This is a genomic window from Ruegeria sp. CDSC079 (assembly GCF_059610505.1).
In genome coordinates this window covers 504557-560092 of record NZ_JBXWNT010000001.1, presented here as the reverse complement: position 1 = coordinate 560092, position 55536 = coordinate 504557, and the positions used below count along the sequence as shown (strand labels likewise).

General features: G+C 56.2%; 56 protein-coding genes and 1 tRNA gene (2 of these 57 only partly in view). 20 read left to right on the top strand and 37 right to left on the bottom strand.

Annotation, left to right across the window (positions count from 1 at the left end):
- The 8 genes from AC2FIC_RS02875 to AC2FIC_RS02840 form a co-directional block, all read right to left on the bottom strand.
- Window positions 1-405: the 5' portion of an ATP-binding cassette domain-containing protein gene (locus AC2FIC_RS02875; RefSeq protein WP_496690713.1), read on the bottom strand. Its footprint begins 330 nt before the window's first position; the window shows 405 of its 735 coding nt (coding positions 1-405); the start codon lies at window positions 403-405; the stop codon falls past the left edge of the window.
- Window positions 398-1111: an ABC transporter permease gene (locus AC2FIC_RS02870; RefSeq protein WP_281994749.1), complete on the bottom strand. Its 714-nt coding sequence runs from the start codon at window positions 1109-1111 to the stop codon at window positions 398-400. Before AC2FIC_RS02870 ends, AC2FIC_RS02875 begins: the two co-directional genes overlap by 8 nt.
- A gap of 153 nt (window positions 1112-1264) precedes the next feature.
- Window positions 1265-2254: an ABC transporter substrate-binding protein gene (locus AC2FIC_RS02865; protein WP_271946556.1), complete on the bottom strand. Its 990-nt coding sequence runs from the start codon at window positions 2252-2254 to the stop codon at window positions 1265-1267.
- A gap of 60 nt (window positions 2255-2314) precedes the next feature.
- Window positions 2315-3160, bottom strand: a complete 846-nt coding sequence (locus AC2FIC_RS02860) for an ABC transporter permease (protein WP_142634378.1) — start codon at window positions 3158-3160, stop codon at window positions 2315-2317.
- Complete coding sequence (locus tag AC2FIC_RS02855) at window positions 3157-4089, bottom strand: ABC transporter permease (RefSeq protein WP_496690714.1); 933 nt, start codon at window positions 4087-4089, stop codon at window positions 3157-3159. Before AC2FIC_RS02855 ends, AC2FIC_RS02860 begins: the two co-directional genes overlap by 4 nt.
- Window positions 4082-4876: an ABC transporter ATP-binding protein gene (locus AC2FIC_RS02850; protein WP_271946553.1), complete on the bottom strand. Its 795-nt coding sequence runs from the start codon at window positions 4874-4876 to the stop codon at window positions 4082-4084. The genes AC2FIC_RS02855 and AC2FIC_RS02850 overlap by 8 nt, the downstream gene beginning before the upstream one ends.
- A gap of 54 nt (window positions 4877-4930) precedes the next feature.
- Window positions 4931-6385 carry a dihydropyrimidinase gene (gene hydA / locus AC2FIC_RS02845; RefSeq protein WP_496690715.1) on the bottom strand — a complete coding sequence of 485 codons (1455 nt, stop codon included), beginning with the start codon at window positions 6383-6385 and terminating at the stop codon, window positions 4931-4933.
- Window positions 6386-6478: 93 nt separating this feature from the next.
- Entirely contained in the window at window positions 6479-7729 is a 1251-nt protein-coding gene (locus tag AC2FIC_RS02840; protein ID WP_496690716.1) for a Zn-dependent hydrolase, read from the bottom strand.
- Window positions 7730-7898: 169 nt separating this feature from the next.
- Between AC2FIC_RS02840 and AC2FIC_RS02835 the strand changes: the two genes are divergently transcribed.
- Window positions 7899-8507: a TetR family transcriptional regulator C-terminal domain-containing protein gene (locus AC2FIC_RS02835; protein WP_496690717.1), complete on the top strand. Its 609-nt coding sequence runs from the start codon at window positions 7899-7901 to the stop codon at window positions 8505-8507.
- 252 nt (window positions 8508-8759) lie between these two features.
- Here AC2FIC_RS02835 and preA read toward each other — a convergent pair whose 3' ends face one another.
- The 3 genes from preA to AC2FIC_RS02820 all read right to left on the bottom strand — a co-directional run bounded on the left by preA (window position 8760) and on the right by AC2FIC_RS02820 (window position 12234).
- Window positions 8760-10064 carry an NAD-dependent dihydropyrimidine dehydrogenase subunit PreA gene (preA, locus tag AC2FIC_RS02830; RefSeq protein WP_496690718.1) on the bottom strand — a complete coding sequence of 435 codons (1305 nt, stop codon included), beginning with the start codon at window positions 10062-10064 and terminating at the stop codon, window positions 8760-8762.
- Between the two features lie 45 nt (window positions 10065-10109).
- The gene (locus tag AC2FIC_RS02825) at window positions 10110-11444 is read right to left on the bottom strand and encodes an NAD(P)-dependent oxidoreductase (RefSeq protein WP_496690719.1); all 1335 of its coding nucleotides are present in this window, start codon (window positions 11442-11444) and stop codon (window positions 10110-10112) included.
- Window positions 11445-11601: 157 nt separating this feature from the next.
- Window positions 11602-12234, bottom strand: coding sequence for a cupin domain-containing protein (locus AC2FIC_RS02820; RefSeq protein WP_496690720.1), 633 nt, complete (start codon window positions 12232-12234; stop codon window positions 11602-11604).
- Window positions 12235-12405: 171 nt separating this feature from the next.
- Here AC2FIC_RS02820 and AC2FIC_RS02815 point away from each other — a divergent pair, with 171 nt between their 5' ends.
- The 3 genes from AC2FIC_RS02815 (at window position 12406) to AC2FIC_RS02805 (ending at window position 15486) form a co-directional block, all read left to right on the top strand.
- Window positions 12406-13401: a GT-B fold glycosyltransferase domain-containing protein gene (locus AC2FIC_RS02815; protein WP_496690721.1), complete on the top strand. Its 996-nt coding sequence runs from the start codon at window positions 12406-12408 to the stop codon at window positions 13399-13401.
- 72 nt (window positions 13402-13473) lie between these two features.
- Window positions 13474-14766 (top strand): O-acetylhomoserine aminocarboxypropyltransferase/cysteine synthase family protein, encoded by a 1293-nt coding sequence (locus AC2FIC_RS02810; protein WP_271946534.1) that lies wholly within the window; start codon window positions 13474-13476, stop codon window positions 14764-14766.
- 3 nt (window positions 14767-14769) lie between these two features.
- On the top strand, window positions 14770-15486 hold the full coding sequence (locus AC2FIC_RS02805; protein WP_496690722.1) for a GNAT family N-acetyltransferase: 717 nt from the start codon (window positions 14770-14772) through the stop codon (window positions 15484-15486).
- On the opposite strand, the gene AC2FIC_RS02800 is transcribed toward AC2FIC_RS02805, so the two are convergent.
- On the bottom strand, window positions 15483-16178 hold the full coding sequence (locus tag AC2FIC_RS02800; protein ID WP_282021349.1) for an SIMPL domain-containing protein: 696 nt from the start codon (window positions 16176-16178) through the stop codon (window positions 15483-15485). The genes AC2FIC_RS02805 and AC2FIC_RS02800 overlap by 4 nt on opposite strands.
- 164 nt (window positions 16179-16342) lie before the next feature.
- Between AC2FIC_RS02800 and AC2FIC_RS02795 the strand changes: the two genes are divergently transcribed.
- Window positions 16343-18220, top strand: coding sequence for a hypothetical protein (locus AC2FIC_RS02795; protein WP_496700756.1), 1878 nt, complete (start codon window positions 16343-16345; stop codon window positions 18218-18220).
- 43 nt (window positions 18221-18263) lie between these two features.
- Here the strand turns inward: AC2FIC_RS02795 and hppD are convergent, their stop codons facing one another.
- Entirely contained in the window at window positions 18264-19361 is a 1098-nt protein-coding gene (gene hppD / locus AC2FIC_RS02790) for a 4-hydroxyphenylpyruvate dioxygenase (protein WP_281994757.1), read from the bottom strand.
- Between the two features lie 146 nt (window positions 19362-19507).
- On the opposite strand from hppD, the gene AC2FIC_RS02785 reads away from it, so the two are divergent.
- Both AC2FIC_RS02785 and AC2FIC_RS02780 read left to right on the top strand, forming a co-directional pair.
- Window positions 19508-19963: an Lrp/AsnC family transcriptional regulator gene (locus AC2FIC_RS02785; RefSeq protein WP_142634408.1), complete on the top strand. Its 456-nt coding sequence runs from the start codon at window positions 19508-19510 to the stop codon at window positions 19961-19963.
- A gap of 19 nt (window positions 19964-19982) precedes the next feature.
- Entirely contained in the window at window positions 19983-21863 is a 1881-nt protein-coding gene (locus tag AC2FIC_RS02780) for a monovalent cation:proton antiporter-2 (CPA2) family protein (RefSeq protein WP_142634410.1), read from the top strand.
- A 28-nt stretch (window positions 21864-21891) separates the two neighbouring features.
- Here AC2FIC_RS02780 and cobT read toward each other — a convergent pair whose 3' ends face one another.
- Complete coding sequence (cobT, locus tag AC2FIC_RS02775) at window positions 21892-22905, bottom strand: nicotinate-nucleotide--dimethylbenzimidazole phosphoribosyltransferase (protein WP_496690724.1); 1014 nt, start codon at window positions 22903-22905, stop codon at window positions 21892-21894.
- A gap of 79 nt (window positions 22906-22984) precedes the next feature.
- On the opposite strand from cobT, the gene cobS reads away from it, so the two are divergent.
- Window positions 22985-23749 carry an adenosylcobinamide-GDP ribazoletransferase gene (gene cobS / locus AC2FIC_RS02770; RefSeq protein ID WP_496690725.1) on the top strand — a complete coding sequence of 255 codons (765 nt, stop codon included), beginning with the start codon at window positions 22985-22987 and terminating at the stop codon, window positions 23747-23749.
- Between the two features lie 83 nt (window positions 23750-23832).
- Here the strand turns inward: cobS and AC2FIC_RS02765 are convergent, their stop codons facing one another.
- The 5 genes from AC2FIC_RS02765 to AC2FIC_RS02745 all read right to left on the bottom strand — a co-directional run bounded on the left by AC2FIC_RS02765 (window position 23833) and on the right by AC2FIC_RS02745 (window position 28822).
- Complete coding sequence (locus AC2FIC_RS02765; RefSeq protein ID WP_142634416.1) at window positions 23833-24351, bottom strand: CarD family transcriptional regulator; 519 nt, start codon at window positions 24349-24351, stop codon at window positions 23833-23835.
- A 282-nt stretch (window positions 24352-24633) separates the two neighbouring features.
- Entirely contained in the window at window positions 24634-24972 is a 339-nt protein-coding gene (fdxA, locus tag AC2FIC_RS02760) for a ferredoxin FdxA (RefSeq protein WP_085821728.1), read from the bottom strand.
- Window positions 24973-25038: 66 nt separating this feature from the next.
- Window positions 25039-25404: an RNA-binding S4 domain-containing protein gene (locus tag AC2FIC_RS02755; protein WP_496687609.1), complete on the bottom strand. Its 366-nt coding sequence runs from the start codon at window positions 25402-25404 to the stop codon at window positions 25039-25041.
- A gap of 6 nt (window positions 25405-25410) precedes the next feature.
- Window positions 25411-28230: a helicase-related protein gene (locus tag AC2FIC_RS02750; RefSeq protein WP_496690726.1), complete on the bottom strand. Its 2820-nt coding sequence runs from the start codon at window positions 28228-28230 to the stop codon at window positions 25411-25413.
- A 22-nt stretch (window positions 28231-28252) separates the two neighbouring features.
- A complete protein-coding gene (locus AC2FIC_RS02745; protein ID WP_496749107.1) occupies window positions 28253-28822 on the bottom strand; it encodes a tetratricopeptide repeat protein in 570 nt (189 codons plus the stop codon).
- 69 nt (window positions 28823-28891) lie between these two features.
- On the opposite strand from AC2FIC_RS02745, the gene AC2FIC_RS02740 reads away from it, so the two are divergent.
- The 3 genes from AC2FIC_RS02740 to AC2FIC_RS02730 all read left to right on the top strand — a co-directional run bounded on the left by AC2FIC_RS02740 (window position 28892) and on the right by AC2FIC_RS02730 (window position 32045).
- A complete protein-coding gene (locus AC2FIC_RS02740; protein ID WP_142634424.1) occupies window positions 28892-29182 on the top strand; it encodes an SCP2 sterol-binding domain-containing protein in 291 nt (96 codons plus the stop codon).
- Window positions 29182-30123, top strand: a complete 942-nt coding sequence (locus AC2FIC_RS02735) for an alpha/beta fold hydrolase (protein ID WP_496690728.1) — start codon at window positions 29182-29184, stop codon at window positions 30121-30123. The genes AC2FIC_RS02740 and AC2FIC_RS02735 overlap by 1 nt, the downstream gene beginning before the upstream one ends.
- A 101-nt stretch (window positions 30124-30224) precedes the next feature.
- Entirely contained in the window at window positions 30225-32045 is a 1821-nt protein-coding gene (locus AC2FIC_RS02730; RefSeq protein WP_271946498.1) for a M3 family oligoendopeptidase, read from the top strand.
- 85 nt (window positions 32046-32130) lie between these two features.
- Here AC2FIC_RS02730 and AC2FIC_RS02725 read toward each other — a convergent pair whose 3' ends face one another.
- The 5 genes from AC2FIC_RS02725 to AC2FIC_RS02705 all read right to left on the bottom strand — a co-directional run bounded on the left by AC2FIC_RS02725 (window position 32131) and on the right by AC2FIC_RS02705 (window position 36373).
- Window positions 32131-32661, bottom strand: a complete 531-nt coding sequence (locus tag AC2FIC_RS02725; protein WP_496690729.1) for a dihydrofolate reductase family protein — start codon at window positions 32659-32661, stop codon at window positions 32131-32133.
- Window positions 32662-32859: 198 nt separating this feature from the next.
- Window positions 32860-33129, bottom strand: coding sequence for a DksA/TraR family C4-type zinc finger protein (locus AC2FIC_RS02720; RefSeq protein WP_281972270.1), 270 nt, complete (start codon window positions 33127-33129; stop codon window positions 32860-32862).
- A 59-nt stretch (window positions 33130-33188) separates the two neighbouring features.
- Window positions 33189-34166, bottom strand: coding sequence for a Gfo/Idh/MocA family protein (locus tag AC2FIC_RS02715; RefSeq protein WP_496691034.1), 978 nt, complete (start codon window positions 34164-34166; stop codon window positions 33189-33191).
- Between the two features lie 130 nt (window positions 34167-34296).
- Window positions 34297-35193, bottom strand: a complete 897-nt coding sequence (gene rpoH / locus AC2FIC_RS02710; RefSeq protein ID WP_142634432.1) for an RNA polymerase sigma factor RpoH — start codon at window positions 35191-35193, stop codon at window positions 34297-34299.
- Between the two features lie 145 nt (window positions 35194-35338).
- Complete coding sequence (locus tag AC2FIC_RS02705) at window positions 35339-36373, bottom strand: RluA family pseudouridine synthase (RefSeq protein ID WP_496690730.1); 1035 nt, start codon at window positions 36371-36373, stop codon at window positions 35339-35341.
- Between AC2FIC_RS02705 and AC2FIC_RS02700 the strand changes: the two genes are divergently transcribed.
- Entirely contained in the window at window positions 36372-36674 is a 303-nt protein-coding gene (locus tag AC2FIC_RS02700) for a DUF6476 family protein (RefSeq protein WP_142634436.1), read from the top strand. The two genes, AC2FIC_RS02705 and AC2FIC_RS02700, sit on opposite strands and share 2 nt — an antisense overlap.
- A 2-nt stretch (window positions 36675-36676) precedes the next feature.
- Here the strand turns inward: AC2FIC_RS02700 and AC2FIC_RS02695 are convergent, their stop codons facing one another.
- The 9 genes from AC2FIC_RS02695 to AC2FIC_RS02655 all read right to left on the bottom strand — a co-directional run bounded on the left by AC2FIC_RS02695 (window position 36677) and on the right by AC2FIC_RS02655 (window position 47224).
- On the bottom strand, window positions 36677-37639 hold the full coding sequence (locus AC2FIC_RS02695; RefSeq protein ID WP_496690731.1) for a hypothetical protein: 963 nt from the start codon (window positions 37637-37639) through the stop codon (window positions 36677-36679).
- Window positions 37640-37686: 47 nt separating this feature from the next.
- Window positions 37687-38685 carry a glycosyltransferase family 2 protein gene (locus tag AC2FIC_RS02690; RefSeq protein ID WP_496690732.1) on the bottom strand — a complete coding sequence of 333 codons (999 nt, stop codon included), beginning with the start codon at window positions 38683-38685 and terminating at the stop codon, window positions 37687-37689.
- Window positions 38686-38791: 106 nt separating this feature from the next.
- The gene (locus AC2FIC_RS02685) at window positions 38792-40810 is read right to left on the bottom strand and encodes a hypothetical protein (protein ID WP_496690733.1); all 2019 of its coding nucleotides are present in this window, start codon (window positions 40808-40810) and stop codon (window positions 38792-38794) included.
- A complete protein-coding gene (locus AC2FIC_RS02680; RefSeq protein WP_496690734.1) occupies window positions 40807-41742 on the bottom strand; it encodes a hypothetical protein in 936 nt (311 codons plus the stop codon). The genes AC2FIC_RS02685 and AC2FIC_RS02680 overlap by 4 nt, the downstream gene beginning before the upstream one ends.
- Before the next feature lie 5 nt (window positions 41743-41747).
- A complete protein-coding gene (locus AC2FIC_RS02675) occupies window positions 41748-42731 on the bottom strand; it encodes a glycosyltransferase family 2 protein (RefSeq protein ID WP_496690735.1) in 984 nt (327 codons plus the stop codon).
- A gap of 265 nt (window positions 42732-42996) precedes the next feature.
- Complete coding sequence (locus AC2FIC_RS02670) at window positions 42997-43779, bottom strand: dimethylarginine dimethylaminohydrolase family protein (RefSeq protein ID WP_496690736.1); 783 nt, start codon at window positions 43777-43779, stop codon at window positions 42997-42999.
- 18 nt (window positions 43780-43797) lie between these two features.
- Window positions 43798-45393 carry a 5-guanidino-2-oxopentanoate decarboxylase gene (locus tag AC2FIC_RS02665; RefSeq protein ID WP_496690737.1) on the bottom strand — a complete coding sequence of 532 codons (1596 nt, stop codon included), beginning with the start codon at window positions 45391-45393 and terminating at the stop codon, window positions 43798-43800.
- A complete protein-coding gene (locus AC2FIC_RS02660) occupies window positions 45390-46577 on the bottom strand; it encodes a pyridoxal phosphate-dependent aminotransferase (protein ID WP_496690738.1) in 1188 nt (395 codons plus the stop codon). Before AC2FIC_RS02660 ends, AC2FIC_RS02665 begins: the two co-directional genes overlap by 4 nt.
- Window positions 46574-47224: a TetR/AcrR family transcriptional regulator gene (locus AC2FIC_RS02655; RefSeq protein WP_271946462.1), complete on the bottom strand. Its 651-nt coding sequence runs from the start codon at window positions 47222-47224 to the stop codon at window positions 46574-46576. Before AC2FIC_RS02655 ends, AC2FIC_RS02660 begins: the two co-directional genes overlap by 4 nt.
- A 96-nt stretch (window positions 47225-47320) precedes the next feature.
- On the opposite strand from AC2FIC_RS02655, the gene AC2FIC_RS02650 reads away from it, so the two are divergent.
- Genes AC2FIC_RS02650 through AC2FIC_RS02635 form a run of 4 tightly spaced genes read left to right on the top strand, consistent with a single transcriptional unit; the run spans window position 47321 to window position 50433 of the window.
- Window positions 47321-48097 (top strand): ABC transporter ATP-binding protein, encoded by a 777-nt coding sequence (locus AC2FIC_RS02650; protein ID WP_496690739.1) that lies wholly within the window; start codon window positions 47321-47323, stop codon window positions 48095-48097.
- 31 nt (window positions 48098-48128) lie between these two features.
- Entirely contained in the window at window positions 48129-48902 is a 774-nt protein-coding gene (locus tag AC2FIC_RS02645; RefSeq protein ID WP_496690740.1) for a transporter substrate-binding domain-containing protein, read from the top strand.
- Window positions 48903-48949: 47 nt separating this feature from the next.
- Window positions 48950-49663, top strand: coding sequence for an ABC transporter permease (locus tag AC2FIC_RS02640; RefSeq protein WP_496691035.1), 714 nt, complete (start codon window positions 48950-48952; stop codon window positions 49661-49663).
- A complete protein-coding gene (locus AC2FIC_RS02635; RefSeq protein WP_425595839.1) occupies window positions 49663-50433 on the top strand; it encodes an ABC transporter permease in 771 nt (256 codons plus the stop codon). The genes AC2FIC_RS02640 and AC2FIC_RS02635 overlap by 1 nt, the downstream gene beginning before the upstream one ends.
- A gap of 164 nt (window positions 50434-50597) precedes the next feature.
- Here the strand turns inward: AC2FIC_RS02635 and AC2FIC_RS02630 are convergent.
- Window positions 50598-50684 (bottom strand) — tRNA-Leu (locus AC2FIC_RS02630).
- Between the two features lie 142 nt (window positions 50685-50826).
- Between AC2FIC_RS02630 and AC2FIC_RS02625 the strand changes: the two genes are divergently transcribed.
- Both AC2FIC_RS02625 and lipB read left to right on the top strand, forming a co-directional pair.
- Window positions 50827-51486 (top strand): DsbA family oxidoreductase, encoded by a 660-nt coding sequence (locus AC2FIC_RS02625; RefSeq protein WP_496678127.1) that lies wholly within the window; start codon window positions 50827-50829, stop codon window positions 51484-51486.
- Between the two features lie 38 nt (window positions 51487-51524).
- Window positions 51525-52184 carry a lipoyl(octanoyl) transferase LipB gene (lipB, locus tag AC2FIC_RS02620; RefSeq protein ID WP_496690741.1) on the top strand — a complete coding sequence of 220 codons (660 nt, stop codon included), beginning with the start codon at window positions 51525-51527 and terminating at the stop codon, window positions 52182-52184.
- Window positions 52185-52476: 292 nt separating this feature from the next.
- On the opposite strand, the gene AC2FIC_RS02615 is transcribed toward lipB, so the two are convergent.
- On the bottom strand, window positions 52477-53403 hold the full coding sequence (locus AC2FIC_RS02615; RefSeq protein WP_282021359.1) for a cation diffusion facilitator family transporter: 927 nt from the start codon (window positions 53401-53403) through the stop codon (window positions 52477-52479).
- 81 nt (window positions 53404-53484) lie between these two features.
- Here AC2FIC_RS02615 and AC2FIC_RS02610 point away from each other — a divergent pair, with 81 nt between their 5' ends.
- Window positions 53485-53898 (top strand): MerR family transcriptional regulator, encoded by a 414-nt coding sequence (locus tag AC2FIC_RS02610; RefSeq protein WP_281972282.1) that lies wholly within the window; start codon window positions 53485-53487, stop codon window positions 53896-53898.
- Window positions 53899-53913: 15 nt separating this feature from the next.
- Here the strand turns inward: AC2FIC_RS02610 and AC2FIC_RS02605 are convergent, their stop codons facing one another.
- Window positions 53914-54333 (bottom strand): HIT family protein, encoded by a 420-nt coding sequence (locus AC2FIC_RS02605; protein WP_496690742.1) that lies wholly within the window; start codon window positions 54331-54333, stop codon window positions 53914-53916.
- An 81-nt stretch (window positions 54334-54414) separates the two neighbouring features.
- Complete coding sequence (locus tag AC2FIC_RS02600; RefSeq protein ID WP_496690743.1) at window positions 54415-55170, bottom strand: glutathione S-transferase family protein; 756 nt, start codon at window positions 55168-55170, stop codon at window positions 54415-54417.
- A 188-nt stretch (window positions 55171-55358) separates the two neighbouring features.
- On the opposite strand from AC2FIC_RS02600, the gene ctaD reads away from it, so the two are divergent.
- A protein-coding gene (gene ctaD, locus AC2FIC_RS02595; RefSeq protein ID WP_142634476.1) for a cytochrome c oxidase subunit I crosses the window boundary here: on the top strand, window positions 55359-55536 show its 5' end (the start). 1496 nt of this gene lie beyond the right edge of the window; only the first 178 of its 1674 coding nucleotides appear in the window; the start codon lies at window positions 55359-55361; the stop codon falls past the right edge of the window.

Sequence of the window (55536 nt, the reverse complement as noted above, 5' to 3'; positions counted from 1 at the left end):
GGACTGGCGCGCCTTACCCTCAAGCCCACCTTCGGCCAGCAATTCGTCGATCCGGGATTTGCGAATTGCACGGGACAGGCCCTGACGCTTTAGCACAAAATCAAGATTGGCTGACACGGACCGGCGCAACAGAACCGGTCTTTGAAACACCATCGCCTGTCGTGATTTGTGATACGCATTCAGGGCAATCCCGTCCTGCTGAACCCTGCCGCTATCCGGGACAATAAGCCCGTGCAAACAGCGCAAAAGCAGGCTCTTGCCCGCTCCGTTCGGCCCAAGGATCAAAGTTGGTCCCAGCCCCTTCAGGGGTAGCTCTGGTACTTGAAGCAGTGTCTTTCCCTTGCGGGAAATCTGTAAACTGTGAACAGAAAGACATTTCACCATCTCGGGCACCAGATCACGCATGGCGCAACCCTTCCTTCTCGGCCCGCAGGCTAAGCGTGCTGACCATGGCGTTTACTGCGATGGCTATGGCAATCAGGATGGCCCCAAGCGCAAGCGCCAACGCCAAATTTCCCTTGGACGTTTCAAGGGCGATCGTCGTCGTCATCACCCGCGTGACGTGGTTGATATTGCCGCCAACGATAATAACCGCTCCAACTTCGGCAATCGCACGGCCAAACCCCGCCAGCAATGCCGTAACAAGAGACAGCCGCGCATCCCACAATAGCACCGGAATCGATGCCATCCGCGACAGGCCGAGTGAGCGGAGTTGCTCGGAATATTCCTCGGCCAGCATTTCGACCACTTGACGTGTCAGTGCGGCAACGATCGGGGTCACCAGAACGACCTGAGCAATAATCATAGCCGTCGGTGTGTAGAGCAATTCAAGGACCCCCAACGGGCCGGAACGCGACAGCATCAGATAGACCAGCAAACCTACCACAACCGGGGGCAAGCCCATCAAAGCATTCATCAAGACGATCAGAATCCGCCGCCCTGGAAAACGCGCAACGGCCAAAGCCGCGCCCATGGGCATCCCGATAACGGCAGAAATCAGAACGGCAAAAACAGAGACTTTCAGGGACAACAGAACAATCGCCCACAGCTCCGGATCCCAATGAAGGATCAAAGCAAGCGCAGACCTGAATTCTGTTGTAAAATCCTGCATTACCTACCTAATATCCCCCATGTTGAACAGTTTGCTATAATTTACAGGTAATTACTATGACAAACGCCCTACAAGTGCAGTTACATTTTCGACGCTTCCAACAAAAAACGCGGCCCCGTTTGGGACCGCGCCATATTCCATCGTGAACCTGACTCAGTTCAGTGCTGCATCCGAAATCTGATGCGTCCAGGCACCTTCGGGTTGTTTGGTGATAACGGGATCAGAACCACCGGCAAGCAGCGTCCCTACAGTGCGCTCAAAATCCGCCGGATCAAGCGATCCGTTTGAGCCCGCAGTCAGCTTGGCAATCTCACCCATCATACGTTTCTGATGCGCTTCGGTCTGGGCGCCAGTCGCGTCATTTTCAAGCACGATATCGGCCGCTTCATCTGGGTTCTCTTCGGCATATTTCCACCCCTTCATCGACGCCCGCACGAAACGTTCCATCTTGTCGACAAATGCCGCGTCGCTCAGGTTCTCTTCAAGAACGTACAGGCCGTCTTCCAGCGTCGCGACGCCCTGATCTTCGTATTTGAATGTGACCAGTTCGTCGGGGCTGACGCCGGAATCTATGACCTGCCAGTATTCGTTATAGGTCATGGTGCTGATGCAATCAGCCTGACGCTGCAGCAGCGGGTCGACATTAAAGCCCTGCTTCAGAACCTCGACGCCATTTTCGCTCTTGCCACCGGTATCAATGCCCAGCTGGCTCATCCAGCTCATGAAGGGAAATTCGTTGCCAAAGAACCAGACGCCCAGTGTCCGGTTCTTAAGGTCTTCTGGTGCGGAAATACCGGCATCTTTCCAGCAGGTCAGCATCATACCCGAGCTTTTGAAAGGCTGGGCAATATTCACCAGCGGCAGGCCCTTTTCGCGCGCGGCCAACGCAGCTGGCATCCACTCGACCGTCACGTCAGCGCCGCCACCGGCAATAACCTGTGTCGGCGCTATGTCCGGGCCGCCTGGCAGAATGGTGACATCAAGACCTTCTTCTTCGTAGAACCCTTTGTCTTTGGCCACGTAATAACCTGCGAACTGAGCTTGCGTGACCCATTTCAACTGCAATGTCACCTCATCCGCCGACCAGGCTGCACTGGCGGCCAGGCTAAAGGCGGCAACCGCCCCGCTGAGTATCTTTTTCATCTTCACATCTCCTAGTTTCAGTTGGCGCCCCATTTTTCATTTTTGGGGTCTGTTGAATTCTTATCCGCGTTGCGACGGGTGCCAGAAGGTCACCGCCTTTTCGATCATGGCCACCAGACCATAAAATGATGTCCCGGCCAAAGCCGCCACTACGATCTCGGCCCAGACCATATCCAGTGAGAGCTGCCCCACGCTGGTTGATATCCGAAACCCCATGCCAAGCGTCGGTGAGCCAAAGAACTCGGCCACGATAGCGCCGATCAATGCAAGGGTGGTGGATATCTTGAGACCATTGAAAACAAATGGCATCGCGGCAGGCAAGCGCAGCTTCAGAAAGCTCTGCCAATACGTGGCGGCATAAGTCTCCATCAGGTCGCGCTGCATTGCTGTCGCCTCGCGCAGCCCGGCGACGGTGTTCACCAGCATTGGGAAAAAGACCATCACGACAACCACCGCCGCTTTGGAGTGCCAGTCGAACCCGAACCACATGACCAGAATCGGCGCGGTGCCAACAATCGGCAGAGCGGCCACGAAGTTGCCCACGGGCAAAAGCCCAAGGCGCAGAAAATCCCACCGGTCCACTGCAATCGCCATCAGGAAGGCGGCTCCACAGCCGATGATGTAACCGCTCAGCGCGCCCTTGATGATGGTTTGCACGAAATCCATCCAAAGCGTTGGCAAGCTGTCCCAGAACCGAATCCAGATAACCGATGGAGCGGGCAGAATGACCAAAGACACCTCAAGGCCGCGCACCAAAAGCTCCCAGATGATGATGATAGTCAGACCAAAGATCAGCGGAGCCAGAAACCGGACCATCCGCGTATCAGCATAGGGCCCGCTGGCCAAGCGGCTGTTCAACCACCATCCCAACAGCCACACACCGAGTGCGCCCAGAATTGGTATCATTGCGCAATCCCCATCCGTTTCAGGACCGACTTTTCAATCAGCCCCAGAAGCCCCACAAGACAGGCCGCCAGAATCGCCGCCGCAAACAGGGCCGACCAGATTTGCACGGTCTGACCATAATAGCTGCCTGCCAGCAGGCGCGCGCCCAGTCCCGCAACTGCCCCGGTGGGCAATTCCCCCACGATGGCCCCTACCAATGAAGCCGCAATGCCTATCTTCAGCGATGTGAACAGATACGGCATCGAGGCCGGCAAACGCAGTTTCCAGAACCCCTGCGCGTGGCTCGCGCTATAGGTACGCAGCAAATCCAGTTGCATCGCATCCGGGCTGCGCAAACCTTTGACCATGCCCACCACGACAGGAAAAAAGCTGAGATAGGCCGATATGACTGCCTTGGGGATGATCCCCTGCACGCCAACAGAATAAAGGACCACAATGATCATCGGGGCCAGAGCGATGATCGGGATGGTCTGGCTGACTATCGCCCAGGGCATGACCGACAGGTCCATGACCCGGCTATGTACGATCCCAACAGCCAGCAGAATTCCCAGGCCGGTGCCAATGGCAAAACCCAGTATCGTCGCACTCAGCGTCACCCAGCCGTGATAAACCAGCGAGCGCTTTGAGGTGATTTTCTTCTGGACCGTTGTCTTCCATATCTCAACGGCCACCTGATGCGGAGCGGGCAACCGTGGACGATCCTGTTCCCACGTGGCTGGAATGGCAAAGCTATTGTCCAGAACCAGGCTGAATTCGGACAGATCGCGACGATCTTTTGCCGAGGGTGGCTGAACTGTGGCGCCGGCCCGTTCCTGTTCGGTCAGAACGCCTTTGATATTCATCGGAATACAAGCGGCGTACCAAAAGGCTACTATGACGGCCAGTACCGTCAATACAGCCCAGAATGCCTTGAACCCGCTGTTATTCATCCGAATGCCCCGCGCGCAACCCTTCTCGCACCCTATGGGCAACTTCGATGAATTCCGGCGTGTCGCGAATATCGAGCGGCCGCTCTTTCGGCAACGGACTGTCGATCACGTCAGTGATCCGTCCGGGCCGAGGGCTCATTACAACGATCTTGGTGCTCAGATAGACGGCCTCAGGGATGGAATGGGTGACAAACCCAATGGTCTTTTCAGTCCGCGCCCAAAGCGCCAGAAGCTGCTCGTTCAGGTGATCGCGGACAATCTCATCCAACGCGCCAAAAGGTTCGTCCATAAGCAGGATATCCGCATCAAAGGCCAACGCCCGTGCGATGCTGGCCCGTTGCTGCATTCCACCCGACAACTGCCAGGGAAACTTTCCACCAAACCCCTCAAGATCAACAAGTTCCAAAACCTTGTTTACGCGTTCTTCCTGCTCGGCAGCTGTAAACCCCATGATTTCAAGCGGGAGCTTGATGTTCTTGGAAATGGTGCGCCAAGGGTACAGACCCGCGGCCTGAAATACATAACCATAGGCCCGTTTCCGCCGCGCCTCATCCGGAGTCATACCGTTGACGGTCAATGTCCCGCCAGTCGGTGTTTCCAACGCAGCGATGCACCGCAAAAAGGTGGTCTTACCACAGCCGGAGGGCCCGATGAAGCTGACGAATTCTCCCTTTTCGATGGTCAGGTTCACATCCTTCAGAGCGTGGACCGGCCCGTCATTGGTCTGAAAGGTCAGATCCAGTTGCCGCGCCTCGATTACAGGCGGTGCAGCGGTTTCAATATTCATTCCATCCCCTTGAACTTAAACCGTAATAAGACGTGATATCTGCCACATATTCTGTCATACACCGGTTGCTGGAATACCCGTGCGTACCACCGGTCGCGGCGCTGTCAGCTCTTTCCAAGTACTCAGCGCCTTGTTGACGGTTGTATTGGCCTCGCGTTCAACAAATTGGCCATGGCCTTCCTGAGTCCTGATCTCTCCGTCATGCACTGCAACCTGCCCACGGGTCAGAGTAAAGCGCGGCAAGCCTTTGACCTCTTTGCCCTCAAACACGTTGTAGTCGATCGAAGATTGCTGCGATTTCGCGCTGATCGTCTTGCCTTTCTCAGGATCCCACACCACCAAATCGGCATCGGCACCTACAAGAACTGCGCCCTTTTTTGGATAACAATTCAATATCTTGGCGATGTTTGTTGAAGTGACTGCCACAAATTCATTTGGCGTCAGCCGACCAGTGTTCACCCCATGAGTCCACAGCATCGGCATCCGGTCTTCCAACCCTCCGGTACCGTTCGGGATCTTGGTGAAATCCCCCACGCCAAAGCGTTTCTGATCCGTCGTAAAGGCGCAATGGTCGGTGGCCACGACACTCAACGAACCAGATTGTAATCCGTTCCACAGGCTATCCTGATGCTGCTTGTTTCGGAACGGAGGGCTCATGACCCGCCGCGCCGCGTGGTCCCAATCCTGGTTGAAATACTCGCTCTCATCCAAGGTCAGATGCTGGATCAAAGGTTCCCCCCACACCCGCTTGCCCTGCATCTTGGCACGCCGAATGGCCTCATGCGCCTCTTCGCACGATGTGTGCACCACATACAGCGGCACTCCGGCCATATCCGCGATCATGATCGCGCGGTTGGTCGCTTCGCCCTCGACCTGCGGCGGACGGGAATAGGCATGTGCCTCGGGGCCTGTATTGCCTTCGGCCAACAGCTTGGCGCTGAGCTCGGCAACAACATCGCCATTCTCGGCATGCACCATGGCCGTTCCACCCAGCTCGGCAAGACGCTTGAACGAAGCATACATTTCATCGTCATTGACCATCAACGCGCCCTTATAAGCCATGAAATGCTTGAACGTGTTGATACCGCGTGTCTCGATCACCGTCTTGAGGTCATCAAACACCTGCTCGCCCCACCAGGTCACCGCCATGTGGAAAGAATAGTCGCAATTTGCACGTGTCGACTTGTTATCCCAGCGCTTGAGCGCATCCAACAGGCTTTCACCTGGGTTGGGCAGAGCGAAATCAACCACCATCGTGGTTCCTCCGGCCAATGCCGCCCGGGTTCCGCTCTCAAAATCATCGCTGGAATAGGTGCCCATGAACGGCATTTCCAAATGCGTATGCGGGTCGATCCCGCCAGGCATCACATAGCAGCCTGTCGCATCCAGTTCCGTGTCACCTTTCAGGCCCGGCCCAATCTCGGTGATCACCCCATGCTCGACCCTCACATCCGCATGGTAAGACAAATCCGCGGTTACGACGGTCCCGTTCTTGATAACAGTGCTCATATCAATCTCCCTGATGCGGTCTGCGCCGCTTGCTTCATCTGGCTACAAATACCTCGGGGGGAGTCGCCCAACGGACGACGGGGGCAGAGCCCCCTATTCCACAATACCAGCCGTCTCTACGACCGCATGAAACAGAACATCCGCCCCGGCGGCAGCCCAATCCTTGCTGATTTCTTCGGCTTCGTTATGGCTTAGCCCATCCACACAAGGGCACATCACCATCGCTGTTGGTGCAACCCGGTTGATCCAGCAGGCATCATGACCGGCGCCCGAAATGATATCTGTATGAGAATAACCCAACCGTTCAGCCGCGTCGCGCACGGCTGCCACGCAGCCTTCATCAAATTGCACCGGATCAAATCCGCCGACCTTCTCAAACTCGATCTGTAGGCCCATCTCATCCACGATATCTTCGGCCGCTACGCGCAGACGATTTTCCATATCGGTGATCACGTCCAGATCGGGCGAACGGAGATCGACAGTAAACACAACTTTCCCCGGGATCACGTTACGCGAATTCGGAAACACATCAATATGCCCCGCCGCACCCACCGCGTGGGGCGCATGGGACCAAGCAATCTCGTCAACCTTTTCAAGGATACGCGCCATCGCCAATCCGGCATTCTTGCGCATCGGCATCGGCGTAGACCCGGTATGGGCGTCCTTTCCGGTAACTGTAATCTGGGTCCAGCTGAGACCCTGACCATGGGTGACAACGCCGATATCCTTCCCCTCGGCCTCAAGAATGGGGCCCTGTTCGATATGCAGCTCAAAAAAGGCGTGCATCTTTCGGGCACCAACCTCTTCGTCACCGCGCCAGCCAATGCGGCTCAGCTCATCTCCGAACTTCTTACCATCGGCATCCTCACGGTCATAAGCCCAATCCTGCGTATGCATCCCGGCAAAAACCCCCGAGGACAGCATCGCAGGTGCATAGCGCGTGCCTTCTTCATTCGTCCAGTTGGTCGCAACGATTGGATGTTTGGTCTTGATTCCCAAATCATTGAGCGTGCGGATGATTTCCAGCCCGCCCAATACACCCAGAACACCGTCATATTTGCCGCCTGTCGGCTGCGTATCCAGGTGTGAACCCACATAGACCGGCAATGCCTCGGGGTTCGTGCCCTCTCGATGCGCAAACATATTGCCCATTTGGTCCAGCCCCATGGTGCACCCGGCCTCTTCGCACCATTTCTGAAACAGCGCGCGGCCTGCCGCATCTTCATCCGTCAGGGTCTGACGATTATTGCCCCCCGCAACACCCGGGCCAATCTTGGCCATCTCCATCAGGCTGTCCCACAACCTGTCGCCATTGATCCTGAGGTTCTGCGCCGGAGCTGCCATCCTAGTCTTCCCTGTTGCTTGCGATTTGCTCGCTTTTGGTGTCTTGATTTGACCATCTGGTCAAACTCACGCTATCACGGGTTCGACATCAGTCAAGAATTAGCAGAGCTCGGTGGGAATTTTTGGCATATTCCGCACTTGCGAGCCCAAAAATCAGACAGGCAAAGACATGTCCAAAGACCGCGCACCAACACGAATTCAGAAAAAAAACCGCGCTGCAATTCTAGAAGCCGCTTTGAACGTGTTTTCTGCCTACGGTTTCCGCGGTGCCACCGTCGACCAGATTGCTGCCGAGGCCGGGTTGAGCAAGCCGAATCTTCTATATTATTTCCCCTCAAAAGAAGCGATTCACACGGCCCTTCTATCTGGCCTTCTCGAGATTTGGCTGGCCCCTCTCCATGATCTCGACGCCGACGGGGACCCATTGGAAGAGATACGCGCTTATATCCATCGCAAACTGCAAATGAGCCGGGAACTTCCGCGCGAAAGCCGTCTGTTTGCCAATGAACTGGTCCAGGGTGCGCCACGCATACACGATGCATTGTCCAATGATCTCAAAACTTTGATGGATGAGAAGACCGCAATCCTTACGGCCTGGATGGATCAGGGTAAAATCGCGCGCCTCCATCCCTACCACCTTATTTTCTCGATCTGGGCTTTGACACAGCATTATGCGGATTTCGATGTCCAGGTTCGGGCAATTCTTGGCGACGAAGATCCGTTTGAAGGTGCTGAACCGTTCATCGACACGCTCTACCGCAAATTGCTGGCGCCTTAGGTTTTCGTTAGCCGGAATCCGCTCACCCTGAGCCTAGGATGACGCTACTCTTTTCTTCCCTGTCCACACACAGGTGCCGTGGTAAGGCTTTCGTTGGGTGGGTAGAGCGAGAAGTGGGACATAAGGCGTTCCAAGACTAAGTGAGGAGGCGCGGATATCATCTGATCCGCACCGCCACCTAATATGTCGCAAACTGCCACAACGCCCCCCATCGACATCCTGTTCTAAGAAGATTCGACGAATTTTCTTGGACTACTCGGCGGCTTTCGCCATTGGATTGTTGGGATGGGTTGTCCAGTTGCTATATTCGGGCTGCACTTCCTGTCCCGTGCGCGGGTCGATTTCGCCAGCGTCCATCGGCACCATGGAAATACATCCCTCGACCGGGCACACATCCACGCACAGGTTACAGGCCACACATTCGTCATCCATAACCTCGAACACGCGCTCTTCGGACATTGAAATGGCCTGGTGGCTGGTGTCTTCGCAGGCGGCATAGCAACGACCACACTTGATGCACTGATCCTGATCAATCTTGGCCTTGGCGACATAATTCAGGTTCAGATATTGCCAGTCGGTCACGTTCGGAACCGCAAGACCGACAATTTCCGAGACGTCCTGATACCCTTTTTCATCCATCCATTTCGACAGGCCCGCCGTCAGTTCGTCAATGATCTTGAACCCATAGGTCATCGCTGCCGTGCAGACCTGAACATTGCCGCAACCCAATACCATAAACTCTGCTGCATCGCGCCAGGTGGTCACACCGCCAATACCCGAGATCGGCATTCCGTTCGTTGCCTGTCCACGCGAGATCTCGGACACCATCGACAGGGCAATCGGTTTCACTGCGGGGCCACAATAGCCACCGTGGCTGCCTTTGCCGTCAATCGAGGGTTCAGGGCTGAAGCTATCCAGATTGACACTGGTAATCGAGTTAATCGTGTTGATCAGCGATACTGCATCCGCACCACCATTCTTTGCGGCTTCTGCCGGCTTGCGGATATCAGTGATATTCGGCGTCAGTTTCACGATGACCGGTCGGTCATAGTATTTCTTGCACCAGCGCGTCACCATCTCGATATATTCCGGAACCTGCCCTACGGCCGCCCCCATCCCGCGCTCGCTCATCCCGTGTGGACAGCCAAAGTTCAGCTCGATCCCGTCGGCACCGGTTTCGGCAACACGCGGCAGGATAGCCTTCCAGGCTTCTTCCTCGCACGGCACCATGATCGAGGCGATCAGGGCGCGATCTGGATAATCAGCCTTAACCCGCGCCATTTCTTCAAGGTTTACCTCTAATGGGCGGTCTGTAATCAGCTCGATATTGTTCAGACCCAACAACCGACGGTCTGCGCCGTAGATCGCCCCATACCGCGGGCCATTAACATTGACGACCGGTGGACCTTCGGACCCGAGTGTTTTCCACACGACACCCCCCCATCCGGCCTCAAAGGCACGGCGGACGTTATATTCCTTGTCCGTCGGCGGCGCAGATGCCAGCCAATATGGGTTGGGGCTTTCAATTCCCAGAAAGTTCGATTTCAAATCAGCCATTTATCCGGCCTCCCTGATGCTTGCAGGCATCTTGATCATTGAGTTTCACGCAATCAGACTTGCGTGGATATCCATCGCGGCATCGCGCCCCTCGGCCACTGCGGTCACGGTCAGGTCATCCCCGCCTGCGGCGCAGTCGCCTCCGGCCCAGACCGCTTGTACCGATGTGCGCCCGGCGCCCGTGACGGCGATCTTGTTCCCGTCCAACGTCAGCCCTTCGGGCGCTCCTTCCAGCGTCTGACCTATTGCCTTCAGCACCTGATCGGCAGGCAGGCGGGTTTTCTCGCCGGTGCCCTTCAACTGACCGTCATGGCTGGCAGTATACTCCAATTCGATCTCGGCGGCTGCCCCGTTGCCGTGTACGGCTACGGGCTGAACATTGGTCATGATCCTGACACCGTGCGATGCGGCCAGATCCTGCTCATAGCGGCTGGCACCCATCGCCTCGCGTCCGCGCCGGTAGGCGATGGTGACGTTTTCCGCGCCCAGCAATTTCGACTTTACAGCTGCGTCAACCGCGGTCATGCCGCCTCCGATGACGACGACATTCCGCCCAACGGGCAGCTCAGCCAGATCGGCTGCCTGACGCACATCCGAGATAAAGTCGACCGCGTCGCGCACGCCGGTCAGATCCTCGCCGCCCGCTCGCAATGCATTCACACCTGTCAGACCGATGGACAGGAAAACCGCATCGTAGTTGTCAACAAGGCCATCCAGCGACAGGCCCTCGCCCAGCACCGATCCGGTCTCGATGGTGATGCCGCCGATCCTCAGCAACCAATCGATCTCAGCCTGAGCGAAATCATTGGTCGATTTATAGGCGGCAATTCCATATTCATTCAGACCGCCGGGTTTTGGGCGGCTTTCGTGAATGACCACATCATGCCCCAGCATCGCCAGCCGATGCGCACAGGCTAGCCCTGCGGGCCCTGCCCCGATCACGGCCACCGTTTTGCCGGTGAATGCGGCGCGCTGGAACGGATGGTCGCCCGATGCCATAACGCTGTCAGTAGCAAACCGCTGCAAACGCCCGATCTCGACTGGCGATCCTTCGGCGGTTTCGCGTACGCAGACTTCCTCGCACAGCGTTTCGGTCGGACAAACACGGGCGCACATGCCACCCAAGATATTCTGGCCAAGGATGGTTTCACCCGCAGCTTCAGGCTGACCGGCCTGAATCTGGCGCATGAACAATGGAATATCAATGTCTGTCGGACAGGCCGTCACACACGGCGCGTCATAGCAGAAATAGCACCGATCCGCGGCCACTGCGGCCTCATGCGGGGCAAGTGGTGGATGCAGATCCGTGAAATTCGAGGTCAGCTCATCGCTGGAAAGCCTCCCGGAGACTATGCCGGGGACCATCTGGCCCTGTGCCATCGCTCTACTCCCTGTAGATATGTTGTTATGGCCTCAGCTTGGCACAATCTGATTTTTTATCAAATGGTAAATTTTGCCAAATGGTCAAAAAATGAGTAACCAGGCCGAAACACCCGGTTTTTTACTGTACATTGCTAGTTTTTTGGGCCGGAACCGCTCAGATCATCTGTGACAGGTGCCCGGATTTGATCCAAATTCGCGCGCCCTCTGCTCCTGCCAAAGCAGTGGAACGCGCACCTGGCGGTAATCTCAACCAGTCCCAGACCGAAAATTCTTCGTCGGATTCCTGCACCGAACCTGCGATGACAAACAACTCCAACCCATCGACTGCATCCAGATCCAGCTTTTCGCCAGGTGACAGATTCAATACGCGAACATCTTCGCGTGAGTCCTTGAAAAGCTGAAGATTCGAATCCCCAGTAATCGACCGACGAATTTCGGTCCTGTCCTCAGGGTCAAACTGGTGCAGTTTGACTAGTATCGTCGCGCCTTCTTTTGCCGAAGGCGTGTGGGAAGATGTCGGAGGATTGCGCACATAACTACCTGCAGGAAAATCACCGGTTTCGTCCTGAAACACACCTTCCAGCACCAGATACTCCTCTCCTCCATCATGCGTATGGGCGGCAAAGGCGCTTCCTGGGGCAAAGCGGACAATCGTGGTGGCGCGGGCGACCTCTTCCCCGATCCGGTCCAACATCTTGCGCTCGACCCCTGCGGCAGGTGACGCAATCCAGTCATTCCGGTCGAAATGCACAGCAACACGTTTTGTGAAATCTGCGTTAACTCTCATGCGGCTTCTCCTGTTTGGTCTGGTCTCTAGATGGTTGCGCAAGTCCTGAATTCAAAATTCAGATGCATGATCTATGATCACATCTGGTTTTGTGCCACGTCTCTACCTAGTGTACGCCCAACCAAAATTCGAGCAGTGCTGGCCCAACGCCACGAACCCGAGAGACGCCCGATGCAGACCGCCAACAATAAATTCAATATCGTGGTCATCGGCCAAAACAATCGGCTGCAATACGAGGCACTGCTGTTTGCAGCCTCGTTACGACACAGCTGTCCCGATTTCGCTGGCCGCCTGTTCGTTGCCGTTCCTCAACCGGGGGCCCGATGGTCACAGGATCCCAGCATTCAGGATGAGGATGTCCTGAAAGCGCTACATCAGCTTGGGGCCGAAATTCTACCGTTTGAAAACCGGGCTTTCGGTGGAAGCTATCCCTATGGAAACAAGATCGAAGCGCTCTTGGCCCTGCCCGAGGGGGAACCGTTTGTCTTTTTCGACAGCGATACGCTTGTCACCGGAGACCTGAATAGTGTGCCCTTCGATTTTGACCGCCCCGGTGCCTCGCTGAAAGTCGAGGGAACATGGCCGCGCCCGACCCTGTATGGTCCGGGGTATGACGGTATCTGGCGCGCCCTGTATGAGCGGTTCGAACTGGATTTCGACAGCTCATTGGACAAGGCCCAACCAGCCGAATACTGGCGGCGCTACCTGTATTTCAATGCGGGTTATTTCTTTTACAGATGCCCACGCCAGTTCGGCGAACGGTTCCTGGAATATGCCTGCACCATCCGGGATGAGGATATCCCGGAACTCGCGGGCCAAACACTGGACCCATGGCTGGATCAGGTCGCATTACCGCTGATTATCCATGCCCTTGGCGGCGGCCGCGACGCACTGCCCACTGGCCTGCTGGACGGGTCGGTCACGTGCCACTACCGTCTGTTTCCTCTGCTGTATGCCCGCGAAAGCGACCATGTGATCGAGGTTCTGGAAACTGTGGTTGCGCCCAACAAGTTCAAGAAAGTGCTCAAGGGCTATGACCCAATAAAGAAACTGGTGCTCCAGCGCAAAGGGCACAAAATACGCGAGATGTTCGATCGCGAAAACCTGCCTCAGCGCGAGCAGGTCATTCGCAACAAGATCAAAAGCAAAGGTCTATGGATGCGCTGACAGCAATGTTGTGCGCACGCGTCCAATCGCCTAGAGATTCTGCAACTCATAGTTCAACAGGAGATTTTCACCATGTCTGACGGCCCCACCTACGGTTTCGACACGCTTCAAATTCACGCAGGCGCACGCCCTGACCCAGCAACAGGTGCGCGTCAGACGCCGATTTATCAAACAACGGCATATGTGTTTCGCGATGCAGACCACGCGGCGGCTCTGTTCAACCTGCAGGAAGTCGGCTTTATCTATTCCCGCCTGACCAATCCCACCGTGGCGGTTCTGCAGGAACGCGTGGCAACGCTTGAGGGTGGCGTTGGAGCAGTTTGCTGCTCGTCCGGTCATGCCGCCCAAATCATGGCACTGTTCCCGCTGATGGGACCTGGCTGCAACGTGGTGGCCTCGACCCGGCTGTATGGCGGCACGATCACTCAGTTTAGCCAGACGATCAAACGGTTCGGCTGGTCTGCCAAGTTTGTGGATACTGACGATCTGGATGCTGTGAAGGACGCGATCGACGAAAATACACGAGCGGTGTTCTGCGAATCCATCGCCAACCCGGGCGGCTATGTCACCGATATCCGCGCACTGGCGGATGTGACGGATGGCGCCGGCATTCCGCTGATCGTCGACAACACCTCGGCCACACCCTATCTGTGCCGCCCGATTGAGCACGGCGCGACGCTGGTTGTGCATTCAACCACCAAATACCTGACCGGCAACGGCACTGTCACCGGCGGCTGTATCGTGGATTCGGGCAAGTTCGATTGGTCCGCGAATGACAAATTTTCCTCGCTCAGCCAGCCGGAACCGGCCTATCACGGGCTGAAATTCCACGAGACATTCGGTCCGCTGGCCTTCACATTCCACGGCATCGCCATCGGCCTGCGTGATCTGGGCATGACGATGAACCCACAGGCGGCGCACTACACGCTGATGGGAATCGAGACCCTGTCTTTGCGAATGGAGCGTCATGTAGAGAACGCGCAAAAGATCGCAGCCTGGCTAGAGGCCGATGACCGCGTGGAATATGTGACCTATGCGGGCTTGCCGTCGTCGCCCTATCACGACCGGGTCAAGACGCATTACCCCAAAGGGGCCGGTGCGCTGTTCACCTTTGCGGTCAAGGGCGGCTATGACGCCTGTGTCAAACTGGTGAACGCGCTGGAGATCTTCAGCCATGTGGCCAACCTGGGCGACGCGCGGTCGTTGATCATTCATTCGGCCTCGACCACCCACCGTCAGCTGACCCCGGAACAGCAAGAGGCCGCAGGCGCCGGTCCCGGCGTTGTTCGGGTTTCCATTGGCATCGAAGACGCCAACGATCTGATTGCCGATCTGGATCAGGCGCTGGCCAAGGCAACGGCCTGACAAATGGCTGGGCACGATACCAACGATCTTGGCCAACCCGTCGGCCGGCCGGTTTCGGGCAGTTTTCCGCGCCCGACGCCGCCATATACGCCGATGGAAGGCCACTATTGCTCGGTCGTGCCCCTTGATGTGAACAGGCATGCGCCCGGTCTGTACCGGGCGTTTGCCAATGACACTGATGGGCGGAACTGGACTTATCTGCCCTATGGCCCATTCGACAGCGAAGAAGATTTCGCCGCCTGGACCCGCGCGTCCTGTATGGATGCCGATCCCATGTTCCATACAGTGCTAGACGGTGATGGCACCCCGATTGGCTTGGCCTCGTTCCTGCGGATTGAACCTGCGGCCGGTGTGGTCGAGGTTGGGCACATCCATTTCTCACCGCTATTGCAACGCAGCCCGAAATCCACCGAGGCGATGTACTTGATGATGCGCCGCGTGTTCGACGAGCTGGGGTATCGCCGTTACGAATGGAAATGCGACGCGCTGAATGCCCCGTCCTGCAGTGCGGCCCAAAGGCTGGGCTTTACCTTCGAGGGCATCTTTCGGCAGGCCACCCACTATAAGGGGCGCAACCGCGATACAGCCTGGTATTCAATCCTCGATACAGAATGGCCGCGCATCCGCTCTGCTTTCGAGGCCTGGCTTTCACCAGATAATTTTGATCAGTCGGGCCAGCAGCGGCAATCCCTGATGGCCCGAACCAGCGACACATCCTAGTCGGAAATCAGAAATTCCATCGACACGTTGACCGAGACCGAAATCTCGCCCCCGGAAACCGGAACGCCGCCCTCAGCCGCCATGTTCATTGCACGCATTTGAGGCATGGGATTGAACCCTCCGGCCTGTTCGCGGATCATCTGAACCGGTCCCAGCGTGACTTCGGCCGCCTGTGCCAGTTGGTTGGCCTTTGCCCGCGCCTCACCGACAGCTTTGGCCCGCGCCTGTGCCTCAAGCGGTGCAGGGTCCTGAATTCCGAAACTCAGCCCGCCGAAATTGTTGGCCCCGTCGTCAATGACCGCATCCATGATGGTACCCAGCTGCGACAGATCGCGAACACGCACCACGACGCTGTTGGATGCGACAAAGCCGGAAATCTCGGGCCGCTCTCCGCTAGAACTGTTCCGCCCAGACCATACCGGCGACAAAGACAGATCACGTGTTTGCACATCACGGGTTTCGATCCCCATCTCATCCAGTCGAGTCAGAATTTTGGCCACCGCGTCCGAAGTCGCTTGCATCGCATTTGATGCCTGTGCATCTTCGTTTGTTACACCCAGGGTAATGGTGGCCATATCCGGGGCCACATGCACCATGCCTACCGCATCAACAATGATGCGACGTTCTTCCGCAGTTGCCATCCCTACCGACGTCATGGCCAGCACAGCGGCCAGAAAAGCGATTTTCTTCAATATCTTCCCTCCAATTATCCTGATTTCAACATGGGGCTGCACCGGGTCACGGGGCAAGAGGAGACGCAGGCTTTTTCTTTCCCTCGGCGAGATCCTGCTTTAATGTCGGTCTGCGGACGAGGCATCGTTTGCATTGCAACTGACAATTATGGTTCCTCCGGATTATGAAACCCGCTTTTGCGCTGTCCATTTCTACAACCGGAATTTCTTTGCACCACAATTCCGATGGCGACTGGTTCGCCATAGGTGAGGTGTCGTTGGATGCCTCCAACTTGGAAGAGCAGTTGAAAGCGCTTCGGGACAAGGGGTTTGCGCTTGAAAATGACCTGAGCTGCAAGGTCATCATCCCAAGGGATCAGGTCAAATTCATCAAGGTTGAGGCCGCCGGATCATCCTTCGAAGACACCGAACAGGCTGTGCAAAACGCTGTATCCGATGCCACCCCTTATGATCTGACAGAGCTGGTATATGTCACGGCACATGACGGGGCGACCACATGCGTCGCCGTCGTTCCACGCGATACACTGGAGGAAGCTCGGGGGTTTGTGCTGGGATACGGATTCGTTCCGGTCGCGTTCAGCGCTGCATATGAAACAGATGACTTTCCGACCGAACCGTTTTTCCCGCTTGGGGACGCGCCTGCGACCACAAACGCGCCCAAAGCGATCGCCACAGACCCCGCGCAGGATAGTCCGGTTGTTCACGCGATCGCCGATTCTACCGCTCCGACCAGCTTTTGGCCTGTCCAAAAAGTGGCCGCACCTAACTGGGCCTCTCTGCCATCAGTGCGAATTGCAGCGGCGGTGGCTTTGATGTTGGTAGCCGGTGGCATATGGAGTCTTTTCAGAGAAGACAGCCCTGCCCCTGCCGATTCAGAACTGGCCCTGCTGGACGAAACAATATCCCAACTCGAGCCGAGTTCTGGACCTGTCGAGCCTGCAGAGACACCCGCAGCACAGGCCGAAGTCACAGTGCCCGAGACCGCAGAACCAGAAATGGCACCGACCTCTGAATCAGAGCCAGAGCTGTCTGCAACCGACCAGGCCATTCTTGAGGCGCTGAACGTTGCGCCCGCGTTGGTAGACGAAATCGAGCTTGAGCCTGAACCTCAGTTAGTTCCGACACAGCCGGAGATCGAAATCACGTCACCGGGCCTTTTGATAGCGCCAGCGCAGGATCCGCAAATTGAGCTGTATCTGGCCTCCAAAGACGACTCGAATCTGTCGCGTGATGCAATCGCATTGCCGCCAGTACACACATACGACACCGACCTGCCATTTGATTTCGAACCACTTTCAACCGCTGCCGGGGCTAGGTTCAGCCTTGATGAGCGCGGGCTGGTAATACCAACCAAAGAAGGTGTCTTGAACCCGGACGGGGTGGTTGTCTATTTGGGAACACCTTCTAAAACTCCCCCTCCATCGGCTTTGGTCCGGCTGGAAAAGGCACCTGTTGAGGAAGTGGTCGACAACAGGCTGGCGACATTGCGACCAAAACCAAGGCCCGAGAACCTGGCCGAAAATTTTGAACGGCAACGGCTTCAAGGGCGTACATTGAAGGAATTGTCCGGAATTCGCCCGAAACCGCGCCCGGAATCCCTGTTGCGTGCCCCGCCGCCCCCGGAATCGACTGAGCCCCTTGCGGAAATGAGGGTGCCGCGCCCCAAACTCCGACCGGCCGGACTGACCCGGCAGGCCAGTGCAGGTACTGCGACTTTGGGTTCGGCAGCTGGAATTGAACAGCTCAACAATGAGGTCGGAACGTTCCAGCCCAAAACCACAGCGCCCAAAATCCCATCCTCGGCTTCGGTTGCACGGCAGGCCACAATCGACAATGCAATCAACCTGCGGAAACTGAACCTGATCGGGGTTTACGGCAGCCCATCCAATCGCCGCGCATTGGTTCGGCTGCCCAGCGGCAGGTACAAAAAGCTCAAGATCGGGGACAGGCTTGACGGCGGCAATGTCATTGCTATCAGCGACAATGAATTGCGCTATCAGAAACGCGGGCGAAACGTAGTTCTCAAGATGCCACGTGGTTAAGAGGCGGCCTGCGCGGGTCACCACGCAGGATTACCTTCTTGCATCAAGCTGCTGAAATTTCTCCACTTTCAATCTGCTCTCGCTCGATGGATTCGAACAGCGCCTTAAAGTTACCCTCGCCAAACCCATCGTCGCCTTTGCGCTGAATGAACTCGAAGAAAATCGGTCCGATGACCGTTTTCGAGAAGATTTGCAGCAGAATCCGGGTCTCACCACCGTCCAGAACGCCCTCTCCATCAATCAGAATGCCGTGCTTCATCATCCGGTCCAACGGCTCTTCATGATCGACCACGCGGGTTTTAGACAACTCATAATAGGCTTCGTTCGGGCCGGGCATGAACTTCAGCCCCTTTTCGGCAATCGCATCGGTCGAGGCATAGATATCCTCGCTGCCCACAGCGATATGCTGGATGCCCTCGCCCTTGTATTTCTTCAAGTAGGAAACGATCTGCCCGGTTTCGCCGCGATCTTCGTTGATCGGAATGCGGATACGCCCGCATGGAGACGTCAGCGCGCGGCTAAAAAGACCGGTGAATTTGCCCTGAATGTCAAAAAAACGGATTTCACGGAAGTTGAACAAATCACCATAGAACTTGAACCACTTGTCCATATTGCCCTTGTAAACATTGTGGGTCAGGTGATCGAGATAATAGAACCCATCCCCCCGGGGCTTGGACTGTTCGGTCCATGTGAATTCCTGATTATAGGGCGATGTTTCGTAATATTGATCAATGAAATAGATCAACGATCCGCCAATCCCCTTGATTGCAGGCACATTCAGTGTCTTGTCTGCCGCGTCATAAGGTTCAGCCCCTTTCGCTACAGCGTGCTCATAGGCTTTCTGCGCATCCACGACGCGCCATCCCATCGCCGGAGCACAAGGGCCATGCTCGCCCACGAACCGGGCAGAATAGCTGTCGGGATCTGCATTCAGGATGTAAGTCACATCACCCTGTTGCCACAACTCAATCGCAGGCTTGTCCTTGTGGTGACCGACCAGCGCGAATCCCATCTTTGCGAACAGATCGCGCAGCTCTTGCGGCTCGGGATGTGCGAACTCGACAAACTCGAACCCATCGGTTCCGGCGGGGTTTTCATCCGATATGATTGATTTCGGGGCGTTGTGAGGGAAAGGACCCATGGCGCGTCTCCGTTAATACAGGAATTTATTTGCTGATTTCAAAATACGTCTTAATCGGCACTTTTTTCGCGCATAGTTTTCCAATAACTTAAAGGAGCGCGCGTAAATTGCGCATAAGATTGGCCAATCACGGAGTTTTTCCGCACATGCTTGATTCCACTGATACGCGCCTGCTGTCAGCGCTGCAGAAAAACGCCCACCTAACAGCACATCAACTTGGAGAGATGTTGAACCTGTCGCCCAGTCAGGCTGGTCGCCGGCGCCAACGGCTGGAAGCTGAAGGGTATATCACCAGCTATGTCGCACGCCTCGATCCTCTAAAGTTAGGGTTGCAGGTGCAGGGTTTTGTTCAGGTTCATCTGAGTACGCACGGCCCCGAGCAATCTGAAGGCTTTGCCCGTATGGTCGAAACACGCGCCGAAATCACCAGCGCATGGACAATGACAGGTGAGGCCGATTATTTACTACATGTCTATTGCGACGATCTATCCGCGCTTAATCGCTTGCTTCATCAGGTAATCCTTCCACATCCTGCAGTGGCTCGGATACAAAGCCAAATCGTTATGGATCAGCTCAAACGCGACGCCCCCCTGCCCACCTGAGCGCATTGAAAGGACGATCATGGACAACTTCCTTTACCAGGCGACGATCTATCTGGCTGCGGCTGTGATCGCCGTGCCGCTTTCGGCGCGTCTGGGACTGGGCTCTGTACTGGGATATCTGGCCGCGGGCCTTGTCATAGGGCCGTTGTTCGGATTGGTGGGTGCGGAAACGGAAAACCTGCAGCATGTGGCTGAATTCGGCGTAGTCATGATGCTGTTCCTGATCGGACTTGAACTGGAACCGCGCGCTCTTTGGGATATGCGGGACAGGCTTTTGGGGCTTGGCGGCCTCCAGGTGCTTTTATCGACCGCAGTGATCGCCAGCGTCGCCATGTATGCAAATCATCCATGGTCCGTAGCCCTGGCAGTGGGGCTGACGCTTTCCCTGTCATCAACTGCGATTGTTTTGCAGACCCTGTCGGAAAAGGGCTTGATGAAAACGAACGGAGGACGGGCGACCTTTTCAGTACTGCTGACTCAAGACATCGCGGTCATACCAATCCTGGCACTGCTTCCACTGCTGGCTCTGCCTGCCATTCCCCAGATTGCAAATGACGGATCTATCAACCGCATATCCACGGGGCACCACGGCGCGGCGCATCATAGCTTGTCATTGGTCGAGGGGTTGCCAGGGTGGGCGGTAACGCTTGTCACCATTGCCGCGATCGGTTTCGTCATTCTCGCCGGAGTGTACCTGACCAGGCCCTTGTTCCGCTTTATTCATGCGACTCGCCTCCGCGAGATGTATACGGCGCTGGCGTTGATGATTGTGGTTGGCATTTCCTTCCTGATGACGCTGGTTGGCCTGTCACCCGCTCTGGGCGCGTTTCTTGCAGGTGTGGTGCTGGCCAGTTCCGAGTTCCGGCATGAAATGGAGAGCGACCTAGAGCCGTTCAAAGGCCTTTTCCTTGGTCTGTTTTTCATCACCGTTGGCGCAGGCATCGATGTCGCCTATTTCTTTGACGACCCCTTCGACCTGATCGGACTGGCCCTGTTGGTAATCTTGGTCAAAGGGATCATTCTGTTCTTGGTTGGCCGCGCCTTTAAACTGCGCGGACGCGATCACTGGCTGTTTACACTGGGGCTGGCGCAAGCGGGTGAGTTCGGCTTTGTCCTGCTGGCGTTTTCGACCCAGCAGAATGTGATTCCAGGGGATTTGTCACAAAAACTTTTGATGATCATTGCGCTGACCATGCTGATCACGCCGCTTTTGTTCATCATTTATGATCTTCTCTCGCGCCGGATGGGGGATGGCACTCCGGCACCCGAACCGGATGAGATCGACGAGAAAGGCCCGGTCATCATCGCCGGGATCGGGCGATTTGGTCAGATCGTCAATCGTCTGGTGCAGGCAAGCGGGTTCAAAACCATCGTTCTTGACCATAACATCGAAACCATCCAGCTGATGCGTCGCTTTGGCGTAAAAGGGTTCCTGGGGGATCCGACCCGTCCGGAACTGTTGCGCGCGGCCGGCCTTGAAAAAGCATCTGTTCTGGTGGCTGCGATGGATGATCGCAAGAAGGTGACGCGTCTTGTCGGCTATGCGCGCCGCCAGCGCCCAGACCTACACATCGTCGCGCGGGCACGGGATCGGACCCATGTGTACGAGCTGTATCAAGCCGGCGCGAACGACATAGTGCGCGAGACATTCGATGGCTCATTACGGGCCGGGCGATATGTGCTCGAGAATGTGGGTCTCAGCGAATACGAGGCAGCGCAGGCCGAACAGACTTTCTACCACCATGATCGCATGTCGGTTCGTGAACTGGCAGAGCTCTGGATTCCCGGGCTGCCCACCGCCGAGAACAAAAAATACATCGAGCGTGCGCAGCAGCTGGAAAAAGACCTTGAGACCGAACTGCTGGAATTGGCGGAAGAAAACGACAAAAAATCGGCCTGACCTTCAACTCACGGTCAGGCCGCGCGGATCAACCGTCCGAGACGCCAGCTTCGGCAAAGGTCGCCATGCCGGAATGACAGGCAACAGCGCTTTTGAGGATATTGATCGCCAGCGCCCCGCCAGAGCCTTCACCTAGTCGCAGCCCCAGCTTCAGCAAAGGCTCTTTACCGAGCTTGGCCAACACAGCGCCATGCGCACCTTCCGCGCTCTGGTGCCCGGCGATCGTGTGATCCAGCGCGCTCTCTGAAAGGTCAGACAGACACGCGGCGGCCGCTGAGCAGATAAAGCCATCCAGAATAACCGGAATGTGCAGCGCGCGTGCGGCGGCAATGGCTCCGGCCATAGCGGCGATCTCGCGTCCGCCCAGACGGCGCAGAATCTCTAGCCCATCGCCCGAACCGCCATGTAGCGTAACACCTTCGGCCACCACACGGGTTTTGTTTGCTAATCCCGCATCATCGACACCTGTTCCGCGACCAGTCCAATCGCCCGCCTGACCTCCGAACAAGGCGCAAGCAATCGCCGCTGCGGGGGTCGTGTTGCCGATACCCATTTCACCAACAACAAGAAGATCGGCGTCTGGTCTGACCGCAGTCCACCCGGTGCGCAGCGCCTGCAACAGGTCGTCCTCTGACATAGCTGGACCTGATGTGAAATCCGCGGTCGGTCGTTCAAGCTCCAGCGCGTGGACATCCATCGTTGCCCCAGCCGCCTTGGCCAGCTGGTTGATGGCCGCCCCGCCATGTTCAAAGTTCAACACCATCTGCACGGTCACTTCCGGCGGAAAGGCCGAAACACCCTGTGCTGTGACACCGTGGTTTCCGGCAAACACGATAACCTGCGGCGAGGTGATCTGCGGGCGGGCATCCCCGCGCCAGCCTGCATACCAGATTGCCAGGTCTTCCAACCGACCAAGCGCGCCCGGAGGTTTGGTCAGCTGCCCATTACGGTCAGTCGCCCCTTGCGCAGCGGCATCATCGGGCCCGGAGGCTTGCCGGACAGCTTCGCGGAAAGAATTCAGATTGTTAATTTCGGGCAGCATCCAAAGCCTCGTTGCATCAGAGTGGTCCTGCGTGTTTAACCGAAGCGATCAAACCGACAAGACCCTGAAAGGCGCAGGAGTGCTAAAAAACGACACCAAGCTCATTTCTGCCTGGGATATTCCGCTGGCTTTGGTCCTGTTGACGCGTTTGCCCGTGCCGCGGCTGCCTGACAGAGTGTTCTCGCGTCAGGCCAGCGCCGTTTGGGCCTTTCCATTGGCGGGGCTTGTTGTCGGCATGTTGGCCTGTGCTGTGGGATGGATGGCGACGGCTATGGGGCTCCCGTCGATAGCATGTGCCATACTTGTCGTTCTTGTCCTGACCATCGCCACCGGCGCGATGCACGAGGATGGGCTTGCAGATACCGCCGACGGGCTGTGGGGCGGCTTCACTCCTGAACGGCGGCTAGAGATTATGAAGGACAGCCAGATCGGCACCTATGGCGTCCTTGCCCTGATTTCTTCGCAATTGCTGCGCGTGTCGTTGATTACTGCGATCCTTTCGAATGCGGGTTTTACCACCATATTGGCCGCATGCATCGTTTCGCGGGCTATGATGCCTGTTGTTATGTCCGTCCTTCCAAATGCCCGCCAATCAGGCCTTAGCCATTCAGTGGGCGCACCCGGATCGACCGCGGTGATACTCGGCGGGGCCATGGCGCTGCTGCTCACTCTGCCAATGATCGGGTTGCAGGTGGTTTTCCCTACGCTGATTGCCGCTTTCTCTGCGGTGGCAATGACGATGCTAGCCAAGGCCAAGATCGAGGGTCAGACCGGTGACATACTGGGCGCTACTCAACAACTGGCCGAGATAGGGTTTCTTTTGGCCGTAGCTACGCAGGTTTAGTGGCCCCGATTTCAATAGGTGACTGCAATATAAAAAGGCCACCTCCTTGCGGGGATGGCCTTAAAACTTTGATTTCAGCAGGTTCAGGCCGCCGCTGCCGCGCGCGAGGTCAGAACCTCATCCACCTGCCTGGCTGCCGACACTTCACCTGCGCCGGATACTGCCGCGACTTCGCGGGTCAGACGCTCAAGCGCGGCTTCATAAAGCTGACGTTCGGAATAGCTCTGTTCGCGCTGATCATCGGTGCGGTGCAGATCGCGGACAACTTCGGCAATCGAGATCAGATCACCCGAGTTGATCTTTTGTTCATATTCCTGTGCCCGGCGGGACCACATGGCACGCTTGACCTTGGCCTTGCCCTTCAGTGTCTTCATCGCCTGGCTGATGACATCTGGCGAGCTGAGCGACCGCAGACCAGACTCGGTCGCTTTGTTGGTCGGCACGCGCAGGGTCATTTTGTCTTTCTCAAAGGAAATGACGAACAGCTCGAGCGAGTATCCGGCAACTTCCTGCTCTTCAATCGAAATGATCTGACCGACACCATGGGCCGGGTAAACAACATAGTCGTTGGGACGAAACTCAAGCTTCTTCGACTTAGACATACAGGTTCTTCCTTGGTTACGAGAGCGCGGGACAGACAACAAAACGACCCACCCCGTGCCAGTACGGCCCGGTCAGGTTGCTGTGTTTTCAACTAATCAGAACTCCAAAGCGAGCATACTTACGGAGTCATCCCCATCTCAATCAACGTTCAATTTCCGAGTATATCACAAAATTGAGACACTCGAAAGGCTGCCCCTTTCCACATGAAAGAAAGGTGTTAAGAAACAGATAGATAAGGTGCCATCCCACTGCTGAACTGACAAGTTCAGAGCGCGAATCGCTTAGCCGCCTTCGCCGGGGGCCTCAGAGAAGTATTTCTCCATCTTACCCTCTTCGCCATCACGCTCTTCTGCATCAGGCAGCGGGTCTTTCTTCGTCACGATCACCGGCCACTGCTCGGAGAACTTACGATTAAACTCGACCCATTGATCCATGCCTGGCTCAGTATCCGGACGGATCGCATCAGCGGGACACTCAGGTTCACATACTCCGCAATCGATGCATTCATCGGGATGGATGACCAGTGTATTCTCACCTTCGTAGAAACAATCCACCGGACACACTTCGACACAGTCGGTGTATTTGCAGGCGATGCAGTTTTCAGTGACAACATAGGTCATGGTGAATTTCCCGTTTGCGGTTTGGGCGTCTAGCTAAATCAGTATGGCGTCAGCTTCAAGATATGTTCAGCTATCTTGATTGCGAGAAAGATCAAGTACACGCCGATCCTTCTTGGTGGGACGACCTTTTCCCTCAAACCCTGGATTTCGCGGCTGCGTGTCCTGCTTTTCGGTCAAATCGGTATATAGTGTCTGCGCCTCGGTTGCCGGTCCGCGCCGATCACCCAGTTTTTCGATACGCACAACGCGCACAATCCGCCCCTGAGGGAAGGTCAGAACATCACCGGGGGCCACAGGCTGCGCCGGTTTCAGGATCCGGTTTCCGTTGACGCGGACATGGCCGCCACTGACCTGTTTGGCGGACAGGCTTCGGGTCTTGAAGAACCGAGCCTGCCACAGCCATTTATCGATCCGAAGCCGGGCCTCGGTCATCAGGCTTTAGTTGCCTTCCTTCAAACCCATAAGCGCGGCCGCGAACGGGTTATCGGGATCAATGGGCTTTTCTTTCCTGGGCGGACGAGATGAGAAGGTCTTGGCACCCTGCGGCTTGCCACCTTTCTTGCCCTGCGGCTTGCCCCGGCCATCCTGAGGCTTACCGCGCGGCTTACCTTTGCCCTGCCCCTGTCGCTGTTCGCGGCGTGGGCCTTGGTTGGCCTGACGCTGACGGCCCCAAGTGAAGGTATAAAAGACCTCAACTTCGGGTTCATCTGTTGCGGCTGTCGGCGCGGTGGCCTCGGCTGCTGCCTCGGTGCTTTCGGTGGCCTCGGCTGACGCCTCGGTGGGTGCGGCGACCTCTTCGGGGGTTCCCTCTGGTGCGGGCACTTCCTCGGAGGCAGCTGCTTCCGTGGCCTCTGCGGCAGGTAGCTCTGCCGGTGCGGGCTTAACCTTTTCACGCTCGGCGCGTTCGGCCTTGTAGCCCAGCCCCTGCATCAGGTCGGCGAATTGTTCCAGCGTCATACCGGTGATCGACAGCATGTCAGGCTTGGCCTCGAACCCACCACGGCTGTCTTCAGCGCGCAGCATGTCGGCCAGACGTTCCAGCATGTCGATCCGGATCGAGCGTTCGCCCGCATCGCGATAACCACACATAGTGTCATAACCGTCAGGTGCGCCTTTGGCGATGGGCACAGTAACAAGACCCGGAGGCGGCGCGTCGGGAAATTCCTGCAGGCCATTTGCCAATGCCCACAGAACAAGACGCAGACGCGTTGGGGCCGGTTTCAGCAGCAGCGGCATGAAAATGGTGAACTGACCAAAGCGGATACCGTGTTTGCGCAGCGCGCCACGGGCGTCCTGATCCAGATCCTTGACGTCTTGCGCAACACCTGCGCGCGGCAATACGCCTAGCGCCTCAACCATGCGGAAGGCAAAGCCCCTAGCCAGCCCATTGAGTTCTTCATCGCGCGACAGGTTCAGCAACGGCTCGAACAGTGCGGCCACTTTGCGGTCGATGAAATGCTGCAGGCGACGCTGAACTTTCTGTTCAACATCGGGGCCCGCGGCCTCGTCCACAAAAACCTCGACCAGCGGCTTGAGAGGCTCTGCCCCGGCAACCAGCTTGCCAACGGCATATTCACCCCACATCAAGCCACCCTGATCGGTAAAATCAATTTCGGTATCGGGTGCATTATAGAAGCGATCGGCACGCAGATGGAATTGCGGCGCGAGGGCTTGCAAGGACGCCGATTTCAAGGCTTTCGCCTCGGCTCCTTGCGCGCTTTTGTCCGGACTGAACCGGAACCCTTCCAGACGACCGACGAATTCACCTTCGACGGTCACTTCACCCTTGTCATTTACTTCGGCCAAAAGGGCCTCCTTCTGTTTGAGCCGGCGCAACAAAACGGATGTGCGCCGGTCCACAAATCTCTGAGTCAAACGGTCATGCAGAGCGTCTGACAGCCTGTCTTCTACAATGCGCGTCTCATCACGCCAATGGGATTCGTCACGCACCCAACCATTTCGTTGCGCAACGTAAGTCCAGGTGCGAATATATGCCAACCTTTTTGACAGTGCATCTATATCGCCATCCGTTCGGTCGATCCGGCGGATTTGCCGCGCCATAAAGTCATCCGGGATCGAACCACCTTCATGCAGGTGGCCAAAAATCACTTCGATCTGGCTGGCATGTTCGGCATGGCTGATGCCGCGAAAATCGGGGATTCGGCAAACATCCCACAACAAACGAACGGATTGCGGATCACTGGCACGGGCCGCAATTTCGGCAACTTGCGACAAGGATTTAAGCACATTCAGATCATCTGCCGGACGGGCTTTGATCAGGTGTTCGCTATCCGGGCTAATCTCGAGCGTGTGGATCAGAGCGTCAATCGAACCAAACTGCAAGGCGGCATTCCGCCAATTCAGTTTTTTCATCGGCGCAAAGCGGCTGTCCATAATGGCCTGCGCGACACCGTCGTCCAGAGGCGGCGCCTCGCCGGTCACGCCGAAGGTTCCATCGGACATTCCGCGCCCTGCGCGGCCAGCAATTTGGGCAAGTTCATTCGGGGCCAGGGGCCGCATCCGCCGGCCATCGAATTTGGTCAGGGACGAGAACGCAACATGGTTCACATCCAGGTTCAACCCCATCCCGATGGCATCGGTGGCAACCAAATAGTCGACCTCACCATTCTGATAGAGCTCAACCTGTGCATTCCGTGTACGCGGGCTAAGCGCCCCCATGACCACAGCCGCCCCACCCTTTTGACGGCGTAGCAGCTCGGCGATGGCATAGACGTTGTCGACCGAAAACCCGACGATGGCGCTGCGCGGTGGCATGCGGCTGATTTTCTTGGAACCGGCATAGACCAGTTGCGACATCCGCTCGCGCCGGACGAATTGTGCTTCGGGCACAAGTGCCGCGATGGGGCCGCGCATGGTATCGGATCCCAGAAACAGGGTTTCATTGGTGCCGCGCGCGCGCAGCAACCTGTCGGTGAAGACGTGGCCGCGTTCCGGGTCGGCGCAGAGTTGGATTTCGTCGATAGCCACAAAATCGGCACCCATGCCTTCGGGCATCGCCTCGACCGTACAGACCCAATATTTCGCACGCGGCGGTACGATACGTTCTTCCCCGGTGATCAGCGCCACCACCGACGGTCCGCGAATGGCGACGATTTTGTCGTATACCTCGCGCGCAAGCAGGCGCAGCGGCAGGCCGATCACCCCCGTGCGGTACCCCAGCATACGTTCGATTGCGTAATGGGTTTTGCCTGTATTGGTTGGGCCAAGTACGGCCACGATTCGGGATGACCCGCTCACCTTTGCCCCCTGCCCCCGGTTTTCAGAGGGCCGAGCCCTCGATCTGGGCTTTCAGTCGATTCACTGCATTGGTTACTTCTTCGTAATGGGGATGTATAGCCAAGGCATGGGAATAGGCCGCAAATGCCTTTTCGGGCTGACCCAGAATCTCAAATATCAATCCAAGCCCGTAGATGGCTTCATAGTTGTTCGGGTTCAGCGTCAGGGCATGTTCCAGATCTGCGGCAGCCATCCCGAACCTTTCGATCCCAAAAAACGCAGAGGCCCGCGCGTGCCAGCCTTCGGCGAAATCAGGCGCGTGGTCTGTCAGGGCCGTCAAATGCTCGATCGCGGCATAGGTGTCACCATCATCCAGTGCTTCGCGCCCACGCTCCAGCAGCAGGTCGGCCGAGGCCGAACCCGATTGCGACCAGAGCGCCCGTAACTGGCGGTCGATTCCAGTCGCCTGGTCCGGTGTGGCCTGTGCAAGGTTCTGCAACAACTCGGCCTCGTCGCGGGAATCCTCCTGCTGCGCAAGGCAAGTGGAGGAAAACATGACTAGGACAAAAAGTGCCGCAACGGTACCTTTGAGATTGTTGATTGCATTGCTCATAACAAGTGTCAGTGTAGCGTTGCGACCGAGGATGTCCATTCACGGCGTACTAACAAAATGAGGAAGATCATGAGCGATTCATTGGAAAAAGCCGCAGCAGTGCTGAATGAGAAACTGTCGGGCGGCGATTTCGACGCATCGGCTAAATTTGCCATCGCGGATTTGGGCGCGATCGTAGTTGATGCAAGCGGCGCGCGCATCAGCGATGAAGAAACGGACGTGACTTTGAACGCTGATGCGGACACGTTCGAGCAAATTCTCAATGGTGATCTGGACCCGACAAGCGCCTTCATGGCCGGAAAACTGAGCATTGACGGCGACATGGGCGCGGCAATGAAACTCGCCTCGGCCCTGGCCTGATGGAATACCCGTCGGCCCCTTTGTTCGAAGACGTGGCTGGCGGCCCCGCTGGCGGTGTTGCTCATTGGTTGAACACCGCCGACGGTACCCGAATTCGCGTGGCGCATTGGCGCCCCGAAGGTACAGCGAACGGGACTGTCATGCTGTTTCCCGGTCGCACTGAATACATCGAAAAATACGGTGATGCGGCGAGTGAATTCGTCAAGCGTGGCTTTGCCGTGCTGGTGATCGACTGGCGGGGTCAGGGATTGGCAGACCGGTTGCTTGACGATCCTCGGGTTGGCCATGTCGATAAATTCACTGACTATCAGCAAGACGTAGATGTATCGCTAGAGCTGGCCACAAAGCTTGATCTGCCCAGGCCCTGGCATGTTATCGGCCACTCTATGGGCGGTGCCATTGGATTGCGGGCAGTTTTGGAAAACGATTGTTTTTCTACCTGTGTTTTTACCGGTCCGATGTGGGGGATTTTCTTTACGCCCCTTATGAAACCCATCAGCCGGTTGACCGCAAATTGGGCCCCACGACTGGGGTTTGGCGAAAAGACGCCCCCGACCACATCACTGGACAGCTATGTTCTGACACAGCCTTTCGAAGGCAATAGCCTGACGCGCGATCCTGCCATGTACAAAATGATGCAGGATCATCTGGCCAAGTATCCCGAACTGTCCCTTGGTGCACCGTCGACGATCTGGCTGCGCGAGGCATTAGATGAATGCGACTGGTTGATGGTGCAGACTGCCCCAGCCATCCCATGCCTGACATATCTTGGCTCCCACGAGCAGATTGTGGACCGCAAGGCCATCCGCGCACGCATGGCAAACTGGCCGAACAGCACGTTGATCGAAATTCCAGCCGGTGAACACGAAGTCCTGATGGAACCGCCAGAGGTGCGCGACCCTGCATTTGACCAAATCGCCGCGCATTTCAAAGCTGCATAGACGGATCACCCCTGGAACCGGCGCTTTCCCTTTGACTGTCCGCTTGTGATCCTCGCCGGTCGCGCCTAGATGTTTGCCAAAGCAGATTTTCGAGGTGATCCATGCGCGACCTTCCTTTTCCAGTACGTGACGCAAACGCGGTCGGCGGGGCCGATAATCTTGGCAACCTGCCGGAATGGGATCTGACGGATCTCTATGCTTCGGAAGACGCGGCCGAGCTTGCGCGTGACCTGGACTGGTTGGAAACCGAATGCGCCGCCTTTGCCGCAGATTACGAAGGCAATTTGGCGGATCTTGATGCCCTGGGCTTGCTGACCTGCGTGTTGCGGAACGAAAAGATCAACTCGATCGCCGGGCGCATCATGTCCTTTGCCGGGCTGCGCTATTATCAGCTGACGACCGATGCCGAGCGCGCCAAGTTCCTCTCGGACATGCAGGAAAAGATCACTGTCTTTACCACGCCGCTGGTGTTCTTCACGCTGGAAATCAATCGCCTCGACGACGACGCGCTAAAAGCGCATTTCGACGCCAACACCGATCTGGCCCGTTACGAGCCCGTATTCCGCCGCATCCGCGCGATGAAACCCTATCAGCTATCTGACGAGCTAGAAAAATTCCTGCACGATCTGGGTGTTGTTGGCGATGCCTGGGAACGCCTTTTCGACGAGACCATCGCGGGCTTGACCTTTGATGTTGACGGAGAAGAGTTGAACATCGAAGGCACACTCAACCTACTGACCGAGCAGGACCGCAGCAAACGCGAAGCGGCTTCTCGCGAATTGGCCCGCGTGTTTCAGGACAACGTCAAGACCTTCGCGCGCGTTCACAACACGCAGGCCAAGGAAAAGGAAATCGTCGACCGCTGGCGCAATATGCCGACCGCGCAGACTGGTCGCCATCTGTCGAATGACGTCGAACCCGAGGTCGTCGAGGCCCTGCGCGAGGCGGTCGTGGCCGCCTACCCCAAGCTGAGCCACCGGTATTACGAGCTAAAGCGCAAATGGCTGGGTCTGGACGTGATGCAGGTCTGGGATCGCAACGCACCCCTGCCGATGGAAGACACGCAGATTGTCGGCTGGGATGACGCCGAGAAAACCGTGATGGATGCCTATGAGGCCTTTGATCCGCGTATGGGTGAGATCGCCGCGCCGTTCTTCTCGAAGGGTTGGATTGATGCCGCGGTGAAACCGGGCAAGGCGCCGGGCGCCTTTGCGCATCCCACCGTAACTGACGTCCACCCCTATGTGATGCTGAACTATCTTGGTAAGCCCCGCGATGTGATGACCCTGGCGCATGAGCTGGGCCATGGCGTTCATCAGGTTTTGGCCGCCGATCAAGGTGAGATGCTGTCTTCCACCCCGCTGACGCTGGCCGAAACCGCTTCGGTTTTTGGTGAAATGCTGACCTTCCGCAAAATGCTGGACAAGGCCGAAACCCCTGAGCAGCGCAAGATTCTGCTGGCTGGCAAGGTCGAGGACATGATCAACACGGTCGTGCGCCAAATCGCCTTCTATGACTTCGAATGCAAATTGCACGCCGCACGCCGCGAGGGCGAGTTGACCCCGGACGACATCAACGCCTTGTGGATGAGCGTTCAGGCCGAAAGCCTCGGCCCCGCATTTGAATTCATGGAAGGGTATGAGACGTTCTGGGCCTATATCCCACATTTCGTGCATTCGCCCTTCTACGTCTACGCCTATGCCTTTGGCGACGGCCTCGTGAACGCGCTCTATTCCGTCTACGAAAGCGGCGCCGACGGGTTCGAGGACAAGTATTTCGACATGCTGCGCGCCGGTGGGTCAAAACACCACAAAGAGCTGCTGGCCCCGTTCGGTCTGGATGCTAGCGATCCCAAGTTCTGGGACAAAGGCCTGTCGATGATCTCGGGCTTTATTGACGAGTTGGAGGCGATGGAGGGCTGAAGCCGCCTGAAGCGGAGACGGTGATGTCTGCTTCGCGGACAAAGCGGACAAACGAACAAATAGTCCGAATGTCCGCTTCAAGAAGTCAGAAACCTACGAATTCTTCCAGAGTATACCCGTTTTCATATATTTCGGTTTTGGTCCGAGACAGGCTCAAGGCCGATGTATTGCTGCCAAACAATCCAACTCCGGTTCCCAAGATACACGGCGCTCGCTTGAGGATCAGCCTGTCGATCAATCCTTCGACGAGCATCCATCCTGCGAACTCTCCTCCGCCGCACAAATATACCGGGCCATCAGATTCTCGGGCTATCTGCCTAATATCGTCTGGATCTGGCCGCTTTAGAACCGATACCTCGGATTTCTCAGGCAACTGAAACGTGTTTGAGAACACAATCGTGTTCATGTGCGGATATGGGTTCTGTCCGGGTTCTAGTCCGTATTCATAGCCAAACTCATAGGTCTTCCGGCCCATGATTGCTGTCTTGTAGCCTTCAAGCCGATTGGCATAGTCGTCGACAACGGGCCCTTCATGGGCGAATTTCGAAATGTCGCCAGACAAACCAGAGATAAACCCGTCAAGCGATACGGCGACGTCATAAATAATGGGATGCATCTGCTGCTCCTGTACAATGATTTCCAATGAAGCCAGTTAGCTTCGTGCAGGGTGGAAATTACTTGATCACTGACAGGGCACTCCTCAGATTGAACGCGTCACTAGATGAGTTTCGTGGTCTGGTCAACGTTGCGTCAAATGGGCATTCGAGCAAAAAGCAGCATCCTCTACTTTGGGCTCAAAGCAAACATAATAAACTCACCTCAACTGACTGTCCTTCGACCCGCGCCGGTTGATACCGCCGCGCATTTTGTGCGCCCCGTCACGTTCTTGCTGGCACTCGAGGCACAGTTTCACGCCAGGCAGTGCTGTGCGGCGCTTTTCGGGGATTGGTTCTTCGCATTCGGCACAATGGGTCAGGCTTTCGCCTACGGGCCGTTTCTGGGCCTGCATTCGGGCCAGCTCATCCGAAATGGATGCCTCGATCTGTTCGCTTACTGCGCCGTCGCGCGCCCAGCCACCTGCCATCGGGATGCCTCCTGTAAAGGTGTTAGCCGATTTTGCAGCGGTTCAAGAAGCGTGGCAAGTCATGGCAGCGCCACTGCATTCTCCAGCACACGGTCAATCACTTCCTGCGTGCCGCGTGAAAACTCAAGCGGGCACGGATATTCGGCACCCTCACGGACCGACCGACAAAAAGCTTCGACCTGCAGCTTATAGTGATCGTCCGCGGGGAAACGTGTGACCTGTATTTCCAGGCCGGGGCGGTGCAATTCGACACGCGCCTCTCCGAACACACGCGGATTGAACGGCGCAGTCAGCCGGATCATGCCGCGGTCGCCATGAAACACCATCTCTTGATGCGGATGCATTCGGATCGAGACATAGCTGGAATAGGTGAAATCCGGGAACTGAGCGCGAATCTCGGTAAAAGCGTCGACCCCATCCTCCCACCGGATGGCGGATTCGACCTGAATCGGCTCCTGCCCGGTGACAAAGCGCGCGCTGCCAATCACATAGACGCCAATATCACGCAGCCCACCTCCGCCGGTCTCAGCCCGGTTGCGAATGTTTGCCGTATCCGCCCGGCTGTCAAAGCTGAACGCACCCGTCACATGGGCCAAATTCCCGATCGCCTTGTCGGCGATCAGCTTGCGTACAAACTTCCATTGAGGGTGTTGGACGATCATATAGGCCTCGGCCGCCAACAATCCGGTCTCATCCCGTTTGTTGATCAATGGGGCAAATTCGGACACGGTCATAGCCATCGGCTTTTCACACAGCACATGTTTACCGGCGTCCAGTGCCTTAAGGCTCCATTCGACATGCAAATGGTTGGGCAGCGGGATGTAAACGGCCTCAATCTGTGGGTCGTTCAGCAACGCATCATAACTGTTATAAACCGTCAAATCCGGGCAAAAGGCCTGAAACGGTTCGCCTTTGGCGGGATCGGACGTCGCAAGGCCCGCCAGACGCGCGCCCTCAGCTGCGTGGATTGCCGGGGCCATATATTGCCGCGCGAATTTCGCAGCTCCCAATACGCCCCAATTCACCGGATTCTGCATCATGGACACCCCCTATGGCTTTGATCCGGTCTGTTGTAATCGCCCTCAGTCCGAGTGTCATTAGCGCTAACACAAATAGAAAACCCGGCACGACCAATGTCGCACCGGGCCCGTTCAATTAACGAAGAGGTCAGGCTGTGGCCAGCATCCCCTTTTCTCGGGCAAGCTCTCGCATCTTCTTCTGAAGTTTCTCAAAAGCGCGGACTTCAATCTGGCGAATGCGTTCGCGACTGACATTGTACTGCGTACTCAGCTCTTCCAGTGTGACGGCCTGATCCATCAGGCGGCGTTGGGTCAGAATGTCTTTTTCCCGGTCATTCAAAACTTCAAGAGCAGCCGCCAACAGCTCGCGGCGGGCGTCGAGCTCATCGCGGGCCTCATAGTCGCCCGCCTGATCGGCATCCTCGTCCTCAAGCCAGTCCTGCCATTGCATGGTGCCTTCGCCCTCGGACCCGACGGTCGCATTCAGAGAGGCGTCGCCACCGGACATCCGGCGGTTCATGCTGATCACTTCTGCTTCGGTCACACCAAGGTCATTTGCGATCCGGGCCACGTTTTCCGGACGCAGGTCGCCCTCTTCCAGCGCACCGATGCGTGCCTTAGCTTTGCGCAAGTTGAAAAACAGCTTTTTCTGCGCCGAGGTTGTACCCAGTTTGACCAAAGACCATGACCGCAGAATGTATTCCTGAATCGAGGCGCGAATCCACCACATGGCATAGGTCGCCAGCCGGAATCCTTTTTCCGGGTCAAACCGTTTCACGGCCTGCATAAGACCGACATTGGCCTCGGAGATCACTTCGGCCTGTGGCAGCCCATAACCGCGATAACCCATAGCGATCTTGGCCGCCAACCGTAGGTGGGAGGTCACCATTTTATGTGCAGCTTCAGTATCTTGCTTCTCAACCCAGCTTTTGGCCAGCATGTATTCTTCTTCTGGCTCCAGCAGGGGAAACTTACGAATTTCCTGCATATAGCGGTTCAGCCCGCCTTCCGGCGTCGGCGCGGGGAGATTTGCGTAATTGGCCATGTTTCTTGTCCCTCCGACAAATGTTTAAGTCGTTAACATGGATATGGGAGGTCGTCCCGATCCGTTCAAGAGGTACCGTTAACAGTTTGAAATTAACGTTTGATAAAGGAAACCTAAGAAAACGTTATTCACGTAACTTTGCTTATTATGTCAGCGGTGTGCGCAGCTGTTCAATCAGATTTTCCATATCATCCGGCAACACAGCCTCGAAGCGAAGGTTTTCACCTGAAATCGGGTGCTCAAAACCCAAAACCGCAGCATGAAGCGCCTGACGAGGAAAGTCTCGTACGGCCTCTGCGGCAGACGCGCTAAAGGCTTTAGCTGCGAGTTTCCGCTTGCCCCCATAAACCGGATCACCGACCAGACCATGACCGGCATGGGTCATGTGAACCCGAATCTGATGCGTGCGGCCTGTTTCCAGCCAGCATTCGATCAGAGCCAGCCCTTGCGGGGCCCCAAACGTTTCGACCAGGCGGGCGCGCGTGACAGCGTGGCGACCACCGTGAAACAGCACAGCCTGTCGTTGCCGGTCTGTCTTGTGACGGGCCAGCTGAGTGGTGATCCGCATGATGTTTCCGGGCTCAAAGCTGACACCTTTGACGCCGCGCAACCGGGGATCATTGGCATCCGGGACACCGTAACAGATGGCGCGATAATAGCGTTCGACACTATGCGCCTCGAACTGCGCGGCAAGCCCGTGATGGGCCGCGTCGGATTTGGCCACCACCAGCAACCCGCTGGTTTCCTTGTCGATGCGATGCACGATGCCGGGGCGCTTTACGCCGCCTACGCCAGACAGGTCATCACCGCAGTGATGCAGCAACGCATTGACCAATGTCCCGTTCGGAGAGCCGGGCGCAGGATGCACGACCATACCCGCAGGTTTATTGACCACGATCAGGTCGGTATCCTCGAATACGACCTCCAGCGGGATGTCTTCCGGGCCGATATGGCTGTCTTCGGCCTCGGCCACAGTGATCGCCACCACTGCGCCTTCGGCCACCTTGGCCTTGGGGTCGCGGGCGGCGGTTCCGTTGATCATCACGGCCCCCTCTTCGATCAGCTTCCCCAATCGGGTCCGCGACAGGCTTTCCTCGGCTGGCACATCGCGGGAAAGCGCCTTATCAAGGCGGGGCGGCGGATCGGCCGCGATTTGAAACTCAATCTGGCGAGTGCCCATGACTGTCCCTTCCGAACCCCAAGAACCGCAGGAAACGCCGCAGCTTCGCCTGCTGCGGAGAATGGTCATGCTGCTGACCGCGGTGATGATTGGCGGGGTTCTAGTGACATTCGCACTGATTGTCATCCGGCTATCGGACCGGACCCCCACCCTGCCTGATCAGGTTGAGTTGCCCGATGGCGCAAAAGCGCAGGCGGTCACCATTGGAAACAACTGGTTTGCGGTTGTGACTGATGACAATCGCATCCTGATCTTTGACAAAACCACTGGCCGGCAGCGCCAGGAAATTACCGTCGAATAAGGTCAACCCTCTAGCGCCATGCGAAACACGATCTCGGATGCCTGGCGCAGCGCCTGATATTCCGCGGCTGTGTCCCGGCGAAACGACTGATCATGCATGCTCAACCTGACAGGGGCAAAAAGCTGCGTCCGGTCGGGAAAGAACTCTTGATGAAAACTCACATCTTCATTTGCCATAAACGAGTCCAGCCAGGTGCGTTCTTCCGGTTCAAGCACATCATTCTTACGCATCATCACGGGATCATCGACAGACCGACGTCGCAACTGGCGACTTTTCTTGCGTCCCATAGCCCTAGTGACCACACCAAACGCCTCACACGCGGCTCTTGAATGCGAAGGATTGGACGATGTTTCGGTCTTGCTGCCCAAGGGCAGTTGGACGCCGATGCGATCCAGAAAATCATCGACAATGTTGCCATTGGCCATTTCAGAGCGCTCATACAGCATAGGCACCAACGAGACGCCCGGAAAAGCTGACCTTATCCGAGCCGCAGCACTGGCAAAGCTGAAACGCTCAGGATGCGCACGTATCTCGTCCAGCTGGGTACGAATATATTCAGAGCCGCCCCCGGCAAGCCTGCCGTTCTTTGCCCTTTGTTTATAATCGGCTTCGAAAAAGTCAGAATATCTACGGCAGTAGAAAGCAATCCTCATCTCACGCGCGGGGATCTCGGCGAAAATCTCGGCCAGTTTGTGCAGATCGACTGAATACAACATCTCAGACGATACCAAGCATGCCTTATCCTCATGCTCAGCATATTCCCGTGCCATCGCTTCGCGCAGGGCGGTGACCGGCTGATCGGTTTGGTTCATGTGGAAGGCAATCAGGTTATGACTGCTGGCCAGACGCCCCTGCCCCTCGGTTCGCCTGCGGCCCGTTTCCATATAGTGTAATCCGGCCCCAGCCATCACTTGACCGTTTTTGCGAACAAACCCCTGTAACGCAGTCGACCCAGTCTTGGGCATTCCTATGTGTAGCCAGAGCATGAAACGTTCCTATTCGCCAAGCGACCTCAGGTCTCGGCCTTGGCTGAGAACCCGGCGGTCATCTGACGCATGAGGTCTTGCATCTCGGGTTGTTCGCGCAACTGGGCAACCTGTTGGCGATGCAGATCGCAGGTCATATGGTGCAGGCGGGCCGTCTCAGCGTCTGACAGCATTTCGTAATACAAAGCCCGTTTCCGATCGAGGATTGTGTCGATCGAGGTCTCAGTTTCGGCGTTTTGGTTCATCATGTTCCAATATTCCATCCCAAGGCTTTCCCCCAGATGATGGGCCCGACCACGCATTTTCTTGACCAGATAACTTTCACAGGATTTCAGAGCATAGTGATTGATCTGAACATGCTCGTACCCGACGGAGTCCCGCGCCGATCGCCAACTGGCAGTAAAATACCTTTCGGGCATCGGTTGACCGGATCCGTTGTACCAATGGCATTCTTCCATCGTTTCAACGGTCGGCCTTTTCGGTCGATGGACACCGAGCGCATCCCATACGCCACGTTGGAACATGGTCTTAAAGCCCCAAGCTTGCGGCGGTCGAAAAATACGCTCAGGTGCAGCTTGGCGAAACTGATCCGACAGGAAACGGTCCTCGTACCGAACAATGCCGGCGTTTCCGAATAGACGCCAAGTCATTGAAATCGTTTTTGCATCCGGCATGGCACCTGTCAGCGCACGCAATGTATGGTCGCCGGTTCTGACGTTAATATGTTCATCCGCGTCGATAACGATCACCCAATCCTGTGGACGGGCCACTTCCATTTTCAGAAAGGCGTTATAGGCGCGTTTTTGCGGGCTGGTCTGACGTCTCGAGTTGTTGTCGACATGCGTGACAATGCCAAGGTCATGCAATCGCTGCAGCAAGGCATCTGTACCATCGGTACAGTCATTGGTCATGACCACAATCTGGTCCACACCAATGGCACGATTATGGGCGATCCATTCAAGAACGAATGGTCCTTCGTTCTTCATAGGGGTAACGCTGATATATCGAGGATCCTGTTCGGCCATACCTGACTGCCCTGCTTGTTTTCATTGCCCCGGTGGTATCGGAGATTTGTTTAAGATTTTGACCGCAAACTACCGGTATTCAAGCCGGTCACCAAGAGAAATTCGTCTATTTTCCACCCGCACGTTTCAGCTGATTGGAATATCGTTTTAGGGTTGGGCACAGCGCGTGGGCCTTGGAAAGATGAACGCGCGCATTCTGCTTTTCACCTCGTTGCAGAAATATCCTGCCGGCCTCTCCTTGAATCGTCGCTGTATTGTCATCCAGTTCCGCAGCCTGAATAATTTGGTTTTGCCCCTGTTCTTCGGCCCCGTTCCTTTCAAGGTATTGCCCCATCGCAAAGACCAGAAATGGGTTGCCCGGATCACAGGCCAACGCATCTGCCATGGCCAGCCTTCCGTTTACAAAATCTCCATCTTTCTCATACAGTTCGGCCAGTCGCTTTAAGTATAACGGGTTATCCGGAAGGCGCTTGGCCACTTTCCGCGCAATATCCAAAGACTGCGCCAAAGATGTATCTCCCAAATGCAAACGCAGCAAAGATTGCACCCCTTCAAAGCGCGGGTCTTCGCGTGAAATGCGAACGTCCTCGGGCAACTGAGTTGAGCTTTCTAGCCCGTCAGCCAAAGTCTGCAAACGGGATCTGTTGGAGGTTAGACGGCGCGCCCTTTGATCTACGGACAGACTAGCCCAATCCAATAGGATCAGGTCAAAATTACAGGGCAAGCGCACCAGAACTTTTCTTTGGGCAACGTGGGAATTATAGTTGAACCAAGGCCTCCGAATAATCTTTTGCATTGCCCAATCTATCGGCGGCATAGCGCGATGGGCGATTTGATCGCGATACAAAAGCCGAGAGCCAAATATGATGACATCCGGGCGCATTGGCTTGGTCCAGAACGCCCGGCTAAGCACTTGCGCTGCCATCCAGCGCTTTTTCTGCCCCCCCAAGATTGCTGCCTTTAGTGCCGTAGCGACTGCAAAATCTTCCGGCCAGATATGTGGGTTCTTCAGGGCCTCTTCCGTCAATTCCAGCGCTTCAGCCCATCGGTTCAGGTAAAAGTAATTCAATGCCTGAAGCAGCGGCACAAAAGCATTATCAGAACCTGCATCCATCAGCGGCTGAACGAGTTCCAATGCCTCTTCAGCCCGATCTCCAGCGCCCAAACCATGAAGATAAAAGGACGCTTTGGAATAGATATGAGCGGCTTCTGAGAGATTCAGAAATTCTTCCGGGCCAAGGCGCAACCGTTCAATCATCTGTTCGTTGGCCTGGTTGATGTCCTTTTCCGCTAAAACATCCCGAAAAACCTTCCTTTGTTGCCCGGAAATCCGCGCTGCTGCCATGGAAAACGCCGAGATAAACGGTGCAATCACCTGATCCGCGCGCGACATGGTATAGAGCTCCAGAAAGTCTCGTTGTGCGCGGGTCAGACTGGAAAGATCCGCGATATCTGACATTTGCATAAGGTGCGGAAACTGCACTTGGAATCGGGCCACAAGCTCGGGCTGATCTGAAAACATGATCGCGGCACACCCTGCGTTTTTTTCAAGATGCGCTGCATACAGTTCTTCCGGTTCGATCTTTGCCGGCCAGGTCGTATGCTTCCACGGCAGACCATTCAGGATGTCGCCACGGCGAATGTGATAGGCCGACACCCCCTTGCCACTTAGTTTGGCATCTGCCTTTTCCATAATGTTCCGGATTTCATCCGTGAACCCGATCTGATGGATGAACTCTCGGTACCGGGGGCGGATCTGCTCGACATCTTCCCATTGAAAGGCCAGAACCTCAAAGCCTTCCTCGACGACAACAGAGCGGCCGGAATTCAGATGGGATATCAGCCGATCCGGTGTCGCATCGCCCTGAAACGACCATATCGGCAGGGCGTTCTCGCCTAGAGCATCAAAGGATTCGGTGCTCAGGAAATGCTCATCCATCCACTCTTGTGAGAACAATTCTTGCGGCTGGCCCAGCTCTGGCGCATCCGCACCTTTGGGAAACCAGTTGACCCGATAGCTGGTGTCAAAATCCTCGGCCAACCGGATGCAGGTCAGCATCATCAGCAACCGGGCACCCATCCGGTCTTTGCGCTGGCCGATAAAGACCCCCTTTTCGGGCTTCATGAGGCTGCTTCGGCCAAGGCTGCGCGCCGCAGCCGTCGGAACCTCTGCCTTGCTTGCGTAACAAGCTGTGGGTGACGTTCGCCGCCAATCGCCTCGATCCCGCGCATATACAAAGGCAGTCGCCGCCGTGCCCGCATCATCCGGTAATAGGCCTGGGGTTCCAGTGTGCCGTCCATCGCCTCGAGCATAACCGGCTTCAGTATATCCAATTTGCGCAGCATCGGGGCCGCGAAATGGTTTGAAAACCATGTCTTCAGCAGCACGACATTATCGCCTTTCAATCGCGTCACCTGCTGGCGATCAAGATCAAAAAAGGGATCATAGAAAACGTAGGCTTTCCCCACATTCTCAATGGTTTGCGCGGCATCGCTAAAGGGAAGATCCCAGTCTTGCACCTGCCCGAACCGATACCGGGTTTCCCACGGGACCAGCCGTTCATCCAGCGTTGTCTGCGGATTGAAAGCGATGACATTGGCGCCGGGAACAAGGGCCGAGAATGTCAGCGCTCCAAATCCGCCCATCGAAGCGCCCGCAAACACAACCTGATCAAACTGTGCAAAAAAACCCTGATCCGCTTGGGTCTGAAAATACGAGATGATCTCGGGATCGCGGTACCAGGCTTTGGTCCGCGCAAATATCCCCATATGGGACCAGCCTTCGTCACGGAAGAACTTCCAGCCCCAGGGTTCGCGGGAAAAAGACAGGTCGTTGGCATTGGCAATGTTGTCAAAGCTGACCACAAGCCGGGACGCAGACCTTTGGTGAAACAAAACCGAGTGTCTGTTCAGCTTTTGCAGAAACCCGGTCCCGTCCCCACCTGGATACAGCTCGACAAACCAAGGGGGCGCAGGGTCTGTCAGAATCCGTTCATACCCCGTCTTACGATCGGGATGATCAGGCTTGAGCTGCTCTTTTGAAAGGTCTTCTGCCATGGTGATCAGACCAGATTTTCCGCAAGCCAGAGGCGGAAATCCACCCAGTCAGGCCGCAACTTGATCTCTGATATCTTGGTGCGATGCCAGTCACATGCCTTCGCGTGCAGGCAGCCGAGTTCTTCATCGGCTTTCAGTTCGGCCAGCAATGGGGCCGCGCGATGCGCTGCTGGCAGTATCGAGTGATCTGTTTCTTTGTTGGCATTCATGTCCTGCCAATAGGCTTGCCCTTGGTCTACGCGGATATGATTGGTACGGCCCCGATCCCTTTTGACCAGAAACCCATCCAAAGACCGGACGGAATAGTGATGAATCCGCCCCAGCGAATGATCAAATTTCCGCCATGCGCGCCACCCAACCTTCTCGGACGGAAACAGCCTGCCACCGGCATCGGACCAAGCGATTTCGCTTTCTTTCCCTTCTTCGACCCCTTTCGGGCGATGCGGGCCGAACCGCGTAAATTTTCCGTTGTTACGAAACAGGGTTTTCAGACCATAGGCCCGGCCGGAATGATACGGGAATTCCTGATCCCCCATCGAAAAGGACTCGGTCACAGGTTTGTCTTCAAAGCTGATATTCCCCGAACTACCAAACAATTTCCACGCGAATGAGATCGCATCCACCGGCTTTCCGGCCCGCTGTTCGGTTTCTGCGATCAGCGCCGCAAAGCTGTTGTCACCGCAGCGGATGTTCCAGAATTCATCAACATCCAGACACATCAGCCAGTCGGCCTCTTTCACTTTGGGCTGACGCCGCGCGCGCCGTAGCATCTGATGCTGCGGGTTTCCCCCTTCTTTGACCTCGTTCGGGACATGTGTGGCAAGACCCAATTCCTGCAGCCTGCGGGCAATGGCATCCGTGCCGTCTTCACAGCTATTGGTGAAGATCACAAAGTGATCGACTCCCAGTGTTTTGTGGAATGCGACCCATTCCAGCATATAGGGGCCTTCGTTCTTCATCGTCGTGAATACGGTGAGCGCCTGAGACATGTATTTCCTGCCATAACTTCTTTGCCCAAGTCATACACAACCCGGCAAGCACGGGCGAGATGGGATTTGGGTGCAAAAGAAATACTGCGCGAAACTGGTGCAAAGCTACACCCACTGGGTAGGGATCATACTATTTCGAATGAATATCCATGTGGTTGAAGCGGCTAACCTTAATCACGCCAAAATGCGCCCACTCTTTTTTGGTTGCAGCAGGACGCATTTGGCTGGTTCAAGGTTAGTCGGTTCTGAATCGTCGTGAATCAGGTCAGAATCTCAGCGACAGACATGACATTCCGCCATCCAGTTTGGCGCATTCCACATTGTCGATTTCGACCACATCATAACCGTTCTGGCGCAACATCTCGGTGGTATGCGGGAAGCCAGCCGGAGCCAGGACAAATTGGTTGAACCGGATCGAGTTTGCAGCGGCTTCTTCGCCTTCTGCCACATGCAGAACCCGATATCCTTCGAAGCAGCCGGATGCGTCCAGCCGTTTCGTGGACAGGATGGTTTCCCCATCCAGCAACGAACAATCCGTTTTGAAGTGCAGCACACCCGGTGGTGTAAAAACCTCGCGTACGGTGTGGCCCCAGTCGGAAACGATTTCGGTCAGCTCTGCGACACCGGCCGCATCGGTCCGATCTGACCGGCCAACCAGAATTTCGCGACCCGTTACCAGAATGTCCCCGCCTTCAATATGGCCGGGCCCAGCGATCTGCCGAACCTCGTCATAAACGCCGCGGATTGTCGGCTCCATCTCGGCCACCTCACCCATGCGGCTGGGTGCACCGGGGCGCATCATCACCGCACCCTGAGGAAGACACAGTGTGGTATCTTCGACAAAGACGGCATCCGGATACGTCTCAAGGGAAGCCAGTTCGATAACCTCTGCTCCGGTTTTCTTGAGGGTTTCGACATAATGCGCATGAGATGCAAGCATTCGGTCTAGGTCCGGCGTACCGATATCTTCGGCACGCAGACCATCGGTGATGGTCGCTGCTGGGCGACGAGTGATCGCGCGCGAGAATTCATAGGTCGGGTCAGTCATTTTCGGTCTCACTTTTCATCAAGAGTGTGATTGGTTGGGCGCGCGGATTTCAACAAGCCGCGGGCCATCTTGGGATTGCGCAGACGACAAAGCTTGGGCCACGTCCAACGGGTCGGGGCCAGTGCGCCAGAACGGCATGCCGCACGACCGGGCGACGCTTTCAAAATCCGGTGGGGTCGGATCGCATCCCAGCACAGTCACACCGACCGCCTGCATTGATGTGGCGATTTCCTGATAACCGTGGTTGTTCCAGATCACGAAGGTGATCGGCAGTTTTTCATCAACGGCGCACATCAGCTCAGGAAGGCTGAACTGCGCCCCGCCGTCGCCTGCGATACAAATGACCGGAGCGTCAGAGTCCGCCAATGCAGCGCCGATCGCGGCGGGTATGCCATATCCAAGCGATCCAAACCCGGTCGCGGCGTTGAACCACCCGCCAGGCCGATCATGATCGTAGTACAGGTTTCCTGCATAGATCGGATAAGCAGAATCGCCCACCATGATCGCGTTAGGGACTGCATCGCGCATGGCGTTCAGCACAGCCAGTAACGCCTGCATTTCTGGCCCGATTTCTTCGACCGCGTTCTGCCGCGAAGTAGCCGCGCGCGCGGCACCGTTTGCCGACTTGGGCGATGCGGCAAACCGATCCACAAGTTCGGCCGCTGCCATTGCCGCATCACCAACAATGGCGATGTCCGCTGCGTGGCGCTTCAGCTGATCGGGGCATAGGTCCACACGGATCAGGGATGGCATTTCAGCCATCGTGCCGGTGGCGTACATATCGTAGTCCGTCTGGCCCAGCTCAGTCCCCAAAGCCAGAACCACGTCGGCCTGTTCGATCAAAGCACGCACTGAATTCAGGCTTGGGCTTGCTGGTACACTCAACGGGTGATCGTACATCAACCCGCGCGCATTCACGGTTTGAACAACCGGCGCATCCAGCGCTTCGGCCAGCTGCCGGATCGGCCTGCCCGCGCTGCGCGCACCGCCGCCGACCAGAATGACCGGCGCTTTTGCCGACCCTAGTAGCTTGGCAGCACGGTCAAGAAGCGCCGGATCAAGAGACTTATCGACGGGACCTTTCGCAGCATCGGTCGGACCAGCAAACTCGTCCCCCGCAACGTCTAGCGGGATTTCGATATGTGTTGGCCCTGGGCGACCGGATTGAAACAGGGCGAAGGCGCGGTCCAACGCGGCTACTAGTTCAACTGACTTTTCAACTCGGTCCGATGACAGAGCGACTGTTCGCGCCATCGCTCGTTGATCCGGTAACTCATGCAAGTGACCAAGCCCTTTGCCAAGACTGGACAACGTGTTGACCCCAGACACAACCAGCATCGGAACGCTGTCTGCCCGAGCCTGCCCCATCGCCGTGAGTGTATTGGTCAAACCGGGGCCGGTAATCACAAAGGCCACGCCGGGCTTGCCGGATACCCTGGCATAGCCATCAGCCATGAACCCTGCCCCCTGCTCGTGTCGTGGGGTGACATGGCGAATGCCCGATGCGGCCAGCCCGCGGTACAGTTCGACCGTATGCACGCCGGGGATGCCAAACACGGTATCCACATTGCGCCTGACCAGTTGATCAACCAGCGCCTCACCAATGCTTGTCATGCGTTTTCCAGTTGCAGTTGGGTCGCGTGGGCAACGATCCGGTCACAGGCTTCGGTAAAGATCGCGTCGTCCACCGTCAGCGCGATACGGACCCAGTCATCAACCGTGTCACCGAAAGACGGCCCCGGCATCACCGCGACTTTGCCATGTTCGAGCAGATGAAAGGCGTACTCGTTCCCATTCATCCCTGTGGCCGAGACATCAATCATCGCAAACATACCTGCCTGTGGAAGATGCACACGCAGATGTGTCTCGTTCGGCAGCCTGTCGTTCAGCATCCGGGCGCGGCGGGCGTACCGTTGCGCCATGCCTTCGGCCACGGTTGAACCGTTGCGAATGGCCGTCTCGGTCATGTCGGCGATGAAGGGCTGATTTCCAAACAGCATGGTTTCCGACAGCGCCAAAAGGCGCGCGGTAAATTCCTCGGGACCAATGCACCAACCGCTGCGGAATCCGGGGGCGGCATGGGATTTTGATATCGACGAGACGACGATTACCCGATCCGCCAACTCGGACCGCGACAGGGGTGAGGTAAACACAGATCCGTCAAAGATCAGTTCTTCATAAACCTCATCAGAAATGATCCATAGATCATGTTCGATAGCCAGCTCGCCGATTGCTTCTATGTCTTCGCGTGTCAGGATCGACCCGGTAGGATTATGCGGTGTGGTCAACAAAAGCGCAGTGGTCTTCGCGGTAATCCTGTCCGCGATATCATCCGCAGAAATACGAAAACCGTTTTCCGGCCGCAATGGTACCGGCACAATATCCGCACCGCTTGCGCGTACCACACCTTGATAGGTTGCATACATCGGATCGCCCACCAGCACCTCACAACCCGCCTCGGCCACGCCCATCAGGACGGTAAAAAGCGAGGTCTGGGTGCCTGGAAAACACAGCACTTGATTATCCGTGATCGTGCGCCCGGATCTGGCCGAATAACGATCGGCCAGTGCAGAGCGCAGTCCAGCCTCACCACGCCCATTGGAGTAGTTAGTACGCCCGGCGCGCAAAGCGTCCACAGCGCTTTCCACCAGTTCGGTAGGCGTTGGCACATCCGGCTCGCCAATGGTCAATTCGATGATATCCTGCCCCTGCTCGACAAGTTCCTTGGCCTTGAGATAAACTTCCCATTTGGCGCCACCTAGGCCGGCAAGGCGTTCGGTAATCGCTGTTTTCTTCATGTCTGCCTCTGCTCAAGATCCGTCAATTCAACACCGATAATTGCCCCAACCGAAGCAAGCCCAATCTCGGGCAGCTCATCCGGCTCAAAGGCGTATGGCAGGGCGCCGCCCTCCATCCACAAGCCGTCGACCACGGCGTTGCATGCGATAGCCAACCTGCGCAGTTCCGCCGGGCTGGCTGGTATGCCTACCTCGTTCAGCGCATCTGCAATGAGTGATTCCAAGCGGTCACGAAAATCCCGATATGTCTGTTCGTGGATCGCTTGCATTTTGTCGTCCGCCAGAACTTTGTTCAAAAAGCCCGCCCATAGGGACACTGACCCCGGATCGACCACCGGATGGGTCAGCCCGGTCGTTACAAACGTCGCCAGCCGCAATCTGGCTGTGCTATAATCTCCGTCTGCAGGGGCCGACGTCATATCCGTCAGCCGCCGCATATGAAAGTCATAAGCTGCTGTAATTAAATCTTCTTTCGAAGAAAAATAGTGCCGGATCAGACCCTGAGTTACACTGGCCCGCTCGGCAATCGCCCGAACGGTCGCACCTTGCAAACCTTGCTCGGCGATCAAAGACAGCGTGGCCTGGATCAACGCCTCTTTGCGCTGCTCCGCGGGTTCTCGCTTGAATTTTGTTGCGTGATCCGACATCTATCTTTCCAGAAATTATAATTATACAGTTGCATAATTGTAGGGATTTGCTAAAGCTGCAAGTAAAAAAACGGTTGAGAGGGATGAAACTGCAAAATGAACGCTGACCCAGAAACCACGCCGGATGAAGCCATTCGGGTCACTGACTTGCACAAGTCTTTTGGCTCGCTCGAAGTTCTTAAAGGCGTTTCACTTACTGCCCATCAGGGTGATGTCGTCGCCATCATCGGAGGCAGTGGTTCGGGGAAATCCACGTTCCTTCGCTGTATCAATTTCCTTGAAACGCCCAGTTCCGGAGAAATCGTCGTAAACGGCGAGCCGATTGAGATGCGCCCGGATGGCACGCCTAAGGACCGGCGTCAGCTGGAACGCATCCGCACCCGACTGGCAATGGTGTTTCAGGCCTTCAACCTTTGGACCCACCGCACGTTGCTGGAAAATGTCATCGAGGTGCCCGTTCACGTGCTGAAAGTACCGCGGGACGAGGCGATCAAACGCGCGCACCAGCTGCTGGAGCGCGTTGGGCTTGGCGACAAGGCGGATACCTTCCCTTCCTTTCTGTCAGGCGGTCAGCAACAGCGCGCTGCGATTGCGCGTGCTCTTGCCGTTGATCCCAGCGTAATGTTGTTTGACGAGCCAACCAGCGCGTTAGATCCAGAACTTGTTGGTGAAGTACTGACCGTAATTCGCGATCTGGCGGCCGAGGGCCGAACCATGTTGCTGGTCACGCATGAGATGAAGTTTGCGCGCGAGGTTGCGACCCATGTTGTGTATCTTTTCGAAGGAAAGATCGAGGAACAGGGGACACCCGACGAACTTTTCGACAATCCGAAATCCGCAAGGCTGCAACAATTCCTAAAATCAGTCGGCTGAACAAACAAAATATCAAACAGGGAGAATATCAATGAAAAACAAAAAGCTAATCGTGGCCGCTTTGGCTGCTGCTGTGCTTTCGGCTGGAACGGCTGGCGCAGATGAAGTCAAGATCGGGATCGCAGCCGAGCCTTATCCGCCTTTCGCATCGCTGGATGCCTCTGGCAAATGGGTCGGTTGGGAGATCGAGGTTATTGATGCGGTCTGTGCCGCCGCCGAGCTTGAGTGTGTGATCACTCCGGTTGCGTGGGACGGTATCATCCCCTCGCTGACCGGTCAGCAGATTGATGCCCTGATGGCGTCGATGTCGATCACCGAAGAGCGCATGAAGACGATCGACTTCAGCGCCCCTTACTACAACACTCCGGCCGTTATCGTCGCCGACAAGTCGATGGACATTGAACCGACACCAGAATCTCTGGCCGGTAAGATCATCGGTATTCAGGCGTCCACGATCCATCAGGCCTATGCCAACGAGCATTTCAAGGATGCGGCAGAAATCCGGGTGTATCAGACTCAGGACGAAGCCAACCAGGATCTGTTCGCTGGCCGTATCGACGCGACCCAGGCCGACAGCATCGCCATGGCGGATTTCGTCTCATCTGACACCGGTGCCTGCTGTGAAATCAAAGGCGCGGTCGAAAATGACGTCTCGATCCTAGGTCGCGGCGTCGGCGCGGGTGTCCGCAAGGGCGATGACGCGCTGCGTGAAAAGCTGAATGCGGGTATCGCGGCAATTCTTGCCGACGGCACGCATGACGAAATCACCTCGCGCTATTTCACAGCCAGCATCTATAGCGAGTAAGATCCGTCGTGGAAGCTATCCTCGAAAGCCTGGGTTTGGCCCAAAGCATGGAGTTGCTTGCCCTTAGTCCTCCGGGATGGGGCGGCAACCTTCTGCGTGGCCTCGCTAACTCGTTGCAGATCGCTTTTGGAGCGTTCGGGTTCGGGTTGATCATCGGGCTTTTCGGGGCCTATGGAAAACTATATGGCGGGCCGGTCACACGTGACCTGCTCGGCATATATACGACTGTAATGCGCGCCGTGCCTGAATTGGTGCTGATCCTGATCCTGTATTACGTCGGGACCGACCTGATCAATCAGGCCGCGCAGGCAATGGGGTATGACCGCGTCGAAATCAGCGGCGTCGTTGCCGGCATCTGGGTTTTGGGCATCGTTCAGGGCGCCTATGCGACCGAGGTTCTCAGGGGCGCAATCAAAGCGGTTCCAACCGGACAGATCGAAGCCGCCCGCGCCTATGGCATGCCCTCGCTGCTGCTGATGCGGCGGGTGACAATTCCCGCGATGATGTCTTTTGCCACGCCTGGATTGGCCAATCTGTGGCTCATTGCAACTAAAGATACGGCCCTGCTGGCCATTGTCGGCTTTAGCGAATTGACGCTGGAGACCCGTCAGGCCGCGGCCAGCACCCGCGCCTATTTCACCTTCTTCCTTGCTGCAGGTGCCTTGTACTTGATCGTCACGCTTTGTTCCGGTGTCGTGTTCGCGCGTATCGAGAAATGGGCCCGTCGTGGGCAGCCTTCGCTGAAGGGAGGAAGCCGATAATGGACTGGCGAGCACTCATGCAGCCGCATCGGATCGTGCTGATGGCACTTTTTGCTGCTTTCGTTATCTGGTGCGCCGTCTCACTGCGCTGGGATTGGATTCCAACCTATGCCCCGCTGGCGCTTGAAGGTCTGTGGAGGACCATTTGGCTGTTGGCCGTCACCTGTGTGCTTGGGTTCTTGCTCGCCGTTCCACTGGGTCTCGCTCAGGCGATTGGGCCCTGGTATCTGTCGGCACCGGCAAAAGTGTTCTGCACCGTCATTCGCGGCACCCCAATTCTTCTGCAAATCTGGCTGTTGTACTATGGGCTTGGATCGCTTTTCCCTCAGATTCCATGGATACGCGGCAGCGAGCTGTGGCCCTATCTGCGACAGGCTTGGCCCTATGCGGTTCTGGCCCTGACCTTGTCGTACGCAGGCTACGAGGGCGAAATCATGCGCGGTGCCTTTGCCAGCGTTAAGAAGGGTCAACTCGAAGCGGCGCAATCCTTTGGCATGCCTCGGTTTACCATGTTCCGCAGGATCTGGCTGCCTCAGGCCATTCGCAGCGTGCTGCCGACACTAGGCGGTGAGACGATCCTACAGCTGAAAGCAACCCCGCTGGTGGCGACGATAACAGTGGTTGAGATCTACGCTGTGTCGTCAAGAATTCGGGCGGACACCTTTGTTGTCTATGAGCCGCTGCTGCTGTTGGCACTGATCTATCTGATCATTGCAGGCATTATCACACTGATCTTCCGCCGTATTGAGCTGCAGGTCCCTGCCCGGTAACGCAACGCCGGACACCTAAGAAACCTGACACCTGGTCAGAATCCTGGCTGCCAGCGCCTTTACCTTGCTTAACAGCGGGCGGCTGGCGACCGGCTTTGACACGTCGACTGAACGCACCGAAGGCGTCGCGAATTTCGGCCTAAAAAGAATGAAATCCAATGACTTGGTGCGGTCGAGAAGACTCGAACTTCCACGGGTGTTACCCCACAGCGACCTCAACGCTGCGCGTCTACCAATTCCGCCACGACCGCACTGTTAGTGACTTGGTAGTGGGGCGTATAGACCTTGATGATCAAGATGTGAAGAGGCAAAAATCACGTTGGTTTGAATTCCCATTCGGCGCTCTTATCTTTAACAGGTTGTCGTCCAAATGACCCCGTCAGGAGCCCCGCCATGACCTCGCCCGACCCTCGCCCCATCGTTCAGATCGACATAGTCTCGGATGTGGTTTGCCCCTGGTGCATTGTTGGATTCCGGCAGTTGGATCTGGCGCTCAAACAGCAAAATATTCTGGCAAAGCTGCGCTGGCATCCGTTCGAATTGAACCCAAACATGGCGTCCGAGGGTCAGAACCTGCGTGAGCACATTGCCGAGAAATACGGCTCCTCGACGGAACAAAGCCAAGCGATGCGGGATCGATTGACGCAAATCGGGGCTGACTTGGGCTTTACCTTCGCCTTTGATGAAGAAAGTCGCATCGTAAACACATTTGCTGCACATCAGCTTCTTGACTGGGCTGAGGCTCAGGGTCGCCAGCATCCACTGAAACTGGCTTTGTTCGAGGCCTATTTCACCAAGCAAATGGACGTTTCGAATATTGAAGTTCTGCTTGAGGCCGCGGAAACTGCCGGTCTGGATCGGAATGCTGCGCGCAGGGTGCTTGAATCAGGTGCTCATGCCGCGCCGGTTCGAGAGAAGCAGCAATACTGGACCGGTCGCGGTATTTCCGGCGTTCCCGCAATGGTGTTTGGCGGAAAGTATCTGCTGACTGGGGCGCAGGGGGCGGACACCTATGCGCAGGTCCTGCAGCGCTGTTTGACCGAAGCAGCCTAGGTCTTTCCATCCATGCATCCAGCCGCTAAGGAGCCGACATGGAATGGAAGATTACTGACGGATTGACCGACTATGATGAGGCCATCGCCTTTATGGAGGCGCGCGTGGCCGATATCGCGGCGGGTGAGGCGGATGAGTGTATCTGGCTACTTGAGCACCCTGCCCTGTACACAGCGGGCACTTCAGCCAAGGTCGAAGACCTGAAAGACCCGGACAGATTTCCAGTCTATACGTCAAAACGCGGTGGTGAATACACCTATCATGGTCCGGGGCAGCGCGTTGCTTATGTCATGCTGGACCTGAACAAACGCGGCAGGGATCTGCGCAAGTTTGTAAAGCAGCTTGAGAATTGGGTGATCGCAGCTTTGGCCGAGTTCAACGTGACCGGGCAAATCCGCGACGGCCGTGTTGGTGTCTGGGTGCAACGGGATGACAAGCCGCTGACGCCAGCAGGCGAAAAAGCCGAGGACAAAGTCGCGGCGATCGGCCTGCGATTGCGTAAATGGGTCAGCTTTCACGGCATCTCGATCAATGTCGAACCGGATTTGAGCCATTTCTCTGGGATCGTACCCTGCGGCATCTCGAACCATGGCGTGACTTCTCTGGTCGATCTGGGTCTTCCGGTCGCGATGGATGATGTGGACAACGCGCTTAGAAAAACCTTCGCTGAGGTTTTTGGACCCGCGGGGGCGGATTAACTCGGATCACGAATCGAAAAACAGCCCGGCACCGACTACAATCCAGCCGTCAGATCCGCTCTGTTTCAAAATTTGGAAACAATTCCCGATTGGTCCGTCTGGTTTCCGACGGAATCTAGATAAATTTCACAAATATGAATACTTGGGTCCCATTAACGCCTAGTATGGATTTACCGTTCTAGAGTGAGTGGTGTGTTAAGCCGGTGATCGCAGGTATACCCTGGGAAAACAGGTAAGTGTTTTGGTTACGAGTCTGCCGTTCCGACCCCAAATCGGAACGGCAATTTCTTTTTTAGTGCTCGTGTTTGTCATGTCCAAACCGGGCCGGATGGCCACAAACCTCTTCCCCACTTTCAATTTCAAGCGTTGCATGGCCAATCCCGAACTGATCCTGCAGCGCATTCTTGATGGTTGTGGAAAGCCACCTGGCATCTTCGTCTGCGTGGCTGGTCGCAACCACATGTGCAGTCAGGGCAGGTTCGTGCTCCTGCATACTCCACAGATGAACGTGATGGACCGAAACAACGCCCTCGGTGGCCTCGATCATCGAAGCGACCTCTTCTGGGTCAAGGTCGGATGGTGCACCCAACATCAAGACGTGAATGGTTTCGCCAATTTCAGATTTCACATGCCAAAGGATGTAGACCGAGATCAGAATAGTTACGGCGGGATCCACCCATGTCCAGTTGAACACGATGACCAAGGTTCCGGCGACGATCACTGCCAACGAGCCCAATGCATCTGCCACATTGTGCAGAAAGGCCGCCCTGATATTCATACTGTCCTTTGCCATCGAATAGGTCAGGGCAGCCGTGATCAGATCGACGATCAGGGCCAGCGCTGCGATCCAGACGACGATCCAGCCATTCACCGGTTCGGGCTCGATAAACCGCATGACACCTTCGTACATCAGATAAACGGCAAGAACGACAAGAGTGGTGTAGTTAACAAGAGCGGCCACAACCTCTGCCCGACCATAACCAAAGCTCATCCGTGGATCTGCCGGGCGTCGCGCAATCTTACGAGCGAAAAACGCGATGATCAGCGCGATGGCATCTGAAAAATTATGCAAGGCATCTGCGATCAAGGCCAGTGAGCCAGACAAAATGCCCCCCACTATTTGTGCAAGCGTCAATACCATATTGACGCCGATCGCTCCGACCACCCTCCGGTCACCGGCATTCGGATCAATGTGAGAGTGGGTGTGGTTATGTGACATGGCAGATCAGATCCTTGTTTTGAACTGCCATCTTATGTAATTCCTCTAGTCACTAGAGGTTCAAGAGGCAAAAAGCACAAAATGTACTCAATCGGAGATTTGTCGCGGCAAACCGGAGTCAAGGTGCCCACGATCCGTTTCTATGAGGAAAAAGGCTTGTTGGCCAAACCGTATCGGACGGCGGGCAATCAGCGCAGATATGACGAGACTGCTCTGAAACGCCTCCAATTTATCCGGCACTCGCGTGATCTGGGCCTGCCTTTGCCGGATGTCGAGGCGTTGCTTTCTTTGGAAGGGGCGCAGGGGGCGGATCTGGACCATGTTCATGAAATCGCGGATCGTCAGCTGACTGAACTGCGCAACCGGATAACATTGCTGCGCAGCCTTGAGGCCGAACTGGAACGCATCACAGCCGCCTGTGACGGCACCCACGACCATGTATGTGAAGTGCTGAACGCGTTTGGCGACCATAGCAAATGCCTTGGATCGCACTGATCCTGTAGCGGGTGATCAGGCCAGCGCGTCTTTGATTTTAGCGGCGTTTTTAGCGATCAGGTCAAAATCACCCATATTGCCCGGCGGTCGCATCGAAACGCCTTCGTGCCGCGGCAGAACGTGGAAATGCAGATGAAACACCTCTTGCCCACCTGCAGCCTCGTTGAACTGTTGGATGGTGACACCATCCGCACCAAACGCCGCTTTCACCGCCTGTGCCATCTTCTGAACCGTTGAGATCACAGAAGCAAGCTGTTCTGGGCTGGCATCCAGCACGTTGCGACAAGGCGTTTTCGGGATCACCAGCAGATGCCCGTCCGTGCGCGGCATGATGTCCATGAAGGCCAGTGTGTCGTCGTCTTCATAGACCCGGTTTGCAGGGATTTCACCACGCAGGATCTTGGCGAAAATGTTATCGGGATCATAGGCAGACATACTCGGCCTCCGTTTGGACGTTTTTCATGAGGTGTTTGTGCGGTGCCGCACCTTGGCGGTCAAGACGCAATGCACATGCGATCAGAGCGACAAAGGTGTTTCCAGAAAATCGCGGTATACCCTGTCCCGATGCAACAGCAAACCTGCCGAAAGAGTATCCCGTACAGGATCGGATATATGCTCGAAAACCCTTCGGGTACTCAGCCGCATAGCACACAACTCTTCCGGCAACGGTGCGAACAAAGCCATGAAGGCAGCGCAATAAATATCTGCTGCAGTGAGCGTGTTGCCAAACAGAAAATCACCACTTTCTGTGAGCTTGCTACTGACGCGTTTCAATATCCCATCAGCGCGATCGGCAGCCATTTCACCTGCTTCTGTATCATAGCCGTATTTCTTGCCAAGATAGTCGGCAATCTTGGGATGGAACCCACCTTCTTGGCCTCGCATACAAGCATGGATTTGCTGAAGCCGCCTTTGCCAGCCCAATCCATTTGGGGCCGCAAGTAAGTCAATGAAGGCGAGAATGTCGGGCGCCATTGATGCTGGCAACAAATCTGGCTCAGGCGCGATTCGTTGTGCCAAGGCGACAATATCGGCCGTTTCGGAAAGCGGTGCCTCATCTTTCCAGAACACAACCGGTGCGCTGTCCGTTTGCGCCCAGATGGTCTGCGCCCGGTCCTGATGGTCCAGATAAACTGGCAGCCAAGGCAGACGCTTTACGTGAAAAATACCCTTTGCGGCTTCGCTCCAAGGGCTTGGCACACCTCCGACAACGATCATGCGTAGCCCGGTGGCCGCCTGAGCCTTTTCGGTCGTCACGTAGTTCAGAACCATCCGGTCTCCTCCATTTGCCGAAAGTTGTGCTCTTTTTCGAAGCCCTGCAACCGGCACCCGCGACAATTAATCTTGATCCAGATCAAACTCGACCATTGAAGGTCGCCCCCACGCAATCTAAAACCAGCAGGAATCCCGCGCGTTGGAGAGGTCCGACAGCGCGGTGTAGTTGCAACAGGAGGCACCTAATGGCAGACGCAGCCATTCATGGTCACGACCATGAAGACCAGCGCGGGTTCTTTACCCGCTGGTTCATGTCGACCAACCACAAGGACATCGGGATTCTGTACCTGATCGTCTCGGCCCTGGCCGGTCTAATCTCGGTTCTGATGACTGTTATCATGCGGATCGAATTGATGGAGCCCG

Excerpts from the sequence above, each read along its gene's own strand:
- AC2FIC_RS02870 (WP_281994749.1), bottom strand. The coding sequence starts at position 1,111 with ATGCAGGATTTTACAACAGAATTCAGGTCTGCGCTTGCTTTGATCCTT.
- AC2FIC_RS02865 (WP_271946556.1), bottom strand. The coding sequence starts at position 2,254 with ATGAAAAAGATACTCAGCGGGGCGGTTGCCGCCTTTAGCCTGGCCGCC.
- AC2FIC_RS02860 (WP_142634378.1), bottom strand. The coding sequence starts at position 3,160 with ATGATACCAATTCTGGGCGCACTCGGTGTGTGGCTGTTGGGATGGTGG.
- AC2FIC_RS02855 (WP_496690714.1), bottom strand. The coding sequence starts at position 4,089 with ATGAATAACAGCGGGTTCAAGGCATTCTGGGCTGTATTGACGGTACTG.
- AC2FIC_RS02850 (WP_271946553.1), bottom strand. The coding sequence starts at position 4,876 with ATGAATATTGAAACCGCTGCACCGCCTGTAATCGAGGCGCGGCAACTG.
- hydA (WP_496690715.1), bottom strand. The coding sequence starts at position 6,385 with ATGAGCACTGTTATCAAGAACGGGACCGTCGTAACCGCGGATTTGTCT.
- AC2FIC_RS02840 (WP_496690716.1), bottom strand. The coding sequence starts at position 7,729 with ATGGCAGCTCCGGCGCAGAACCTCAGGATCAATGGCGACAGGTTGTGG.
- AC2FIC_RS02835 (WP_496690717.1), top strand. The coding sequence starts at position 7,899 with ATGTCCAAAGACCGCGCACCAACACGAATTCAGAAAAAAAACCGCGCT.
- preA (WP_496690718.1), bottom strand. The coding sequence starts at position 10,064 with ATGGCTGATTTGAAATCGAACTTTCTGGGAATTGAAAGCCCCAACCCA.
- AC2FIC_RS02825 (WP_496690719.1), bottom strand. The coding sequence starts at position 11,444 with ATGGCACAGGGCCAGATGGTCCCCGGCATAGTCTCCGGGAGGCTTTCC.
- AC2FIC_RS02820 (WP_496690720.1), bottom strand. The coding sequence starts at position 12,234 with ATGAGAGTTAACGCAGATTTCACAAAACGTGTTGCTGTGCATTTCGAC.
- AC2FIC_RS02815 (WP_496690721.1), top strand. The coding sequence starts at position 12,406 with ATGCAGACCGCCAACAATAAATTCAATATCGTGGTCATCGGCCAAAAC.
- AC2FIC_RS02810 (WP_271946534.1), top strand. The coding sequence starts at position 13,474 with ATGTCTGACGGCCCCACCTACGGTTTCGACACGCTTCAAATTCACGCA.
- AC2FIC_RS02805 (WP_496690722.1), top strand. The coding sequence starts at position 14,770 with ATGGCTGGGCACGATACCAACGATCTTGGCCAACCCGTCGGCCGGCCG.
- AC2FIC_RS02795 (WP_496700756.1), top strand. The coding sequence starts at position 16,343 with ATGAAACCCGCTTTTGCGCTGTCCATTTCTACAACCGGAATTTCTTTG.
- hppD (WP_281994757.1), bottom strand. The coding sequence starts at position 19,361 with ATGGGTCCTTTCCCTCACAACGCCCCGAAATCAATCATATCGGATGAA.
- AC2FIC_RS02785 (WP_142634408.1), top strand. The coding sequence starts at position 19,508 with ATGCTTGATTCCACTGATACGCGCCTGCTGTCAGCGCTGCAGAAAAAC.
- AC2FIC_RS02780 (WP_142634410.1), top strand. The coding sequence starts at position 19,983 with ATGGACAACTTCCTTTACCAGGCGACGATCTATCTGGCTGCGGCTGTG.
- cobT (WP_496690724.1), bottom strand. The coding sequence starts at position 22,905 with ATGCTGCCCGAAATTAACAATCTGAATTCTTTCCGCGAAGCTGTCCGG.
- AC2FIC_RS02765 (WP_142634416.1), bottom strand. The coding sequence starts at position 24,351 with ATGTCTAAGTCGAAGAAGCTTGAGTTTCGTCCCAACGACTATGTTGTT.
- fdxA (WP_085821728.1), bottom strand. The coding sequence starts at position 24,972 with ATGACCTATGTTGTCACTGAAAACTGCATCGCCTGCAAATACACCGAC.
- AC2FIC_RS02755 (WP_496687609.1), bottom strand. The coding sequence starts at position 25,404 with ATGACCGAGGCCCGGCTTCGGATCGATAAATGGCTGTGGCAGGCTCGG.
- AC2FIC_RS02745 (WP_496749107.1), bottom strand. The coding sequence starts at position 28,822 with ATGAGCAATGCAATCAACAATCTCAAAGGTACCGTTGCGGCACTTTTT.
- AC2FIC_RS02740 (WP_142634424.1), top strand. The coding sequence starts at position 28,892 with ATGAGCGATTCATTGGAAAAAGCCGCAGCAGTGCTGAATGAGAAACTG.
- AC2FIC_RS02735 (WP_496690728.1), top strand. The coding sequence starts at position 29,182 with ATGGAATACCCGTCGGCCCCTTTGTTCGAAGACGTGGCTGGCGGCCCC.
- AC2FIC_RS02730 (WP_271946498.1), top strand. The coding sequence starts at position 30,225 with ATGCGCGACCTTCCTTTTCCAGTACGTGACGCAAACGCGGTCGGCGGG.
- AC2FIC_RS02725 (WP_496690729.1), bottom strand. The coding sequence starts at position 32,661 with ATGCATCCCATTATTTATGACGTCGCCGTATCGCTTGACGGGTTTATC.
- AC2FIC_RS02720 (WP_281972270.1), bottom strand. The coding sequence starts at position 33,129 with ATGGCAGGTGGCTGGGCGCGCGACGGCGCAGTAAGCGAACAGATCGAG.
- AC2FIC_RS02715 (WP_496691034.1), bottom strand. The coding sequence starts at position 34,166 with ATGCAGAATCCGGTGAATTGGGGCGTATTGGGAGCTGCGAAATTCGCG.
- rpoH (WP_142634432.1), bottom strand. The coding sequence starts at position 35,193 with ATGGCCAATTACGCAAATCTCCCCGCGCCGACGCCGGAAGGCGGGCTG.
- AC2FIC_RS02700 (WP_142634436.1), top strand. The coding sequence starts at position 36,372 with ATGACTGTCCCTTCCGAACCCCAAGAACCGCAGGAAACGCCGCAGCTT.
- AC2FIC_RS02705 (WP_496690730.1), bottom strand. The coding sequence starts at position 36,373 with ATGGGCACTCGCCAGATTGAGTTTCAAATCGCGGCCGATCCGCCGCCC.
- AC2FIC_RS02695 (WP_496690731.1), bottom strand. The coding sequence starts at position 37,639 with ATGCCCAAGACTGGGTCGACTGCGTTACAGGGGTTTGTTCGCAAAAAC.
- AC2FIC_RS02690 (WP_496690732.1), bottom strand. The coding sequence starts at position 38,685 with ATGGCCGAACAGGATCCTCGATATATCAGCGTTACCCCTATGAAGAAC.
- AC2FIC_RS02685 (WP_496690733.1), bottom strand. The coding sequence starts at position 40,810 with ATGAAGCCCGAAAAGGGGGTCTTTATCGGCCAGCGCAAAGACCGGATG.
- AC2FIC_RS02680 (WP_496690734.1), bottom strand. The coding sequence starts at position 41,742 with ATGGCAGAAGACCTTTCAAAAGAGCAGCTCAAGCCTGATCATCCCGAT.
- AC2FIC_RS02675 (WP_496690735.1), bottom strand. The coding sequence starts at position 42,731 with ATGTCTCAGGCGCTCACCGTATTCACGACGATGAAGAACGAAGGCCCC.
- AC2FIC_RS02670 (WP_496690736.1), bottom strand. The coding sequence starts at position 43,779 with ATGACTGACCCGACCTATGAATTCTCGCGCGCGATCACTCGTCGCCCA.
- AC2FIC_RS02665 (WP_496690737.1), bottom strand. The coding sequence starts at position 45,393 with ATGACAAGCATTGGTGAGGCGCTGGTTGATCAACTGGTCAGGCGCAAT.
- AC2FIC_RS02660 (WP_496690738.1), bottom strand. The coding sequence starts at position 46,577 with ATGAAGAAAACAGCGATTACCGAACGCCTTGCCGGCCTAGGTGGCGCC.
- AC2FIC_RS02655 (WP_271946462.1), bottom strand. The coding sequence starts at position 47,224 with ATGTCGGATCACGCAACAAAATTCAAGCGAGAACCCGCGGAGCAGCGC.
- AC2FIC_RS02650 (WP_496690739.1), top strand. The coding sequence starts at position 47,321 with ATGAACGCTGACCCAGAAACCACGCCGGATGAAGCCATTCGGGTCACT.
- AC2FIC_RS02645 (WP_496690740.1), top strand. The coding sequence starts at position 48,129 with ATGAAAAACAAAAAGCTAATCGTGGCCGCTTTGGCTGCTGCTGTGCTT.
- AC2FIC_RS02640 (WP_496691035.1), top strand. The coding sequence starts at position 48,950 with ATGGAGTTGCTTGCCCTTAGTCCTCCGGGATGGGGCGGCAACCTTCTG.
- AC2FIC_RS02635 (WP_425595839.1), top strand. The coding sequence starts at position 49,663 with ATGGACTGGCGAGCACTCATGCAGCCGCATCGGATCGTGCTGATGGCA.
- AC2FIC_RS02625 (WP_496678127.1), top strand. The coding sequence starts at position 50,827 with ATGACCTCGCCCGACCCTCGCCCCATCGTTCAGATCGACATAGTCTCG.
- lipB (WP_496690741.1), top strand. The coding sequence starts at position 51,525 with ATGGAATGGAAGATTACTGACGGATTGACCGACTATGATGAGGCCATC.
- AC2FIC_RS02615 (WP_282021359.1), bottom strand. The coding sequence starts at position 53,403 with ATGTCACATAACCACACCCACTCTCACATTGATCCGAATGCCGGTGAC.
- AC2FIC_RS02610 (WP_281972282.1), top strand. The coding sequence starts at position 53,485 with ATGTACTCAATCGGAGATTTGTCGCGGCAAACCGGAGTCAAGGTGCCC.
- AC2FIC_RS02605 (WP_496690742.1), bottom strand. The coding sequence starts at position 54,333 with ATGTCTGCCTATGATCCCGATAACATTTTCGCCAAGATCCTGCGTGGT.
- AC2FIC_RS02600 (WP_496690743.1), bottom strand. The coding sequence starts at position 55,170 with ATGGTTCTGAACTACGTGACGACCGAAAAGGCTCAGGCGGCCACCGGG.